Source organism: Lysinibacillus sphaericus (assembly GCF_015844675.1).
GTDB lineage: Bacteria > Bacillota > Bacilli > Bacillales_A > Planococcaceae > Lysinibacillus > Lysinibacillus sphaericus_E.
Genome location: NZ_LDGC01000025.1, coordinates 1 through 57,671 on the forward strand (window position 1 = coordinate 1; position 57,671 = coordinate 57,671).

Here is a 57,671-nt window from a genome sequence, read left to right on the forward strand (position 1 = left end):
CGTACAATGAATTCAGGTCTGGTCAACCGACTTCGTACGAAAGGGGATCCAAATGGATAATAAAAGTTTAGCACACACAACATGGAATTGTAAGTATCACATCGTCTTTGCGCCAAAATATAGAAGGCAGATAATTTATGGGCAAATCAAAGTAGATGTAGGTAGAATTCTTCGCCAGTTATGTGAAAGAAAAGGCGTAGAAATTATTGAAGCAACAGCATGTCCTGATCATATTCATATGTTGGTAAGTATTCCACCAAAATTAAGTGTTTCATCGTTTGTGGGTTATTTGAAAGGGAAAAGTAGTTTAATGATATTTGATCGACATGCGAACCTGAAATACAAATATGGAAACAGGAAGTTTTGGTGTCGTGGATATTATGTAGATACAGTAGGAAGAAACAGAAAAATCATTCAGGAATATATAAAAAATCAATTACAAGAGGATATTCTTGAGGATCAAATGACCATGAAAGAATTCATTGATCCATTTACAGGAGAAGAAATAAAAGCAAAAAAGCGAAGATAATAAAACCACTTTAGTGGTAGCGTGAAAACGGAGTGCGGTTGGCGGACCTTTCAGTATGTCTTTAGACGTGGGTCAGTACCCCAGCGTTTCACGCGTAGAGCAAACCACCAGTTAGACTGGTGGTTCTGATTATGTAAAAAATACGGGGGAACGTTCATTATCCAACCCGAGCAGTTTTGGTGCAAACCCGATCACTTCCACGGGCAACCCGAGCAGTTTTGGTGCAAACCTGATCACTTCCACGGGCAACCCGAGCAGCTTTGGTGCAAACCTGATCACTTCCACGGGCACCCCGAGTAGATTTGAGGCAACCCCGATCACTTCCATGGGCAACCCGAGCAGATTTGAGACTAACCTGATCACTTCTTCGGGCAACCCGATCAGATTTGAGACTAACCTGATCACTTCTTCGGGCAACCCGAGCAGTTTTGGTGCAAACCTGATCACTTCCACGGGCAACCCGATCAGATTTGAGACTAACCTGATCACTTCCACGGGCAACCCGAGCAGTTTTGGTGCAAACCTGATCACTTCCACGGGCAACCCGAGCAGATTTGAGGGAACCCCGATCACTTCCACGGGCAACCCGAGCAGATTTGAGGGAACCCCGATCACTTCCGCGGGCAACCCGAGCAGATTTGAGGCAACCCCGATCACTTCCGCGGGCAACCCGAGCAGATTTGAGGCAACCCCGATCACTTCCACGGGCAACCCGAGCAGATTTGAGGGAACCCCGATCACTTCCTCAGGCAACCCGATCAGATTTGAGGCAAACCCGATTACTTCCTAACGGCAACAGAACAAAAAAGCAACTAAACAGAACGGTCATGTACAAGGATCGTCTTTTATTGACGAATCGTCTCTTGTTTTGGCGATACATATAGCAGAGAATGCGTTACAATAAGGGTATAGTAGTTTTCGGAGGGATTTATAATGATGAAAAAAGAGTTTGCTGTCATTGGACTTGGACGTTTTGGAGGAAGTATTGTCCGCGAACTAATGAGTCAAGGGGCACAAGTTATGGCGATCGATCATTCCTCAGAGCGGGTGGACGAATTCGCTTCCATTGCCACACAGGCTGTTATCGCAGATTCGACGGATGAATCGGTATTAAATTCATTAGGTATTCGTAATTTTGAGCATGTGATTGTAGCAATTGGTGAAGATATTCAGGCTAGTATTTTGACGACTATTATTTTAAAAGAAATCGGTGTTCAGCAGATTACTGTAAAGGCTCAGAATGATTATCATGAAAAAGTTCTGCGTAAAATTGGTGCAGATTTTGTCGTGCATCCTGAGCGTGATATGGGGATCCGTATTGCTAATAATATGCTGTCTAATACAGTGCTTGATTATCTAGAGCTTTCGGATGAACATTCCATTATGGAGCTTAAGGCCAATGATGCGATTGCAGGCTATTCTATTATGGACTTAGATATTCGTGCAAAGTACGGGATTAATATTGTAGGTCTTAAGCGTGGTGCAGATATTATCGTATCTCCACAGGCGAGTGATAAAATTTTGCTAGGAGATATTATGCTTGTCATTGGGGCTGATGTAGATATTAACCGCTTTGTGAAAAAAGCATTGAATGGGTAATGAACATGAATAAACGAAGATTGAAACTAGTTATATTTGCTGCAATTATTTTGATTGGTGCTTTTACATTGCAGTCTCGCGAAAAAAATGAAAAAGAGGCTATTTCTCACATTTTAGATCATGCAGCAGAAATTGATGCAATCGAGCTATTTAAAGGAGAGCAATCTGTATTTAAAGCAACAGGTCAAGATGCAACAGCCTATATTGAAAACTATCCTCTAAGCCATGTTAAGAAATTAAGCAAAAAAGAACGAGCTATATTTGAAGAAAAACCTCTCTATCATATTGTCTACGAAATAAAAGGAGAGCCTTTATATGAGGTGGATATTTTAAAGGTCGCGATTAGCTCTGAGCTAAATGAGGAATTACAGCAGATGGTTTTTAATGTTGGAGATCAGCAATATTTGATCTATTGGGTAAATGAGAAAAAGGCACTTGAGCAATCAACAAATACGCAACGCTTGTTTGAACAATATGTTAAATAAAAGGGGTAGTGAAACAGCAACACGCTGTCGTCACTACCCTTTTTTAGAAACTATAAACTAACTATGGTTAACCTAGAACATAGTCGGCGTCTAGGCTAAAGCGCTACATCCTCGAGGTCGCTTCGATCCCTCGGGCAAAAGTGGTGGAGCGTTTACTTTTGCTTCGGGCTCTCCAGCGCTTTAGCGCATTTGTTCTTAAGACACAATAGTAGTTTTTCCTTGAAGTGCACGTTCTTGCATCTCTACATCAAACTCTTTTTCAGATTTCGATACGACTACACATGCTACACCGTTACCAATTAAATTTGTTACGGCGCGTGCTTCAGACATGAATCGGTCAACACCAATTAGTAGCGCGATCCCTTCGACTGGAATCATTGGGAAAGCAGCAAGTGTCGCTGCTAATGTAATAAAACCAGAACCTGTTACACCGGCAGCGCCTTTAGATGTAATCATTAAAATACCAAGTAGTGTAATGATTTGAATCCACGTTAAGTCCATTCCGTATGCTTGTGCAATAAATAATGCAGCCATCGAAAGGTAGATGGAAGTTCCATCAAGATTGAAGGAATAACCGGTCGGTACTACTAATCCAACAACTTGCTTAGAGCAACCAAAGTTCTCCAATTTACGCATCATAGATGGTAAGGCAGATTCAGATGATGAAGTACCAATTACTAAGAAAATTTCATCTTTAATATAAGCGATAAATTTAAATATATTAAAGCCGAAGAATTTTGCAATCGAGCCTAAAACAAAGACTACGAATAAGAACATAGTAATATAGACGGCAGCCATTAATAGACCTAAGTTGCTTAAAGATTTCAAACCAAAATTACCAATCGTATAGGCCATTGCACCAAAGGCACCGATTGGAGAAATTTTCATCACCATACTTACGATTTTGAAGAAAATTTCTGCCACTTGTTCAAAAAATGTAATGACCGGTTTTGCAGGTGCACCAATAGAAGCAGCAGCTAAACCGAATAATATTGCAGAGAATAACACAGGAAGTAATTGCCCTGCTGCAAGTGCACCTACAACGTTTTCAGGAATGATGCTAGAGATGAAAGCACCTAAACCTTGCTCACTTTCTGCAGCAGCAGTTGTAAATTTTGAGATATCAGCTTCTGAAGCACCTGATGTATCTAATCCAGTACCTGGGCTTACGATTAGTGCAACAGCAATCCCGATTGCTAAGGCAATGGTAGAGACAATTTCGAAATACAGTAGCGCCTTTCCTCCGATTTTTCCAACCTTTTTCATATCTCCCATACTACCGATTCCGATTACAACTGTTAAGAAGATAATAGGAGCGATTAACATTTTAATTAACTTAATGAATAAGTCTGCTAGGATTTTAAGGCTTGCACCAAACTCAGGGAAGATGGCTCCAACAATAACCCCCAAAATGATCGCAGCTATAACCTGAACAGTCAAATTTTTCAGTAATTTCATTTTATGCTACCTCTTTTCTGAATTTTCTCTTTGATATCGTTTTCACTAGAATTATCATAACGAATCCTTTAGAAAAAAAGAGATTTAGAAAATAAGAAACATATCGTTCATTAAGTACATTCATCCATATTTTCAATGAAACGTAGTGTTTTCAATGGCTCAATCTGTTATGATACTGTGTGGTTAATTTTACTTTGTTATAATACAATAATAATTAGTGATAGAAAATTTTGTTTTATACCAATTTTTCGTAATATTGTTCATTAAGTTCATGACTTTCTCCCATTTATGTCAACTAAAGTGTTGTCAAAAGATTTTTTTGAAGATAATCTTAAAAGCATATCATTTGAAGAAGTGAGATTGACTCATGACTTTTATAGTGCCCAATGCAGATTTGAAAAGGGGAGGAGTTCAAATGATGAAAATGCCTGTAAACGGCAAAATATTGTTAGTAACATTTTTAATCATTGCTTTCTCCTTTTTACTTGGTGGCATTTTTGTACTCGGTAACCTTTTAACGGAGCAAGAAAAGGAGTTTGGTCAGCGTGCTATGCTCGTTGCACGGACTGTATCAAATGTGCCAGAAATCAGTACACATTTGAAAGATGACAATATGAAAGAAGCGGCGAAAAATGTTAATAAAGTTGTAGATGGAATTCGTGTTGTTAATAAAGCAGAGTATATTGTTGTGATGAATAAGGATCGTATTAAACTATCGCACCCAGTCAGTAAAGAAATAGGGAAGCGCAGTGAATCACAGGATTTAAACGCTGCCTTTAGTGAGCATTATTATGTATCGAAGGCGCAAGGGGAAGCCGGTGTAATGATTCGAGCGTTTGTCCCAATCATTGATGAGAAAAAAGAACAAGTAGGCATTGTTATTGTAGGGTATTCACTGCCCACTTTTATAGAAATGCTGCAAAATTATGAGCATGAAATATTTATTACGATTCTAATATCGCTTGTTTTTAGTATTTGGGGGGCTTATACACTTGGCCGACATATTAAAAAGCAAATGTTTGGGCTTGAACCTCATGAGATTGCGAAGATGTATGTGGAACGAACAGAAACATTCAATGCTATGCATGAAGGCATTATAGCGGTCGATAAAGAAATGAATATTACAATTTTTAATGAAAAAGCAGCTGATATATTAGGTGTTACTAGAAAGATAGAGGATTGTATTGGGGAAAATATTTATGATGTTTTGCCTGATACACGATTGCCTGAAATTGTTGAAACAGCAAATCCTGTATACAATCAAGAGCTCTATATTAATCATCATAGTATTTTGAGTAATCGTGTCCCGATTATTGTAAATGGTGAGTTAGTCGGAGCAGTTGCTATGTTTAAAGATTTAACTGCGGTGAAAAAGCTTGCAGAAGAGGTGACGGGGGTTAAAGCTTTTGTTCAAGCACTCCGTGTACAAACACATGAGCATAAAAATAAGCTTCATACGATTGCAGGACTTCTGCAATTGGGACATACAAAGCAAGCGCTTGAATACGTGACAGCTACTACCGAAAATGAAGCCTCTTTAACGAAGTTTTTAAATGAACGCTTTCATAATGAAAATATTTCAGGATTATTGCTAAGTAAAGTTAGCTATGGCAAGGAATTAGGCATACAAGTAGAAATCGATCGAAAAAGTCATTTTAAACGCTTTCCACCATTATTGGATCACCATGATTTTGTTGTCTTATTAGGTAATTTAATTGAAAATGCCTTTGAAGCGCTAAATGTACTTTCAAAAGATGATAAATATGTTGCGATTTCTGTAGATGAGCATGACGGTGTTTTAGCAATTGCTGTTTCTGATAATGGAATTGGAATGTCTGAAGAGGTGCAAGCTCGTATGTTTGAAAATGGATTTTCTACAAAGGCAAACGAGAATCGTGGTATTGGCTTGCATCTAATACATGAAATTGTAAGAAAAGGTAATGGTGAAATTGAAGTAGTGAGTGAATTTATGAAAGGGACAAGTTTCTTAATCTTATTGGAGTTGGGAGAAGAGTAGATGGATGTAATAAACGTGTTATTAATTGAGGACGATCCGATGGTACGAGAAGTGAATAGGCAATTTATAGAGCAAATCAAAGGGTTCTCGTTAATAGGCTACGCTAGTAATGGGATAGAAGGGATTGAGAGGATTAAACAATTAAATCCCGACCTAGTCTTTATGGATATTTTTATGCCCGAGCAGGATGGCATCATTACGCTAGGGAAAATTCGAGAAGAACATCTTCCCATTGATGTTATTGCTGTAACTGCTGCGAATGATATGCCTACTGTGCAGCGAATTTTACATTTAGGCGTCTATGATTATATTATGAAACCTTTTACGTTTGAACGAATTGAACAAACTTTAAAGAATTATCAAACATATAAAAAGAAAATAAGCGGTATGGAAGATCTAACACAGCATGATGTGGATCATCTAATGCAGCAACGTATCCCTGAACAAGTAGCTATTCCACCAATCACTGAGACAATTGTAATAGAAGAACTACCAAAGGGTTTTAACCGGGCGACATTAGGAAAAGTGCTTGCCTATATTCAAGAAAGTAACGAAGCGGTCTCAGCGGAGGAAGTGTCTACATATATTGGAACGGCGCGCGTAACGGCTCGACGTTACTTAGACTTTTTAGAAAAACAAAATTTATTAAAAGTAGATATACAATATGGAAGTGTTGGACGCCCTATCCATCGGTATTATATTTAACGTCTATCAGCGAGTGTCCAAACACCTGCAGAAATAGAGGAACTTAGGCTAAGAACTTCTCATCCTGTGAAGACGCTATCACAAGACGTTATGCTTTTAACCTTCGTTCCTCTATTGCTGATCCTCAAAGTGTTGCCTAGTCGGAAGGCGTTTTAACAATTATCATCCATATTTTAGTTATTAGACATTGATTTTCCATTAACGCTTTGTAATAATAAAGAAAATTTGGTTTTATAATTACCTGAATTTTTCGAAAGAACGAAAAGCGTTATGAATTACTGTTGGCTGATGACCATCCAGATAGTTTGTTACATAAGAAGTTAAATGGATTTCAAGAAAGACAACCAAATGCACATGTTGAGATTTATTGCTAATAGCTATCATTTTTTGTCCCTTACCAATCCTAGTGAGGTAGCTGAGTGGATTAGAAAGGAAATCTTCCATTAATTTATTCAAACTTTTTCAAAGCCATAAACTGCTTAAAGTAATTGCACTATAATTAATAATAAAAATTTGAAACTTATTAGAGGAGGGAGCAGTTTGCGTATTCCGAATAAATTAATAGTAGGTGATGAGATACGTGTTATCGCACCTAGTCGTAGTGCGGCAATCATCACAGCAGAAAGTGCTGAACAAACAAAGAAAATGCTTGAAGATTTAGGCTTTCGTGTATCTTTTGGCCGACATATTTTTGAATGTGATCTACAACATTCATCGTCAATTGAGCATCGAGTTTCAGACATTCATGATGCTTTTCGTGATGAAAATGTAAAGGCTATATTAACAGTTATTGGTGGTTTTAACTGTAATGAAGTATTACCCTATTTGGATTATGACATGATAGCAAATAACCCAAAAATCCTTTGTGGCTTCAGTGATATCACAGCTTTAGCGACAGCTATTACAAAAAAATGTGGATTTGTTACGTATTCGGGCCCCCATTTTTCTAGCTTTAAAATGGAAAAGGCACAAGACTATCAGCTATCCTATTTTCAAAAATGTTTAATAGAAAATAAACCATATACGATTAATGCATCCAGAGTTTGGAGTGATGATGCATGGTATTTAGATCAGCGTAATCGTCATTTTGAAGCAGCTAGCTGGAAGGTGTATTCTGACGGAGAAGCAAGTGGACAATTATATGGTGGGAATTTATGTACGTTAAATTTACTCCAAGGGACAGCGTATATGCCTGAGCTATCGAATAGTATTTTATTTTTAGAGGATGATGAAATAGTTAATCCAGAAATATTTGCCCGCGATTTCACCTCATTATTGCAAGCTACTAGCAATATTAAAGGTATAGCGATAGGGCGTTTTCAAAGAGCTTCTAATATGACAGCGGAGCAGCTGCATTTTATTTTAGATAAGCATCCGAATTTGAAAAGAATTCCAGTTATCTATGATGTGGATTTTGGACATACACAGCCGATCTTTACGTTTCCTATCGGTGGTGAAATTCAAATGAATACGAAAGATTTGACGATATATGTCACTAAATTCTAATAGATAAAGAAGGGAGTACGATCAAGATGTTAGTAAGAGAGGCAATAGGTAAAGATGCTGAACAGGTAATAGCTGTCATAAAAAATGCGGAAGAGTCTAATTTTATGTTATTTAGGCCAGGCGAACGAAAATTAGAGACTGAACAGTTTACTAAATTTATCGAGAATATGAGCAATAACAGCCATTCAGCTTTATTTATAGCAGAAATTGAAAAGACGGTTGTTGGTTATTTAATCGTTCAAGGTAATCATATGCCAACTAGTGTTTCACATCGAGCCTATATAGTCGTAGGCATCCATAGTGAATATAGAGGGCAGAAAATTGGAACTGCATTATTTAGTCAACTCGAAGATTGGGCAAAAGAAAAGGGTATGCATCGCCTGGAACTAACAGTAATGGCAAATAACACGGCAGGCATAGCTTTATATAAAAAAATGGGGTTTGAAATTGAGGGGACTAAAAGACATTCTTTATATGTTGATGGGGAATATATGGATGAATATTACATGTCAAAAATATTGTAACTTTAAGAAAGCCCTACTGGATTCAGTAAGGCTCTTCTTTTAAAAATAATTATCATCCGTAATAGCATACATTTTAATATTTTGGTGAAGTCCTTTAACAAACATACTTTTTCGTAATATACCTTCGAAAAGCATACCCGATTTTTCCATTACTTTTTGGGAACCGATATTGTCCTCAAAACAGCGGGCTTGTATTCGAATCATTTTTAATTCGTTAAATCCGTAGTCTATTAATTTTTTTACTGCTTCGGTCGTAATCCCTTTATTCCAATAATCTTCAGAAATAACGTAGCCAATCTCCGCACATTTATGTTGGTCATTAACAGAAACAAAGTCGATAGTGCCGATTAATTTCTGCTCGTATTCAATGCCCCATAATAGATGATTACCTTGTTTATACCCATTTAAAACTAATTCAACAAACACTTTTGTTTCGTCTAAACTCTTATGAGGATCCCATGTAACATAGCGTGCAACGTTTTCGCTGGACGTATAATTAAACATTGCCTCTAAATCATTTAATGAAATCGGTCTTAATGTTAATCTTGCAGTTTTTAAAGCAGGTGGTGCTTGTATAAAAATATTATCGCTCACGAAACTCCCCCTTAAAAGCATGTTAGTGTATTTAATTATAACAAGATTTGTAAATTCTTGTTGAGCTTTTTATTAGAGATAGATAGGGAATGACATTTTGTTAAAACGTATGTCATGTTGATTATTTTTAATTTTTATAGCTCTTTAGCATAACGTGGGGTTGATTTCCGTTACGGCTGGGCGCTTTCCTGGGGGCGTCCGATGAGCCGCTTCGCTGCGCTGCAGGGTCTCATCTGTGACGCTGATCCCCGAGGAGTCGCCCAGCCTCCACTCCAATCAACATAATGTAGTTTGTATAAAAGCGATAGTGTTTCTTCAAAATATAGAAAAAAGGGCCCCCTTTAAAGGAGAGCCCATTTTTACATGTATTTATTAATTATCTTCAGTGTCTTTTCGGTTTTTCTTTAACATTTTAGATAGCATTTCATACACGATTGGTACAACTACTAATGTTAATAATGTTGAAGATAGTAAACCACCAATTACGGTAATCGCCAGGTCTTTTGAAATTAGACCACTACCACCATTACCAAGTGCCATTGGAATCATCGCACCGATTGTTGCGATGGCAGTCATTAGGATTGGACGTAAACGAGTTGCACCGGCCTCTATAATGGCCTCACGCATAGCAAGTCCGTCACGTTCCATATGAATAATACGGTCTACTAATACGATGGCGTTTGTTACAACGATACCTATTAGCATTAATAGTCCCATCATAACAGAAACAGAAATAGTTTGATTTGTGACGTACAGGCCGACAAATGCACCAATTACTGCGAATGGTAGTGAGAACAGAATAGCGAATGGTGCTAAACCTTCACCGAATGTTACTACTAGGATGAAGTAAACAATCGCGATCGCAGCTAACATTGCGATTCCCAACTGTGTGAATGTTTCTTGCATATCTGCAGCAACACCTGCAACGCCAGTCGTTACACCTTTAGGTAAATCTAATTTATCGATTTCTTTATCAGCAGCTGTAGTTGCTTTTGAAATATCGTCACCGATAATCGTACCAGAAACTGTTGCGAAATATTCACCTTTTGAGCGAGATAATGAGTTTAATGTAGTACCTTCTTCTACTTTTACTAACTCACCGATAGTCATTGTTGTGCCTAAAGCTGTTTGGATTTTAGTTGCCAATACATCATCAAGAGATTGGGTAGTTTCATGTTGTACAATAACATCAATATCTTCACCATTATGTTGAACTTTAGTTAAAACTTCTGGTGCTGTATTTTTATTTAAAGCCATTACAATTTGAGCAGTAGTTAAACCGTATTGTAGAACATTCTTTTGATCTACTTTTAAGGTATTTTCAACAAATGGATCTTCATTATCAGACTTGATTTCTTCTAATCCATCAACTTCTTTTAATGCACCTTCCACTTGTTTCACGGCTTTACGAAGCTTATCTAGATTTTCACTATATAATGTGTAACTTACTTCATTTGAAGATCCCGACGTTGATGAGAAGTTTTGAGATTTCCATTCTCCGGATTGACCGATGTTCGTTATATAGTCTGCTACTTCTTCACGTGCTTCAGGGAAGTTCTCCATATCTGGATCGAAGATGAGGTACATTAAGGCACCACCAGCGCCGCCACCCATCATCATTGCCGAAGGATCAATTTGTTTAGGGTCATTGATAGAAACTTGCAAAATATCTACGTCTTTGCGTTTCATTAATTCTTTTTCTACTTTTGCAACGTTTGCTTCTGTATCTTTCATTAGCTCGCCTGTAGCAGGAGTGTAAGTTAAGTACATAACCTTTTCTTCTTGAGAGCCCATGAAGCTGAAGCCGATAAGTGGTGTTAAAGCAAGAGAACCGACAAGCAGTACGATTGCTAAAACTGATGTAATGATTTTATGATTTAATGCTTTTGTTAGTACACCTTTATACCAAAGAGCTAGTTTACCAACTTCTTTATGTTGACTTTCTTTTTTCTCACCGTAGATTTTTTTGCGGAATAGGAAGTGAGATAAAGCTGGAACGATTGTAACCGCTACTATTAATGAAGCACCTAGCGCAAATGACATTGTTAACGCAAACGGGATGAATAATTCACCAACCATACCGCCTACAAACATTAGTGGGGCGAATACTGCCACAGTTACTAATGTAGAAGAAAGGATTGGTTTGAACATTTCAATTGTCGCTTCACGAATAAGAGCACGACCTGATAATTTTTCATCTTTTAAATGGAGTCGTCGATAAATGTTTTCAACAACTACAATAGAGTCATCGATTACACGACCAATCGCCACGGTAATCGCACCGAGAGTCATAATGTTTAATGTGATATCCATCCAGTTTAATAGTAGTAATGCCATGAACACTGAAACTGGAATAGAAATAATCGAAATAATTGTTGATTTGAAATCACGTAAAAATAGTAAAATAATTAATACAGCAATGGCACCGCCGAATACAGCTTTTTCAATCATTGTGTAGATTGAATCTTCAATCGGTTTACCTTGGTCGAGTGAAATATCCACTTTTAAGCCGTCTAATGATTTTTCTTCGTCTTTCATTAAATCTTTCACTGCATTTACGACTTTTACCGTATTTGCATCTTGAGCTTTAACGATTTGAATCGCAATCGCATCTTTGCCATTTGTACGTGATACAGATTGTACTTTACCTTGGACTTCAATCGTTGCGATATCGCCTAAGCGAACGAATGGAGAAGGATTTGTAGCTGAAGGTGTGACTGGAATCAATAATTCTTTTAACTGATCGATAGATTGTACTTTACTATCTACTGATACTGCCTGTTCGCCAGTAGTGAATTGATATAAACCAAGTGATAGTGACATATCACTTGCTTGAATCATTTGCTTGACAGAATCCTCTGTTAAGCCGAGAGCAGCCATTTTCGCTTGATCATATTTAAATGATACTTCATTAATGTGCTGACCATTGATTGTTGCTGAAGCAACGCCTTCAATTTTTTCGATTTTAGGAAGTAGAATGTCTTCTACTGTTGATGTTAATTCAACAATATCTTCCTTAGAGCTACTAACTGATAAAGCGACAACGGGCATCATATTCATGCTAATTGCTGTTACTATCGGCTTTTGAGCTCCTTCAGGTAATTTGACCGTTTCTAAAGCGGACTCTAATTCGCGTTTTTTCTCATCCATATCAATTCCGTAGTCGTATTCAACTGAAACTTGAGCTACGTTTGAAGAGGAATCTGAGGAAAAAGCCTTTATGCCTTCTAAGCGTTCTATTGATTTTTCAATTGGAATAGAAAGCTCGTTCATAACTTGTTCAGGTGTTGCACCAGGATAAACACCCATTACAATTAAATATGGTATAGAAATATCAGGCATGGATTCCATTTTCATTTTTGTACCTGAATAAATACCAGAGACAGTGATGATAATTGTTAATAACCACACTGCCAACTTGTTTTTCAATACGAAATTAACTAAACCTTTCACCTTTACACCTACCCTTTATTGACTAACTTAATACATTTATTTATACTAATGACTAATTGGTCATTTGTCAATGAATTACATTAGGAGAGAATTAAAAGTATGTTAAAAAAGCAACTTATTATGGAAAAAGCGTTGGAACTATTCTCAGAACAAGGCTTTGAAGCTACATCTGTACAGCAAATTACAGAGCGATGTGGAATTTCGAAAGGTGCATTTTATTTATCTTTCAAAACAAAAGACGAGCTTATAATTTCCATGGTAGAGAACCATCTACAACGGTTTGTTACAGATGTTGACCAAGTAGTCAGAAGTTCGCTTAGTAAAGATATCAAATTAGTCGAGTTTTATAAAAGTATTTTTCAAGCATTTAAAAACCATGCTGCACCTGCCCGTGTGTTTTTTAATGAGAAAGTACTTCTTTCAAAAAAAGAGTTGTTTCAGAAGATTATTGCCTATGATGTCGAAATGTCTAAGTCGATTATCTATATGCTGGAGCAGTTATATCAAGATGAACTCCACGAGACTAAATATGATGTCATGTATTGTATTAAAGGGTTTATGAAAAGTTATTCAGAACTTTTTATTTTTTCCGATATACCACTCGATTTAGATCAATTGGCTAGATCTCTAGCTGAAAAGACGGAAATAATTGCAAAGCATACGACGATTCCGTTTATAACCGAAGAGCTTATTCAATTAACAGCGGAACCTTGTAATGAAAAAGTTTCACAGGAATCTTTACTAGAATTAATTGAACAACATCTAGATGGCTTAGAAGAGTCTATAGAACGCGAGTCTTTTGAGTTATTAAAAGTTCAAGTCGAAAATACAACCTATAGTAAACCGATTTTAAAAGGTTTGATTGAAAATATACGCTTGCATCCAGACCATAGATGGGTTGCTTATGCAATAGCTAAATACTTTAATATTTAGGCATGGAACAGGATTGCTCACTCTCAAGGGTGAACAATCCTATTTTATTGACATTAAAGAATGGTCGTACGAAAAATTGAAGTGTTAGTGGTGTTTATGTAATAGTCTAGGGAGTAAAATTGAGTTGTTATTACTATATACGAAACAAATAACGAAGAGGTTTCATAAAAATGGAATTAAAAAAACTACGCAAATTTGCGTAGTTTTTTGTAATGAGGTTAAACCTCCATAATAATTGGTAAAATCATAGGTCGACGTTTTGTTTTTTCAAATAAATATGGTCCTAATACGTCTGTAATTTCATTTTTTAGCTCAGTCCATTGAGGAGTTTTGCCTTGAATTGTTTCGTTCAGGTGACGATTTAGCATTTTTTGTGCTTCATTAATCATCGTACCTGACTCGCGCATGTAAACAAAGCCTCGTGAAATAATGTCTGGGCCAGAAACGATTTTTTGATTTTCCATATCCACACTTACAACAACGATTACTAAACCTTCTTCTGAAAGAATGCGTCGATCACGTAAGACGATATTGCCGATATCTCCAATACCATTGCCATCAATATAAACGTCTCCTGAAGGGATACGACCTGCTACATGTGCTTCGTTGGCACTTAATGCTAGCACGTCACCATTCTCCATAACGAATGTATTTTCAAGTGGAACATCACAATCTTCTGCTAGATGAGTATGCATTTTCAACATACGGAATTCACCGTGAATCGGCATAAAGAATTTAGGTTTCATTAAGCGTAGCATTAGTTTTTGTTCTTCCTGAGAACCGTGACCAGACGTATGGATATTATTGAGTGCACCATGAATTACTTCTGCACCTGCACGGAAAAGTAAGTTGATAATTTTGTTTACACTTACTGTGTTTCCTGGTACTGGCGAAGAAGAGAAGATAACTGTGTCACCAGGCTGAATTTGAATTTGACGATGTGTACCATTTGCAATACGAGAAAGGGCCGCCATCGGTTCACCTTGAGAGCCTGTACATAATATCATTACTTCATTGGCAGGAAGACGATTAATGCTTTGGGCATCAATAAATGTATCCTTTGGTGCATTAATATAGCCTAGTTCACGACCGATTGTAATGGCATTATCCATCGAACGTCCGAAGACAGCAATTTTTCTTCCGTATTTTATAGCAGCATCTGTTGCTTGTTGTAAACGGTGAATGTTGGATGCAAAAGTTGCGAAAATGATACGACTATCAACCTTACGGAAAATTTCATCGATACTTTTTCCAACTGTACGCTCTGACATTGTGAAGTTCGGCTTTTCTGCGTTTGTACTATCTGAAAGTAAGCATAGTACTCCGTCACGTCCGATTTCAGCCATTTTTGTTAAGTTGGCTGGCTCGCCTACAGGTGTAAAGTCAAATTTAAAGTCACCTGTATGCACGATGTTACCGGGTGGTGTTTTTACAACAACCCCGTAAGCATCTGGAATACTATGTGTTGTTCTAAAGAAGCTGACAGATGTTTTTCTGAACTTAATAACATCTTCTTCTTTAATTTCGATTAGCTTTGTTGTACGTAGCAAGCCATGCTCATCTAACTTATTGCGTAATAAGCCAAGTGCAAGCTTACCACCGTAGACAGGGACATTTACTTGACGTAATAAGTAGGGAATACCACCAATATGGTCTTCATGTCCATGGGTAATGAATAATCCTTTGATCTTGTCGACGTTGCGTACTAAATACGTATAGTCCGGAATAACATAGTCAATACCGAGTAAGTCGTCTTCTGGGAATTTAATGCCGGCATCAATTAAAATGATTTCATCTTGAAATTGAACGCCGTAAGTGTTTTTGCCGATTTCGCCCAGTCCGCCGAGCGCGAAAACAGCTGCTTGGTCATTTTTAACAAACTTCATGTTTGTTAAATTTCTTCCAAGACGAAGTTCGGACTTGCTTGTTCGTAAGCTAAATAGTTACCTTCAAGCAATTGAATGAACTCGATGTTGTAGTTTCGGTCTTTTAGCTTTTCACGTACTTCGCGGTCTGAAGCAGCTTCAAGGTATAGACTTTTAGTATTTTCGCGAACTGGAATTTCATTTGCTTTTTCTTGATAATAAACTTTGTAAATCATAGTTTGCTCTCCTTTTATTGCGTACAATTTTTTGCAGCTTTGACTAATACCACGCACGTACTACAAGAAAAACAACGAATTTCTAGTATGCTAATGGCGAAATTAGGCGTTTGAAGTTCTTGTATCTCAGTGCTTTAATCCAGACGTAATTACAACAAGTTGCAATTGAATAAAGCAATGAGACAGTGGTTGCACATAGCCAAATAAATGCATTTCCTTTATATTATCACGCAGTTACTCTAAAATAAAGAAAAGCCCTCCAAATAATGAAGGGCAAATGTTAGGCAATTGATTTTTTTCCGAGTACGCCGCGAAGTTGCTTCAACAATTTACGTTTGAGTTTCTTCAGCATGGCACATCACTCCTTAGGATCATTATAATGAAAAATCATACCTCTGTAAAGTTGTTGGCCTTTGCAGAATAATACATAATGAAGGGGACTATAAGATGAAGAAAATATTATTTTTTGATGTAGATGGTACGCTTTATAATAGTGAGAAAATATTACCTGCTTCTGCGAAAGAAGCGCTTTTTGAGGCTCGTCGAAATGGCTATGAGCTAGCGATTGCGACTGGCCGGGCGCCTTTTATGATTCAAACTTTACTAGAAGAGTTGGATATTAATACGTATGTGACATTTAATGGGCAATATGTTGTTTATCGTGGTGAGGTTGTCTATACAAATGGTGTTGAGAAAGACGAGCTAGCCAAAATCATTGCCTTTGGTGAAGCACGGAACGAACCTGTAGTATTTTTAGATGACAAGCAAATGATCGCATCTGTTGAAAATAACGATATGGTGGCAGAAAGCTTAAATACTTTAAAATACCAGTATCCAAATTTAGACTCAACTTATTATATGCAGAACGATGTATATCAAACACTTATTTTTATGGAAGAAAAAGATGAACATTTATATCGTGAAGCATTTCCTAACGTGCAGTTTGTACGCTGGCATCGCTACTCTTGTGATATTTTACCAAAGGGAGGCTCGAAGGCTGCTGGTATTGAAAAGGTTCTTGAGAAAATGGGGCTGACACTAAATGATGCCATTGCTTTTGGAGATGGTATGAATGATATAGAAATGCTACAGGCTGTTGGGACAGGTGTGGCGATGGGGAATGGGCATGAGAGAGTAAAGGCTGTTGCTACCCACGTTGCAGAGCATGTAGATAAGGATGGCCTTGCTAAAATCATGCGCCAATTAAATATCATCTAAAGCAATTAAAGAGAAGCAACTAGTTGAAGGTATTAACTACAACTAGTTGCTTTTGTGTTTCGTGAAATTCATTCGGTATTTATGTTTGCGCTTACTATTTTTAACTGTACACCTTTATCCGTGAAATGATTGATTGTTTCCTTAGAGAGTCCATAATCTGTAATAATCATATTTACCGCATCTGCTGGACAAACTTGAATAGCGACATCTTTGTCAAATTTTGAAGAGTCAGCTGCTACATACACAGTTTGGGAAATGTTAATAATTTGTTTCCGGGTGATAGCCTCTTCTAAATTGAAATCTGAAATTCCTTTTTCAATCGACACCCCACTAGCACAAATAAAAGCTTTATTAATATTTAGATGATCGAAGCGGAAAAGGAAATCATTAGACGTTACAGATTTTTCAGAATGACGAACTTTACCGCCGATAATGATCACTTCGATAGTGGAGCCAATTAAATCAAAGGCTACGGGAAGTGAGTTTGTAATAACGGTTAACTTTTCTTTTTCTAATAAAAAAGGTGTCATTTGATATGTGGTCGTTCCACTATCTAAAAAAATACACTCCCCATCTTGTACTAAAGAAGCGCAAGCTTTTGCGATCGCGATCTTTTCTGGTAGCTGTTCATGAAATCGGTTATCCATCAATCCTTCAGCAGGTTCAATATATTTAACACCGCCATAAAACTTCTCCATTTTCTTATCTTGCACAAGCTGATGAATATCACGACGTATTGTTTCCATTGATACATTAAACTCTTTTGTAAGTGTTACTAATTTTACTACCTTATGTTTTCGGACAAATTGCAAAATATGCTGTTGCCTTTCTATTGTAAACATTGCACATCACCTCTACTAAATGATAATCAAAATGATCGTAACTTTGTCAACAATTGGTCTATATTTACTCAATATTTACACAAATCTACAATTCCCTTTACAAATTATCCCTATACTGAGGTTAAGAACTAAAGAGAGGTGACCAATTTGTTAGAACTAAAAAATATCTCGAAAAACTATAAAAATAAAAAAGTTTTAATGAATATAAATTTAAACATTCAATCGGGTGAAATAGTTTCGTTACTTGGACCGAGTGGTTGTGGGAAAACAACTTTACTCAATATTATTCTAGGTCTTACTCAACAAACGAATGGACAGCTTTTTTACAACGGACAAGATATCTCGAAACAATCTATGCAAGATCGAGGCTTTAATATTGTTTTTCAGGACTTTGCGTTGTTTCCGCATTTAAATGCTTATGACAACATCGTCTATGGTTTGAAAAATAAAAAAGAAGGAATGTCAAAAAAAGAGGTTCAGGAATATATAGACTTTTTAGAACTGACCCCACATTTACATAAAAAGATTCATGAGTTATCAGGTGGGCAAAAACAACGTGTCTCTATAGCTAGAACACTTGTGATGCAGCCTAAGATTTTATTGTTGGATGAACCGTTAAGTGCGCTTGATGGCGTGATAAAGGAATCGATTAAGGAACGTATTCAATCCATTGCTCGCCAATTTAATTTAACGACTATCATTGTCACGCACGATCCAGAGGAAGCTCTCACACTATCGGATAAAGTGCTAATTATTAATGAGGGAACTGTTTCGCAATTTGGAACGCCGCAAGAAATAGTAAATACACCAGAAAACCAATTTGTTGAAGATTTTATATTAAGACAGCTTCATATAAAACGTCATAACATTTATCAGCTATTTGGAGAATCGTATGCTTAAAACAAATAAAATAATGAAATTGATTTTTCTTCCGATTATTTTCTTTTTTGTATTCTTTTTAATTGTTCCGTTACTGTATATGTTTTGGCAGTCTTTAAAAAAGGGGAAGGCCATCACTATTCAAAACTATGTCGAAACATTGCAAAATGTGGAGATTCGAGATGCGTTTTTCAATAGTTTTCAAGTCTCTTTAATAGCAGCTTTGATCACGACGCTTTTAGCTTTTTTATTGGCCTATGCTGTTCATTTTACAACGATGAACCGTTTTACGAAAAAGCTTGTCCAAGTGGGTATTACATTACCAATGCTATTACCAACTATAACATATGGCTTTGTACTGATTTATACCTTTGGCAATCAAGGGATTATTACGAAGATACTTGGCCAGCCCTTGTTTACGGTCTATGGATTTAACGGTTTATTAATTGGTTATGTGCTGTATACATTGCCTGTTGCCTTTATATTAATGCAAAATTCTATGCAATATATTGATAAAAGGTTTCTACTAGTTTCCATGCTGATGCATGATCGTCCATACCGAAGATTCTATCATACAGTATTTCGTCCGATGCTAGGGACGGTTGGTGGGGCATTCATACTATCGTTTGTGTTAAGTTTTACAGATTTCGGGATACCTGCGTCAGTTGGTGGTAGCTACAAAGTTATTGCTACTGAGCTATATCAAGCAATGCTTGGCTCCATTGTGCATTTCGAGAGAGGTGCGGTGATTTCGATTTTAATGTTAGTGCCTGCGGTGCTTGGAGTTGTTATGTTAACGATTTTGGAACGGTTTAATTTTCACTATAAGCAAGTTTCTAAAAGTGACCTCGTTGTCCATCGTTTCCGTGATTTAATGTTTACTGTTTTCTCGATTGCTTGTGTAGGCGCAGTATTAATCATGTTTTCAACAATATTTATAGTACCTTTTACGAAAGGTTATCCATATGATTTCAGCTTTACATTTGAGCATGTGAAAAACGTACTAGCTGAACAGGGCTTGAAGCAAGTCTATATGAACTCGCTAATAGTGGCTGTTTTGACAGCTGTTTTAGGTGTGGCTGTAGCGTTTGTGTCCGCTCTGTTAAATGTACGAACACCGCTTAGAGGAAAGAAAAGCATAGATTTTGTTTCAATGGTTACGAATACTGTGCCAGGCATGGTACTTGGTCTTTCTTACTTGTTTTTCTTTAATGGGAGTTCCTTAAAAGGAACATTCCTCATCATTATTGCGTGTAATGTCGTTCACTTCTTTACAACACCATATTTAATGGCGAAAAATTCATTGCAAAAAATGGATCCGACATGGGAAGTGACAGCAGAGCTATTAAAAGATTCATGGTTGAAAACGGTTATTCGCGTTATTTTACCGAATATTAGACCTACGATTTATCAAATGTTTAGCTATTATTTTTTAAACGCTATGGTGACTGTTAGCGGGGTAATTTTCCTTGTTAGCACGAAAACGATGCTAGTATCGACACGTATAAAAGAACTTCAACATTTCGCAAAGTATACAGACATTTTTGTTCTATCGATTTTTATTTTATGTACAAACCTCATTGTGAAATTAGGTTGTGACTATATAGCAACACCTAAAGAAAAAACAAAGGAGCATAAAGATGAAAAAATCAACAATAATGATGTTAGGTACAGTTAGCTCAGCAATTGTTTTGGCTGCATGTGGAGGAGCGGAAGCGGGTTCAAACGATCAAGTTATTATTTATTCAAATGCGGATGATGAAGCAATTGACGTTATGGAAGCAACATTAGATAACAAGGGGTATAAAGGTAAATATTTAATCCAATCATTCGGAACGTCTGAACTGGGCGGGAAAATAATGGCGGAGGGGAAAGACATTGAGGCGGATGTCGTAACAACTGCTTCTTATTTTATAGAAAGTGCGCAAAAATCCAAATCCATGTTTGTAGATCTACCTTCTGATTTAAAGCCTTTAGATGATAGTTCTACATTTGCATTACCGATTTTGGGGAATATCGGCTCGATTTTTATTAATACGGATTTATTAAAACAACAAGATTTGCCAGTTCCAACATCTATAAAGGATTTAACAAACCCTGCCTATAAAGATTTATTGTCATTTCCTAATATTCTAGACTCGTCAACAGGTTGGTTGTTAGTGCAGGCCATTATTAATGAGTATGGAGAAAAAGAGGGTAAAGAAGTAGTAGCTGATTTAATCAAAAATGCTGGACCGCATATCGAAAGCTCGGGCTCTGGGCCTATTAAAAAAGTAAAAACGGGCGAGGTAGCTGTAGGGTTTGGTCTACGTATTCAAGCTATTGATGCTAAAAAAGAAGGGCTACCGATTGATTATATCGATCCAATAGAAGGTAACTTTACATTAACAGAATCAGTGGCTGTAGTAGATAAAGAGGGGGATGAAGCGTTAGCGCGTGAAATAGCCAAAGTAATCGCAACGGAGGCCCGCCCTGATTTATTGAAGCAATATCCTGTAGCTCTTTATGAAGGTGAGCAAGTAAATGAAGAGTATGTGCCTAAACATTTAAAGAAATGGGATACGACATTAACGGTAGACCTATTGGAAAAACATCAAGCTTTCTTTAAAGAAGCGCAAAAATAAGGAGATATTATTTTTATGAACAACTATAAATTGTTAACGCCAGGACCTTTAACGACAACTGCAGCAGTAAAACAAGAGATGTTAAAAGATCGTTGCACATGGGATGATGATTATAAAAGTGTCACACAAACAATACGTAAACAGCTTATAGAGTTAGCACAAGTGACAGAAACAGACTATACAACTGTTCTTATGCAGGGGAGTGGTAGTTTTGTTGTAGAATCTGTGTTAACAACTGCTGTTGGAGAGAAAGATAAAGTACTTATTATCACAAATGGTGCTTATGGTGAACGTATTGTTGAAATGGCAAAAGTGCTTAAACTACAGCACGCGGTCTATAGTGTTCCTTATAATGAACAGCCGTCACCACTCGAAGTGAAAGCGCTGTTGGAAAGTGATTCAACAATAACACATGTTGCTGTTGTACATTGTGAGACGACAACGGGCATTTTAAATCCTATTCATGAAATAGGAGGCGTTGTTAAAGAGTTGGATAAAACGTTTATCGTTGATGCGATGAGTAGCTTCGGTGGCGTACCAATGGATTTAAAAGCATTAGGGATTGATTATTTAATTAGTAGTGCTAATAAATGTATCCAAGGAGTACCTGGATTTGGGTTTGTTATCGCAAAGATTGAGGAATTAGAAAAGTGTAAAGGGCAAGCTAGAAGTGTTGCATTAGATTTATATAATCAGTGGGAAGTGATGAAACTAGATGGAAAATGGCGTTTTACATCTCCGACACATGTAGTAGCAGCTTTTGCGAAGGCATTAGAGGAGCTTGTGGAAGAAGGTGGAATACGTGCTCGTTACGAACGATATGCGAATAATAATCGTATACTTCGTACTCAATTGCAAGCACTTGGTTTTAACGCTTATATTTCAGAGGGGTTACAATCACCTATTATTACGACATTTTTATTTCCTTATGAAGGATTCTCCTTCGATCATTTCTATAATGCGATGAAAAAAGCAGGATTTGTCATTTATCCGGGGAAACTAACAGATGTGGATACATTCCGAATTGGCAATATTGGAGATATTCATGAAGATGATATGAAGACATTGTGTAAGGTAATCGAAAATTATATGGTGGTGATAAAAAAATGAAGATTAAAGCGATTATTTTAGATTGGGCAGGTACAACTGTTGATTTTGGTTGCTTTGCTCCTGTGAATGTTTTTCTTACAGTTTTTGAAGATGTGGGCATCAAGGTTACGCTAGAGGAAGCACGTAAACCGATGGGCATGTTAAAAATAGATCATATTCGTACAATGCTTGAAATGCCAAGAATTTGTGAAGCATGGAACGAAAAGTATGGACGAAATTTTACGGAAGAGGATGTCCACGCTTTATATATGCAATTTGAATCAAAGTTAATGGAATCTTTAGCGACTTACACGGATCCGATTCAGTATGTGACAGAAACGATACAACAATTAAAAGAAGAGGGTATTCGTATCGGTTCCACGACGGGATATACAGACTCGATGATGGAGGTAGTGACTCCACATGCAGCTGCTAAAGGATATGAACCTGATTTTTTAGTAACGCCTACTCAATTAGGAGATAAAGGACGCCCTTACCCATATATGATTTTTAAAAATATGGAGGCATTAGGTATTAAGGCGACGAAGCAAGTGGTGAAGATTGGTGATACAACTTCAGATATTCAAGAGGCTCTAAATGCAGGTGTATGGGCTGTTGGTGTTATTATTGGAAGCTCTGAAATGGGGTTATCTGAAGAAGAGTATATGGCTTTATCTGAAGAAGAGCAGCAATTTGCCATTGAAAAAACAGCAAGAATATTTAAAGAAACAGGTGCACATTATACGATTCGAACGATGAAAGAGCTCCCTGCATTATTGGGAAAAATTAATGAGCGTTTAGAACGAGGAATCGTAATGGCTTAAAGCCTCAGGTGAATGTTAGACTGATCCCGAAGTTAAAGTGTCAGATGAATTTCATAACGAGGCAAGAAAAAAGTAAACCCCGCAATTTAAAATAACTGCAGGGGTTTGCTTTCTTTTTGTGCGCCTAATCGCGCTCATATGGTGTAGAATTTGGAATTTCTGCAAATGGATTTTTTTCATTGATGCGGTCGTAAAACATAACGCCGTTAAGGTGGTCTAATTCGTGTTGGAAGGCTATAGCAGGCATTCCTTTTAGGCGCAATTTTTTCTCCTCACCGTCAACGGTTTTAAATTTAACTGTAACACGAGCATGACGTGGTACATAGCCTGGAACATTGCGATCTACTGAAAGGCAGCCCTCGCCTGTTGCAAGGTACGTGTTTTCTACTGAGTGACTAACGATTTTTGGGTTGATTGCTACAAAACTTAATTGTTCGCCATTCTCATCTGTTAAATGAAGGGCAAACATTCGATGGAGGCTATTTACTTGATTGGCAGCTAATCCAATGCCGCTACGTAGGTTATATTTATCTGCCATTTCGGGATCTTGGCTGTTTATTAAATATTGAAGCATGTTTTCTGCGAGTTGTTTTACTTCATCAGTTAAAGGGAATTTTACCTCCTCGGCTTTTGTGCGTAAAGTCGGATGACCTTCGCGAATAATATCATCCATTAAAATCATATATGAATCTTCCTTTCGACTTTGTAGAGTGTCTTACTTATAAGTATACATCACGTCTTAAAACAATCACATGAAAAAAACCTTATTTGAATATACTTAAAAAATTTTTCAATAGCTATTAGATTGTCTGAAACTGGGCATTCTACTATTGGTAATCATGTAGGAGGACGTAATAATTGAGTACCTTTAATATGTTGTTATAATACAGAAAATATTAATTAGTGGTACAGTATGAAACAGGGTTGTTTAATTGTTATGTTAGAAAAAATCTTTGTTTGTACGCGTAATATATGATTGACCGACAGTATTTTATTCAGTATACTGAGTGCAAAGAATAAGTTGTACTAGTTGAAACGGTGATTTATTTTAATACAGCTGAAAGGGAGATGTGACAAATGAGCAAGAAAAACAATAATATTTTTGATGCTAAACAAACGCTAACTGAAATCGAAGATAAGTTTGAAATGTTTCAAATTTTGAATGAAGAAGGCGAAATTATAAATGAAGAGGCAGACCCAAAGTTATCTGATGAGGAACTAGTTGAGCTAATGACGCGTATGGTTTATACACGTATTTTAGACCAACGATCTATCTCTCTTAACCGTCAAGGTCGCTTAGGCTTCTATGCACCAACTGCTGGGCAAGAAGCTTCACAACTTGCGTCACACTTTGCATTAGAAAAAGAAGATTGGATTTTACCGGGTTACCGTGATGTACCACAAATCGTATGGCATGGTTTACCTTTAGATAAAGCGTTTTTATTCTCACGCGGTCATTTTGCGGGGAATCAAGTTCCTGAGGGCGTAAACGTATTAGCACCTCAAATCATTATCGGTGCACAATATATTCAAGCAGCAGGTGTAGCTCTTGGTATTCAAAAACGTGGTAAAAAGGCTGTTGCAGTAACTTATACAGGTGACGGTGGTTCATCACAAGGGGATTTCTATGAAGGTATTAACTTTGCAGGTGCATTTAAATCACCAGCAATCTTCATTGTACAAAATAACCAATTCGCCATTTCAACACCTCGCGAATTACAAACAGCTGCAAAAACAATCGCTCAAAAAGGTGTAGCAGCAGGCTTACCAAGTATTTTAGTAGATGGAATGGATGCGCTAGCAGTTTACGTAGCAACACGTGATGCACGTGAGCGCGCAGTGAATGGCGAAGGTCCAACTCTAATAGAAACAATGTGCTATCGCTACGGACCTCATACAATGGCAGGGGATGACCCAACGCGTTACCGTACATCAGATACTGATAATGAATGGGCACAAAAGGACCCTCTTGTACGCTTCCGTAAATACCTTGAGGCAAAAGGTCTGTGGGATGAGCAAAAAGAAGAGGCTGTTATTGAGCGTGCAAAAGAAGAAATTAAAGAAGCAATCAAAAAAGCCGATGCTGCTCCAAAGCAAAAAGTAACAGAGTTAATGGAAAACATGTATAAAGGCGAAATGCCATCTAATTTAAAAGAACAGTATGAAATCTACAAAGAGAAGGAGTCGAAATAACCTATGGCACAAATGACGATGATTCAAGCAATTACAGATGCACTTCGTACAGAATTAAAGAATGATGAAAACGTTCTTGTATTCGGGGAAGATGTAGGTGTCAACGGTGGGGTATTCCGCGCAACTGAAGGCCTACAAAAAGAATTTGGTGTTGATCGTGTATTCGATACACCGTTAGCAGAATCAGGTATTGGTGGCTTAGCGGTCGGTCTTTCTCTACAAGGTTTCCGTCCGGTTCCTGAAATCCAGTTCTTCGGCTTCGTATATGAAGTAATGGACTCGATCAGTGGTCAATTAGCACGTATGAGCTATCGTAGCGGTGGTGTCTATAATGCACCAGTAACAATCCGTTCTCCGTTTGGTGGGGGTGTGCATACACCTGAAATGCACTCTGATAGCTTAGAAAGCTTAATGACAGCGCAGCCAGGTTTAACGGTTGTTGTCCCTTCAACACCATATGATGCTAAAGGTTTACTTATTTCATCTATTCGAAATGATAACCCTGTCATTTTCTTAGAACATTTAAAATTATATCGTTCATTCCGTGAAGAGGTACCTGAGGAAGCATACGAAATTCCACTAGGTAAGGCGGATGTAAAACGAGAAGGTAAAGATTTAACAATTATTGCCTACGGTTTAATGGTTCACGAAAGCTTAAAGGCAGCAGAGGAGCTAGAAAAAGAAGGTCACTCTGTAGAAGTAATTGATTTACGTACAATCCAACCAATTGATATTGAAACAATTATTGCGTCCGTTGAAAAAACAGGTCGTGCAATCGTTGTACAAGAGGCTCAAAAACAAGCAGGTATTGCTGCAAACGTAGTGGCTGAAATTACAGAGCGCGCGATTTTAAGTTTAGAAGCACCTGTACTTCGTGTGGCTGCACCAGATACTGTGTACCCATTCCCACAAGCTGAAGGTGTTTGGTTACCGAACTATAAAGATGTAATAGAAACAGCGAAAAAAGTTTTAACATTCTAATGTAACTTCTAAACTTGAAGGACAGCAAATAGAAAGGATGGGTACACATGGCATTTGAATTTAGATTACCGGATATTGGCGAGGGTATTCACGAAGGCGAAATCGTTAAATGGTTCGTTAAAGCTGGAGATACAGTAAAAGAAGACGATATTCTTTGTGAAGTACAAAATGATAAAGCAGTAGTAGAGATTCCGTCTCCAGTTGAAGGGACAGTAGAGGAAGTTTTAGTAGGAGAAGGCACAGTAGCAGTTGTTGGTGATGTCTTAATCCGCCTTGATGCACCTGGCTATGAAGATTTAAAGCTAAAAGGTGATGACCATGCTGAAGCGAAAACAGAGGCTCAAGTTCAGGCGACTGCTGAGTATGGTAAAGAAGTAGCAAAGGCACCTGTTGAAGTTGAGCAGGCTCCAGAGAAAACTCCTGAAAAGACTGAAACTGTTGTGGTAGCTGAAAATAATAAGCGTATCATTGCAATGCCTTCAGTTCGTAAATTTGCACGAGACAATGATGTGAATATTCGTGAAGTAAATGGTACAGGCAAAAATGGGCGTATTTTAAAACAAGATATTGAGAATTTCCTAAAAGGTGGAGGCGTTGTAGAGGCTGAAGCAGCAGCACCAGTGGCTAATGAAGAAGCTGTGCAGCAAGAAACAACTACGCAAGTAGCACCAGTAGTCCTTGAAGGTGAATTCCCAGAAACACGTGAGAAAATGTCGGGCATTCGAAAAGCGATTGCAAAAGCGATGGTTCACTCGAAACAAACGGCTCCACATGTTACACTAATGGATGAAGTCGATGTAACAGCTCTAGTAGCACATCGCAAAAAATTCAAAGATATCGCTGCTGAAAAAGGTGTTAAATTAACGTACTTACCATATGTAGTTAAAGCGCTAATTTCAACTTTACGCGAATTCCCAGAATTTAACCGCTCTTTAGATGATGCAACACAAGAAATTATTCAGAAGCATTATTACAATATTGGTATTGCAGCAGATACAGAAAAAGGCTTGCTAGTACCAGTTATTAAGCACGCGGATCGTAAATCTGTTTTTGCAGTATCAAATGAAATTAATGAATTAGCGACTAAAGCTCGTGAAAGCAAGCTTGCACCACATGAAATGAAGGGCGCTTCGATGTCGATTACGAATATCGGCTCTGCAGGAGGACAATGGTTTACTCCGGTAATTAATCATCCTGAAGTAGCGATACTAGGTATTGGTCGAATTTCAGAAAAACCTGTAATAAAAAATGGTGAAATTGTAGCCGCACCTGTGTTAGCATTATCATTGAGCTTTGATCATCGTATGATTGATGGAGCCACTGCGCAAAATGCTTTAAATCACTTAAAGCGTTTGTTAAGTGAACCAGAATTATTATTAATGGAGGCGTAACAAAAATGGTAGTAGGAGATTTTCCAATCGAAACAGATACTCTTGTCATTGGTTCAGGTCCTGGAGGATATGTAGCAGCAATTCGTGCAGCTCAAACTGGCCAAAAAGTAACAATCGTTGAAAAAAATGTACTTGGTGGTGTGTGCTTAAACGTAGGTTGTATCCCATCAAAAGCATTAATTTCAGTAGGTCACCGTTTTGAGCATGCTAAACATTCAGATGACATGGGTATCATCGCTTCTGATGTGAAATTAGACTTCTCAAAAGCACAAGCATTTAAAGACAGCGTTGTTAAAAAATTAACTGGCGGTGTTGAAGGCTTACTTAAAGGTAATAAAGTTGAAATTGTACAAGGTGAAGCTTATTTCGTTGACGCTCATTCAGTGCGTATCATCAATGGTGAATCTGCTCAAACTTACACATTTAACAATGTAATTATCGCAACGGGTTCTCGCCCAGTTGAAATTCCAACATTTAAATTCTCTGATCGCGTACTAAATTCTACTGGCGCACTTTCTTTACAAGAAGTACCAGGTAAATTAGTCGTTATCGGTGGAGGCTATATTGGTACAGAGTTAGGTTCAGCATATGCAAACCTTGGCTCACAAGTAACAATTATCGAAGGCGGAAAAGATATCTTAGCTGGCTTCGAAAAACAAATGACACAAATCGTGAAAAAAGGCCTTAAAAAGAAAGGCGTTGAAATGGAAGTAAACGCATCTGCAAAAGGCGTTGAAGAAACAGAAAACGGCGTAGTAGTAACATATGAAGTTGGCGGAGAAGAGAAAAAAGTTGAAGCTGACTACGTATTAGTAACTGTAGGTCGTCGTCCAAATACAGATGAAATGGGCCTTGCTGAAATCGGTGTTGAATTCGGTGAACGTGGTCTTATCAATGTTGACAAACAATGCCGTACAAATATTCCAAACATCTATGCAATTGGTGATATTGTAGCTGGTCCTCAGCTTGCTCATAAAGCATCTTACGAAGGTAAAGTTGCTGCTGAAGCAATCGCTGGTGAAAAATCAATCGTTGATTATTTAGCTATTCCTGCTGTATGCTTCACAGATCCAGAGATGGCAACAGTTGGTTATAACGAAGATGAAGCGAAAGCTGAAGGCATCGAGTACACTGCAGCGAAATTCCCATTCGCAGCAAATGGTCGTGCACTTGCATTAAACCAAACAGAAGGTTTCGTGAAACTTGTTGCGCGTAAAGAAGATGGCTTATTAATTGGTGCTCAAATCGTAGGTGCTGGTGCATCAGATATGATCGCTGAAATGGGCTTAGCTATTGAAGGCGGTATGACTGCTGAAGATATCGCGTTAACAATCCATGCTCACCCAACATTAGGTGAAATTACAATGGAAGCTGCTGAAGTATTACTTGGCAACCCAATCCATATTGTAGCAAAAAAATAATAAAGTTTATGAAAACGGCTATAAAGCATTTGCTTTGTAGCCGTTTTTTTGTATATTACATGCAATTTTGATAAAGTAATTATATCGAATGAATATTCTAAAAATACAGTTCGATTGGGAACGTATTACATACCGGATAGATTTCGTGTCCAATAAATCTAGTAATTGACTGCTAGATGTCCGAAAATGATAACGATGTTTATGAAAAAGGGAAGTTGATCAAAAAAACTGGGGTGAAAAAAATGGAACTAGGCTTAAAGGGGAAAGTAGCAGTTATTACAGGTTCAAGTAAGGGGATAGGCTATTATACAGCAATGCAGCTTGTAAAAGAGGGCGCGAAGGTCGTACTTTGTGCTCGTGGTGAAAAACAGCTTCAAGTGGCTGCTGGCTGTATTAAAAATGAAACAGGCGAAGAGGTATTAATTGTACCAACTGATATTACAAAAGAAAAAGATTGTAAGTACTTAATAGAACGAGCAGTAGAGCATTTTGGTCGCCTTGATATTCTTATTAATAATGCAGGTACAGCTTCAGCAAATCCATTTGAATCAGTTAGTAGTGAGCTATGGCAGGCTGATGTAGATTTAAAAGTGTTTGGTGCTGTCAATTGTTCAAAATATGCTGTACCTCATTTGCGTAAGGTTGGTGGCGGTGCAATAGTTAATGTAACTGCGGTAATGGCTAAAACACCACCGGCAAGCTCACTCCCTAGTACTGTAAGTCGTGCGGCAGGTCTGGCATTAACGAAAGCTATGAGCAAAGACTTAGGAAAAGATAATATACGTGTGAACTCTGTTTGTATTGGGCTTATTCGTAGTGATCAAATAGAGAAGACGTGGAAAGAGGCAGAACCCGAGCTATCGTGGGATGAGTATTCTCGTAAAATAGGTCAAGCAATTCCACTTGGTCGCGTAGGGGATACTCAAGAAGCGGCGAATGTCATTACTTTTTTAGTATCTGATGCCGCTAGTTACGTATCGGGCACTTCTATTAATATTGATGGTGGTTCTGGGCATGCATTATAAGTAATATTTTTTGAGAAAAGAATAGTTAGTAGGGTCTAAAATTTGATTGTAAATAGTTTTTAGACCCTTTCTTTATATTATGTATAGAAGTGGGTAGCTCAAAGGTATTGACTCTTTAAAGTTATAGTTTTTATTATGTAGCTAAATGGGCTGGCATGAGTTCGGTTTTTTACTGGACACATGCCAGCCATTTTATTTTAATACGTTCATTGTTATAGTAGTCGATGTACCGTTCAATTTTCTTCTTCAATTCTTCATACGAGATTAATACTTTAGCGTTATCTCTAGATTGAGTATACAAATGAGGTTTTCGAAAACCGCAATGTCTTCACATATCGCTTTTATTGTTGAATTTGATACTTAAACAAATCTCTCCTACTATAACACCTTGAAGCTAGATGTTACTTAAGACTTATGAAATAAATATATTTACCTGTAATTAGTCGATATTAAATAGCTGTAAAATTATTCATCTACTGGTATTTGAATGATATAATTGTTCGGAACGAATAAAGGAGGTTTTTTTTTGAAAAGAAATTTTTTAGTTTTTTTAATTATTACCACGGTTTTATCAGTCATTTTCAGCGGTGTAAACCCACAAGAAACAAAAGCAGCAACTGTACCAAACCTTAGCCCTAAAAATTTAACAAAAGAAGAAACAAGAGCATTGTTCTTTAGCACCCTAGTTTACTCAGAGCTTAGCAAATTTGAAAAAAGAACAAAATTAGTAGATATGAAGTTTGATGCGATAAACACTAAAAGTGATCCATTGCAAAATTTCAAGGATGAATGGAAGAAAATTCAAAAAGAGCATTACTACCCTTCTATGAAGGTAAGTGAGTTTATCAAATATAATGATTTAGAAAAATGGATATTAGATGATTATGTAAGTGATGATATAACAGGCTTTTTCGGGGCTGTTTTTAAAAATACAAAAACTGAAGAATATGTAATCGCCTTTAGAGGTACTTCTAACAGCGGGGATATCTCTAAAGATCTATCTGGCATTACTTCGGAACTGTATAATAGTCAAATGGATAATGCGAGAAGACTATTTGAACTGGTAAATCCAAAATATAAAGTTACTGCTACCGGTCATTCTTTAGGTGGATTTTTAGCAACTTCTATCACTTTGGAAAAAGGAATATCTTCTGTTGTATTCAACGCACCTAGTCCTGACGAATATTCAAATTTTGACAATGCAAACAGAAAGTTAGTAAAGACGTTTTCTATAAATCTTGATCCAATTGGTAAATATAACAGTCCTAAAAAAAAATCAAAAACAAATATTTATTATGACAAGAAAGATAATAAACCTGTCAATCCGGTAAATAGTTATCATAACATTTCAAATTTTTATCAATATGCAGACAAACCATTGTACGAAGTGACAACCGGAGTTATCTCCACTAACTTAAAGGAAGTCGAAGTTTTAGCGGGAGCAGGCACTAATTTTGCAAAGTTAGGTTCATTAAAGAACGGCACAAAAATTACGACCTATTCTCACGATATATATGGTTATTCTCTATTCAATTACGAAGGAAAAGAAGGATATGTTTCGAATCAATACATTAAAAATTTCAGTAACTTCGAACTATCTGAAGCTAAGAAAATAGTAGATGGACTAATCGGAATGCAAGATAAGATAAGACTTGGAGACACCTATTACTTCACAAAGTCACAAATAATTGATATCTTATCTCCTGGATTTACACTTGAATATATTAATAAATACATTAAAGAAGATATGATGCCTTGGGAAAATAAATATATATTTGGTGGCACTGATAACATTGCAGCAAATCCAAACACGATCTTTATTGATTCTTGGGTAGAAGATGAATACGTGAAAAAGCCTACTGTAGAATATTACCGTTTTAAAGGTAGTGAATACCTCTTTATTTCTCAATATCACAAACCTTACGACGGTATGATATTTTCACACAATGGATATTACGATAACCTGTATTTAATAAAAGAAAGTTCAAATTCTAATTGGAAAGCCTATGATATGAAACACCCAAAAAAATAATTAATAAAAGAGCACTTCCTAGTTGTTTAAAATGCTTAGGAAGTGCTTTTTTAATGAATGTCCAGCAGTATGTTTATCTTAGTAGCTTTTTAAGTAACTACCCAATAGAAAAGTTTTAAAGCAAACCTTATTTCTATTGTTTTTCTAAAATTATAATAGACAGAAAATTCCTTCAGTTGTAGAATGGACGTAATGGGGGTGAAATGTGGCGAAATGTTGAACGAGAATTTTGTTGCGATGTTAAAGAGAATTGTTCGAATTATTGTTCAGATTGGGATACTCAATATCTTTTATTACATGGGCGTCGGTATTGTTGCTTTATTAAATGTACCTCTTCCCGGAAGTGTAATTGGATTACTATTATTGGCACTTTCGCTCCATTTTAAAATAATTAAAGTAGAATACATTCAAGATGGAGCTGGCTTTTTAATTGGCGTATTAACGTTGTTTTTCATTCCTGCGACAGTAGGAGTAATTGACTACCCTGAACTTGTTTCAACAACTGGTCTATTGATTATGCTAGCCGTTATAGCAAGCACGCTAATTTCTATTTATGTGACGGGATTAGTTAGTCAAATTGTTGAGAAAAAAGAGCTGACTAAAAAAACAGGAGCCATTGTAGAAAAAGGAGAGGGGGAATTAACAGTTGATTGAGATTATTGTTGTTGTTGGTACCATTGTGTTATTTGTATTATTTACAAAACTTTATCAACGTTTCCCTCATCCTTTAATGATTCCGCTAGTGACGACAACGATCGTCAGTGCAATTATGTTAGTAGTCTTTAATATTCCATACTCTTCATATATGGAGGGTGGAGAGTGGCTTCAAAAAATGCTCGGTCCAGCAGTTGTAGCACTTGCTTATCCTTTATATAACCAGCGTAAGATTATTATGAAATATAAATATGCAATATTGTCAGGTATTTTTATCGCCATGGTTACAGGCTTAGTGACAATATTTGTTATGCTGAAATGGATTGGTGTCAATAAAAGCTGGTTGCTGACTGCCTTGCCTAAATCGTTAACGACACCTGTAGGTATGCAGGTAAGTGAGACAATTGGCGGCATTCCACCATTAACCGCTGTGCTTGTCATGCTGGCAGGATTTGTAGGCGCTATTTTAGGACCATTAGTCATTAAATACGGCAAAATTGACTCCGCCGTTAGTAGAGGTGTTGCGGTAGGTAGCGCTTCACACGGTGTTGGACTTGTTAAATTAAGAGAATACGGAGAACAAGAATTATCAGTAGGCTCGTTATCTATGGCCTTAACTGCAATTATTGGCGCATTTTTATGTCCATTATTTGTTTATTTATTCTTGTGAAAAAGCTATATACAGAATCTGTATATAGCTTTTCTTAACTTTTTTCGATAATAAACTGAATGGTATGAGCAAGGCCTGTGTGGAGCTTACCTTCATTTCGCACTTGTTCACCTGTGAAAAAATGAATGATTTTATAAGGCTGACACCATTTTAGAATTTCTAATGGATCATATAAATAATCAAGCTGTCTTGGGCCACCTGAGGCGTATGGTAGTTGATAAATTGAATAAAGTTCCATCATAATACGACCTCCAGACTTTACGGAATTGACAATCTGCTTAAACACTTTATGTTGCTGCTCGGCTGGAAAATGTCCAAACACCATAATAGCAGCATCAAACGTTTCTATTGGTAGTTCATCTTCAAGTAGGTCAGTAAGCTTTGTATGAACAGCAACATTATGCTTTTCTGCAAGCTGATTTGTTTTTTCAAGACCGCTTTCAGCATAATCAAAGGCAGTTACTGTATGGCCTTGTAAAGCTAAAAATACTGCATTGCGACCTTCACCTTCTGCGTATGCAGCCACGTTTGTATAATCTTCTAAGTAGTGAACATAGTCTTCTATAAAAGCATTTGGTTGCTCACCATAAACATATTCGATTGTGTTGAATCGCTGATCCCATGAGTTCATGTCATCACTCCTATTAAGTTTTTTCAGCGGGTGTCCAAACATCCGCTGAAAGAACTTAAGCCTCCGGCGGATGTCACGGAATCGGAAAGGAGTTCGCAAAGGATGTTAGCCTAAAATCATCGCATCCATGCGATAACGGCTAACTAACCTGCATCGTGCAGGCCTAAGCACAAAGCCGATTCTGGACGCAATTATGCCGAGGCATAATTGATTATATTGTAAGTGAAGTAAGCGCTAGAATCGAATATTTTGCTTCGTTCATGAACGCAACTATGCGTTGCGAATTAGCAAATAACAACTTCTAGAATAAAGTGTAGGTATCCATTATTATTTGATCAAAATACTATAAGTTGGAGGTGAAGTTCAATGAATTTAGAAAACCGTTTAAAGGAATTAAGAGAACAACATAATTATACACAGGATGATGTCGCACGCTTTTTAAATATTTCGAGACAATCTGTTTCAAAATGGGAGTTAGGAAAGGGCTATCCTGATATTGATAATTTAAGAATGTTAAGTGATTTATATAAAATTTCTTTAGATCAACTTATTACAGGTGAAGAAAAATACCATAAACCGGAAGTCTCAGCCCCAGTTTCAGCCTCCGATTCAAATAAATCCGATCACAAAACTGTTGGTGATTTTTTGTGGAGGTATTGGTGGCTCGTTTTCCCTATGCTTGGTATGATCTCTTCTTGGTTCTACTATCATTATTGATCGAAAAAAGCTACCTCAGAAAGAGGTAGCTTTTTCAACTAAATAATAGGTTTGCGTTCTTTTATGACGCGAATCGTTTTTAATGTTGTATCTTCTGGTCCTTGTACAGGTAAACCAGCTTCAATATTCATTTGTATATAACGAATATTTTCTTGTATAATTATTTCCCCGGGAATAAAAATCGGAATACCTGGGGGATATACCATAACGAATTCTGCACAAATACAATTATCTGCTTCTGCAAGAGGAACAACTTCAGTATCTGCATAAAATGCATCGCGTGGTGACATGGCAAGTGCAGGAATATCCGGTACATTAACCATCGCTTCAGTAATAGTAGCTTCTGAATCGAATGCTTTTGACATACGACTCAGAGCATTGATGAGGAGATTAATTTCCTTTTTCGTATCACCTAATGTCACTAAACATAAAATATTGTAAAGGTCCGATAATTCTACTTCAATATTTGCATTGTGACGAAGCCATTCTTCAGCTTGATGACCAGAGATGCCTAAATCTTTAACACTTATTAGTAGCTTTAACGGGTCCATATCATAAGTTGCTGATGAATTTAATTTTTCTTTACCAGCACATTTTATATGTGGAATTTGGTTAATGCGTTTACGCGCATCCTTTGCCAAGCGAAGTGCATCACCAATTAAATCATAACCATGGATTGCCAGCTGACGTCGTGCTGTGTCAAGAGAAGCAAGTAATGGATAAGATGTCGATGTCGTTGTTAACATCGACAGAACAGCTTGTACACGTTTTGCAGAAACAAGACCTTCACGAACATTTAAAATAGACGTTTGAGTCATAGAGCCACCAAGTTTGTGTACGCTTGTAGCAGCCATATCAGCCCCAGCTTCCATTGCGGAGTAAGGGAGGTCATCGTGAAATTTAATGTGTACACCATGTGCTTCATCGACAACTACCGGAATATTACGTGTATGGACTATTTCTACAATACGCTTTAAGTCTGCGGAGAAGCCGAAGTACGTTGGATTAATCACAAGTACTGCTTTTGTATCCGGATAAGCATTTAAAGCTTTTTCAACAGCTTCGGGCGATATTCCATGAGAAATACCGTATTCATTATCTACTTCAGGATGAATAAAAATCGGGATTGCTCCAGCGAAAACAATCGCCGACATAATGGATTTATGAACATTCCGTGGTACTAGAATTTTATCACCTGGACCGACGACGGTCAGAATCATCGCCATAATGGCGCCACTAGTACCTTGAACGGAAAAGAATGTATGATCAGCACCAAAGGCTTGTGCAGCAAGTGCTTGCGCTTCTTTAATAGCGCCCTTTGGTGAATGTAAATCGTCTAGTGGAGCAATATTAATTAAATCAATTGATAAAACGTTGTCGCCGACGAATTCTCGAAACGCAGGATCCATACCTTGACCTTTCTTATGGCCTGGAATATGGAATTGAATTGGGTGTCTGTTCCGATGTTTTAATAATACGTCGAACAATGGAGTCTCTAGTTGTGACAACGCAGGTACCACCTCACTTTTTTTATATCTAACAAAACAAAAGAATTATAGCACCTAATTGCACGAAAAAATAGACTTTACAGAAAAAAATAAAAAATAAAGGTTTTTTTGATAATTTAGAGAAATTAGTTATCGTAGGAAAGGGGAGGTACTATGAATTGGAATACACGTGTGACGGAGCTTTTAAATATTAAATATCCAATAATCCAAGGGGGATTAGCCTATTTAGCCTATGCTGATTTAGCAGCAGCAGTGTCGAATGCTGGGGGGCTAGGGCAAATTACAGCAATGAGTTTACGGGATCCTGACTTATTGCGCACTGAGATTCATAAAGTACGAACATTAACGGATAAACCGTTTGGCGTAAATTTTGCAATTGGTATGTATGGCACTGGTTATGAAGAAATGGTGCGCGTTGCGGTGGAAGAAAAGGTACCCGTTGTTACAATGACTGGCGGGAATCCTGCACCTATTTTTGATATTTTGGAAGGAACGGATATTAAAAAATTAGTTCTTGTTGCTGCACGTAGACAAGCTCAAAAAGCGGAAGAACTAGGCGCAGATGCTGTTATGGTTGTTGGACAAGAGGGTGGAGGTCATCTTGGACGCGATGATATAGGGACAATGGTGCTCGTGCCACAAGTTGTAGATAGTGTGAAAATACCTGTTATTGCCTCTGGTGGTATTGGTGATGGCCGTGGCTGGATGGCAGCTCATGCACTGGGAGCAGAGGGAATTGAAATGGGTACCCGTTTTATTGCGACAAAGGAATGTGTTGATGCTTCTGAAGCATATAAAGAAGCATTACTCGCAAGCACCGAGGCAGATACGACTGTTATAAAACGCTCTATAGGTGCACCAGCAAGAGCGTTACGCAGCGAATTTACGGAAAAGATTTTAGAAATTGAGCGCACTACACCTACGTATGAGGCATTAAAAGATTATATTAGCGGGAAAGCAAATAAACGTTTTATTTATGAGGGCGAAAAAGAAGAAGGCATTGGCTGGGCTGGACAAGTTACAGGAATGATTCATGATATTCCAACTGTCGAGGAGCTGATCACTCGAATGGTTGCAGAAGCAGAGAGTATCCGGGTAAAATGGGTATAACGACATACGAACAAATCATTTACAGCAGTGTTCTAATGAGATTATGTAAATCAAGCCATCTCGAATTGTAATCGCCTTTGGAGAGCCATACTAATTGGCAGTAGCTTCGGCGAAACTAGGCTCGGAGAATAAGGAAGACACAAAAACGAAAGTTAAAAGATATAAGTTGTGTCACTGTAGAGATGTCTACATTTTTTAAGAAATGTATATGTTTTTTGTATCGGGTCAATAACGTAAAGGTGGTTATGTCCAATGGAATACTCTTATCCGTTTTCGACGGATTGGTCAACGGAGGAAATTGTTGATGTTGTCCAATTTTTTGAAGGAATTGAACAAGCTTATGAAAAAGGCATTAAGCGTGAAGTGATGATGGCGAAATATCGTCGTTTTAAAGAAATTGTTCCTTCACAGGCCGAGGAAAAAACAATTTTCCGTGAATTTGAAGAAGCGAGTGGCTATGTCAGTTATCCTGTTGTGAAACAAACAAAAGACGCAGCGGACGGCACAATTATTAAAGTTGCCCCGAAGCAACGTAGATAAAAAAGAGACTGGGGAAAACTAGTCAAAACTTAAAAAGCGCGAGAAATCAATTGTAGAAAGGTTGATTTCTTGCGCTTTTCTATGTGAAAAATTTCTTAAATTTTTTTGTGAAAATATGCTGCCGGGTGTCAATTCAGATGACCCTCCGGCAAAACGAGGGGTTGATTTCCGCTCCGACTGGGCGCTTTGTTGTTGCTGCCGCTTCGCTTTCGCACAGTTAAAACATTTGCTGACGCTACGTTACCACTACGCTTTCGCACAGAGCAAAAGCTTCCTGGGGGCGTCCGATGAGCCGCTTCACTCGCTTTGCTCGCTCCAGGGTCTCATCTGTGACGCTAATCACCAAGGAGTCGCCCAGTCTTCGCTCCAATCAACTGCTTCACAGGCAATGCCGTGACTACTTTGTTTTTTATCTAATCGCTTTACACTATGCCGTGTTAAAAATAAGAGCATTTCATATACTACATAAACAAAATCAAATTTTTTCAAATTTGTTGAAAAACGGGAAAAAATAATAATTTCCTCAAACTCACACCTATAAAATATTCCTCAAACAAATCTTCATTTGTTAGGAATAATAACGTAAATTTTCCACAAAATATAAATAAAATTATGAAAATTGTTTTAGTTAGTATGCCACAAAGCTTAAAGCCCAATCCTTCAAACTTTATTTTCCAACAATGATGTTATAAATAGGGAGTAAACGGTTAAAAGTATCTTCTGTTAATTGATGAAGTTCACTAGCTGACAGCTTGACCGCTTGATCTTTTGGAATATGTCGACCTACTAAAAACTCACCTTTTTTTACATCGCGTAAACGAATAAGTAATTCATCTAGCTTGTCTTCCTTTGCATCTTGCATGGAGACTGCTGCTGGAGACATATGATCCCCAGAGACAATGAAATCATCAGGAAGTTGTTGTAGCAATGCTCTGTTGGCGATTAAACGTTCTGCCATCACATTTTTTTGTGGAGCTTCATAAATAATAGCTAAGACGATGAATAAATGTGTGCTCCAAAGACCAATCTGAAAGTGAGGTAATGATTTATAACCTCTTTTGTACGGAGCGAAGGCAACCCAGCTATCATTCGGAGGATTTACTGTTCTACGTGCATGCTTCGCAACATGAGGATAAAATTCCTCTCCAAGATGACTCGAAAAGAAGGAAGAAAGATCCTCTCCAAGAGTTTGGAATTTTGGTCGTACACATTCATTTAAGGCATCCATTCTCTGTTCTAATCCGTCTATTTGAAAAACATTGAAGTCTTTATTCGTCCATTTTATTTTCGTCATTTTTTATTTACTCCTTTCAATTTATAAGGTTTATTTTATTACGAAAATGGGAAAAAATCTTATAACGAGAACTTTCTCGAAGCTGATAAGTTATTGTGAAAAAATAAAAAAAGGAAGTGATTTTTATGAAACCTATCGTAAAAATTATACGTAAAGTCGACATTGAAAAGCAATATGAACACATTTTACAATTAGAATTAGATTATGAATTAGCCTCACTCTTTTCGGCAATGAATGAAAAAAATGAATTTGAAATTGAAAAAAGTAAAAAACGTCTGGCTGAAATTCAGCTTGAACTTGAGAGCTTGCACGTCTATGCGTAGTCAAAATTTCATACCGATTTGAAAAATCACTTGCTGAATATTCCGACAGCAGGTGATTTTTATTGCTATAAAGGGTAAAATAGACAGTATAATAAGAAGTTTTAATTTCAAGGAAGTACTAGGTGCTACGTACAACAAAACGTCATGAGAAACAAGCCTTAAGTAGTGAGAAAGTTAAAAAATGTATGAGGCCTTTTCTTATAATTGAAGGGTGGGTTTTTATGGATATACAACAAATTGATCAGTTTGCGAAAAGTATTATAGTTGAAGCGGGGAGACGTATTCGGGAGGCCTTTTCGTACAATTTAATAATTGAGACAAAATCAAGTGCCAATGACCTTGTCACAAATATTGACCGTGAAACAGAATTGTTTTTTATCGAAAAAATACGAAGTTTCGATCCAACCCACAAAATTTTAGGGGAAGAGGGAATGGGAGAGAAAGTAGAGTCGTTAGAAGGTGTCGTATGGATTATTGATCCAATCGATGGCACGATGAATTTTGTAAAACAACATCGTCATTTTATGATTTCTATCGGTATTTTTGTGAATGGGGTAGGCAAGCTAGGTTACATATTTGATGTCATGCGTGAAGATTTATTTTATGCTATTGCAGGTCAAGGGGCATGGTACAATGACTCTCCATTACGTAAGTTGCAGTCAGTCAAAATGGAGGAATCGGTCATTGGAATAAACGCTCATTGGGTAGCGCCCAATCGACATATTCACCATGAAAAAGTCATTGAAATGGTTCGGAAAGTACGTGGTACGCGGTCATATGGTTCAGCGGCAATGGAAATAGCGTTTGTTGTCAGTGGTAAACTAGATGCTTATGTATCGATGCGACTTTCACCATGGGATATTGCTGGGGGGACCATTATCGCTAAGGAAGTTGGTGCCATCACCACTAATTTACATGGAGAGGGCTTTGACTTCTTGCATCAGGATACTTTTATCATTGCCAATCCTTCGATCCACAAAGAGCTATTAGAAAATTATATTGTGCCTTATGATTAAAAAAGGAGCCGTCTATTTTTTAGACAGGCTCCTTCTTATTTAAGCAATCAACTCTTATTAAAGTAAGCCTTGCTCACGTAGTTTACGTTTCATTTTAAAGGCTGTCATGAAAATGACACAAGTAGCCACAATGCCTGCTATTATACCTAATACACTGCTAATTGCTACTGAATACCCGATAGAACACATTGCTAAAACAGCAGCTAATGCGTAAATGGCCATTACGAATTTTGCACGATTCATAGCCGAGCCTCCTATATTAAAAATTTGTAAATCAAATATATTTTTTAGAATGAGGAAAATTCTAATAAGGACATTTCTATCCTTCTTGTGCTATAATATCACAGTTAAACATTCGAAAAAAGAATATGGAGTGGAATAATGACAAACTTACGTCAAGATCTTCGCAATATCGCAATTATCGCACACGTTGACCATGGTAAAACTACTTTAGTCGACCAATTACTAAAACAATCAGGTACATTCCGTTCAAACGAACGTGTTGAAGAACGTGCAATGGACTCTAACGATATTGAACGCGAACGTGGTATTACGATTTTAGCTAAAAATACAGCAGTAAACTATGAAGGAACTCGTATCAACATCCTTGATACGCCTGGACACGCTGACTTCGGTGGTGAGGTAGAACGTATTTTAAAAATGGTAGATGGCGTTGTACTAGTTGTCGATGCGTATGAGGGTTGTATGCCACAAACACGTTTTGTGTTGAAAAAAGCATTAGAACAACGTTTAACACCAATCGTTGTTGTTAATAAAGTAGACAAAGATTCAGCTCGTCCACTAGAAGTAGTAGATGAAGTACTTGAATTATTCATTGAACTAGGTGCAGATGAAGATCAATTAGACTTCCCTGTTGTCTATGCTTCAGGTGTAAATGGTACAGCTTCTTTAGACGCTGATCCATCTAAGCAAGAAGCGGATATGAAATGTCTATTTGAGAAAATTATCGAAGCTATTCCAGCACCAATTGATAACTCAGAAGAGCCATTACAATTCCAAGTAGCTTTACTTGACTATAATGACTTCGTTGGACGTATCGGTATTGGTCGCGTATTCCGCGGAACAATTTCTGTAGGTCAACAAGTATCTCTTATGAAGCTAGACGGATCAGTGAAAAACTTCCGTGTAACGAAAATCTTTGGTTTCTTCGGCTTAAAACGTGAAGAAGTTGAGACAGCAAAAGCTGGTGACTTAATCGCCGTTTCAGGTATGGAAGACATCAACGTTGGTGAAACAGTTTGCCCTGTTGAGCATCCAGACGCGCTAACACCATTACGTATTGATGAGCCAACTTTACAAATGACTTTCTTAGTAAACAATTCTCCATTCGCAGGTCGTGAAGGGAAATGGGTTACTTCTCGTAAAGTAGAAGAGCGTTTACGTGCTCAATTACAAACAGACGTATCTTTACGTGTTGAAGATACTGATTCTCCAGATGCTTGGACAGTTTCAGGTCGTGGGGAGCTTCACTTATCTATCCTTATCGAAAACATGCGTCGTGAAGGCTTCGAATTACAAGTGTCAAAACCACAAGTAATCGTGCGTGAAATCGACGGCGTGAAATGTGAACCTTTCGAACGCGTTCAAATCGATGTGCCTGAAGAAAATGTTGGTTCAATTATCGAATCAATTGGTACACGTAAAGGTGAAATGCTTGATATGGTGAACAACGGCAGTGGTCAAGTTCGTTTAACGTTCTTAGTACCAGCTCGTGGATTAATCGGTTATACAACTGAATTCATGTCTATGACAAAAGGTTTCGGTATTATCAACCATACGTTCGATTGCTATCAACCATTAATACCAGGAAAAATTGGTGGCCGTCACCAAGGTGTACTAGTTTCAATGGAAACTGGTAAATCAACAACTTATGGTATGATGCAAATTGAAGACCGTGGTACACTGTTCTTGGAGCCAGGTACAGATATTTACGAAGGTATGATCGTTGGAGAAAATACTCGTGACGCTGATATCACTGTAAACATCACAAAAATGAAACAAAAAACAAACATCCGTTCAGCAAACAAAGACCAAACGAATGTTATTAAAAAGCCACGTATTTTATCACTAGAAGAAGCGCTTGAATACTTAGGTGATGACGAGTACTTAGAAATCACACCAGAATCTATTCGCCTTCGTAAACAAATTCTAGATAAAAACGAACGTGAGAAAGCAGCGAAAAAATTACGTAACGCAGAACAATAATTTTCCGCTGACATGAAAGGAAGAGGAGTCTTGGATATAAAGTCCGCTTTATTGGGTGAACTAAATGTTATTCAAGTTGCTGCATCAACAAATTCAGAGGAAACAACAAAGGTTTATGAGAGAATGGCAGGTATAACAAGATTTTTATATGAAAATTTACCGAGCTATGACATTGCAGGCTTCGTTGTATTTCTTCTTGTATTTGTACTTTCTGCAATTGTCTATAAATTAGGCTTTGCAAAGAAGTTAAAGCTATCTCAAAATATTGTCATTTATGTGTTCCTATTCCTGGGATGTATTATGTTGACATTTTTCGCGTTATTCCTACCTATGATTGAGGGTCTCATCGTAGCGGCGTTAATTTTGATTGTATATAAAACACGTATGTGGCGTGAAAAAAGAGAAGAGCAACAAGCTGCCAATCAATGAGAGTAGCTTGGCTCCTATACCGTGAAACTTGAAAACAGCCTTAGCATTAATTTGCTAAGGCTGTTTTATTTGGTATAGTAAAAAATTTTATCGTTTTAAGCCATCTACATGTAAACGATTGGCTACGGAACCCATTTTCAATCGATTGTGTCTCTCAAACCTAAATTGATTGGCACCGAAATCTTCTAGTGTGAATAAGTTAATGTCGATAGGCTTATTTTATCAATTAAGGAGGAAATGGAATGCGTTGGCTTAAAAAAAGTTTACTATTTAGTGTTATTGCTTTATTACTCCTTTCTTTAACAGCGTGTAATAAAACGGAGCTAGAAAAAGTCAAAGTTGGAGAAGTGACGCGCTCAATTTTCTATGCGCCGCAGTATGTAGCACTTGAAAAAGGCTTCTTCAAGGATGAAGGGCTTTCCGTTGAGCTACAAACAATTGCGGGTGGCGATAAGACAATGACGGCGTTACTATCTGATGGAATTGATATCGCCTTAGTTGGATCGGAAACTTCTATATATGTAACGCTCCAAGGCTCCAATGACCCGATTCAAAATTTTGCGCAGTTAACACAAACAGATGGTACATTTTTAGTGGCACGCGAAAAGTTGGATAACTTTTCATGGGATCAGTTGAAAGGTTCTACATTTTTAGGGCAGCGTAAAGGTGGAATGCCACAAATGGCCGGTGAGTTTGTACTGAAAAAGCATGGCATTGACCCTGCCAATGATTTAAAACTTATTCAAAACATTGATTTTGCTAATATTGCTACAGCATTTGCTTCTGGAACAGGAGACTATGTACAGCTATTTGAACCGACAGCAAGCATGTTTGAGAAAGAAGGTAAGGGTTATATTGTCGCTTCGTTTGGTACTGAATCTGGGCAATTGCCGTATACTTCGTTTATGGCCAAAAGCAGCTATTTAAAGGACGAAGAGAAGACAGTTCAAGGCTTTACAAATGCATTGAAGCGAGCACAGGATTTTGTGCAAAAAACGAGTGCAGCAGAAATAGCGAAAATTATTCAGCCATACTTTGAAAATGTAGATATTAAATTAATCGAAACAGTGGTAGAACGTTATAAATCTCAGGGTTCCTATGCTACAGATCCTATTTTGGATAAGGGGGAATGGGATAACTTACAAACGATAATGGGAGAAGCGGGTGAACTTCCTCAACGGGTGGATTATGAAAAGCTTGTAAATACAACCTTTGCTAAAAAGGCAGCTGAGTAAGATGGGATTTTTAAAGGTAGAAAATATTCACCATAGTTATTTTTCGAAAACGCAGGCAAAGGAAGTTTTACGTGATATCAATTTAGATATTCGTAAAGGTGAGTTTGTTTCTTTTATAGGACCGAGTGGATGTGGGAAAACAACGTTATTATCAATTATTGCGGGCTTATTTCCGTCTACAGAGGGCAAAGTATACATTGATGGTGAGGAAATTTCAACACATCATCAATCTCTCATTGGCTACATGCTTCAGCAAGATTATTTATTTCCATGGAAAACCATCGAAGAAAATGTCACGATTGGTTTGAAAATCATGGAGCGGAGCAATAAAACGCATAAAGTAACTGCAAATGCACTTTTGCAAGAAATTGGTTTACCACATGTAGGGAACAACTATCCTAGAGAGTTATCGGGTGGCATGCGTCAACGAGTAGCACTTGCAAGAACTTTAGCGGTGGATCCTAAAATTTTATTGCTAGATGAACCGTTTTCAGCACTTGATTATCAGTCTAAATTAAAATTGGAGGATTTGGTTGTTGAAACGTTAAAGGCCTATCAAAAAACGGCAATTCTTGTGACACATGATATTGGTGAAGCTATTGCGATGAGTGAACGCGTATTTCTATTTTCTGCAAATCCAGGTACATTGCATAAAGTATTTGATATACCTTCAGAGTTACAAGAGCTTTCACCTTTTGATGTTCGACAGCATCCAGCATATTCAGACATATTCCAAATTATTTGGAAGGAGCTGGAGAGTCTTGGATAATACAATGTTTAAACAGTATCAGCAAATGCTAAAAAAAGAAAAGCGCTATGTTCGTTTATATCAGCTTATCATCTTACTTGTATTTTTCGGTGGGTGGGAGCTTCTTTCAAGATTTGGATGGATTGACCGATTAATTTTTAGTTCGCCGACGCATGTATGGCGTACATTAGTAGAAAAAGTGAGTGATGGTACGTTAACACTTCACGTTGGCGTTACTTTAATGGAAACGATTATTGGTTTTATTGCCGGAACACTACTGGGTACATTAATAGCAACCGTATTGTGGTGGTCATCGATGCTATCAAAGGTACTTGATCCATATTTAGTTATTTTAAACGCTATGCCTAAAGTTGCTTTAGGTCCTATTTTAATAGTCGCCCTTGGTCCAGGTTATTTTTCGATTATTGCAATGGGAGCGTTGATTTCAATCATTATTACAACCATCGTAGTTTATACGGCTTTTAAAGGGGTTGATCCTAACTACAGCAAAGTGTTACAAACTTTTGGGGCGACCCGGTGGCAAATATTTAAAGAAGTTATTTTACCTGCTTCCTTCCCAACGATTATTTCTACTTTGAAAGTAAATGTAGGACTTTCTTGGGTAGGTGTTATAGTTGGTGAATTTTTAGTTGCCTCAAAAGGGCTTGGTTATTTAATTATTTATGGCTTCCAAGTGTTTAATTTTAATCTTGTGCTTATGTCACTTCTCATCATCGCCTTTTTTGCGACGATTATGTATCAGGTTGTCGAGTTGATTGAGAAGGCGATTATAAAAAATAATGGTTAGACTTTTAAGGGAGGTGTCTCAAATAATGAGTCACCTCCTTCATGTTGTAGAAAAACTATTTTGTCAATGAAATTATAGTGTCTCATTAAATAAATAGGGCTCTTCGGCAAAACGAGGTTTTCTGTGCGAAAGCGAAGCGTCAGCGACAACAGATTTACAATTGTGTCAGTGTAATAAGTCTTTTCATTCGATTTATCTAAAGCACCACAACATTCACGAAAATTTCTTTGAACATTTTGTTTTTAAACACTATCAAGGAGGTGTTTAAAATAATGAGTCATCTCCTTCATGTCGATAATATTCCGATAAATCTTGGTGAGTAGCCTGAACGATAAAGGAGGTGACTCAAATAATGAGTCACCTCCTTCGGCTGATCAGTTAAAATTCTTTATCCATCTGTGGTGAAGTACGATAAAAACGGAAATTTCCTGTTTCAATGCGTGCGACGGTATTATCTTCAATACGGTCATGACATGTTTCACACATATACGTATGAATTGGTCGATTGCGTAATTTTTTTGCTAACGGTAAATTATCATCTAAATTATTAATAGTATCGCAAATAACGCATTTTACGCGCATTGCATTCCCTCCTACTCAGCACGAATAGCTAATACATTTTTGATAGGGTTGTCTACATTTGAACCGTCTCTAAATAGCACATGAACAGGACCATCTTCCATTAATGGCTTACCATCTTGGCTATATTTTAAAATGAATGTATAAGCTTCTTCGATTGTAAACGGATATTCTTTGCCATCTTCACATTCAATGACGATTGTTGTTGCTTCGGGTTTAATATCAGCATTTTTCAAGAAGTGACTTAATTCGATTCCGAAAGTGCCTGTTTCCATCCCTTTGCGGTCGAATTTTCGTTCTGATTTCAATGTTGGTGGGAAAGTAGCTCCTTCCATAATCTCACGAGACCAGTGAGCACCTACCTCACGCATATATTTAATATCCGAATCTTCTTCAACTTCTTTTGTGTCGAAGTACGTTTTTAAATCTAATTTACGATCATCGAAAATCCAAACAGTGGGATCTAATGTTAATTGGAATGTAACTGCGCCCTTAATAGGAATTATTGTTTCCATTATAGAAATCCTCCTTAAATCTTGTATATCCATGAATAGTATAACGCTAATGACTAGAGATAATAAAGAAATATAATTCGATTTCTCTATTTTCCAATGTAGACACTTGCATTTTTAACGACTAAAAGATAAACTTTATTAAGATAGAATCGAAGAAATATCAGATAATGGGGGCGTCCTCATGGATACTAAATCACAAACTTCTTTTCAAGAGAAGGCTTTGGAGCTTTTAGTTGCTGATGCAGATAAAATTGCTCGCCTCATTCGAGTACAAATGGATCATTTAACAATGCCACAATGCCCTCTATATGAAGAAGTATTAGATACACAAATGTTCGGCCTTTCACGTGAAATTGAATTTGCTGTGAAGCTTGGACTCATTGAACGCGAAAAAGGCAAAGAAATTCTCGATTCACTCGAGAAAGAACTTTCTGTACTACATGACGCGTATACAGACAAATAAAAAGAAAAAACTCAAACGCATTTGCGATTTGAGTTTTTTTTCTAGAATGAGGTTTTACGATGAAACAATACTTAAAACGTTATGCACAAAACTTTGATTATCCGTTGTTTTTTACTGTTCTATTATTAAGCTTATTTGGTTTAGTAATGATTTATAGCTCCAGTATGATGGTGGCGATTGCACATAAAGGACAAGAACCAGATTTCTATTATCACAAGCAAGTAATCAATTTAATTGTAGGTTTTTTTGGATTTTTAATAGCGGCATTTTTCCCGTATAAACATTATGCGAATAAAAATGTTATGTTGTTACTGACGGCTGTGCTAGTTGTTCTATTTACTTGGGTAAAAGTTGCTGGTAACGGTGATACGGCAGGGATAGGTTCTAAAAGTTGGATACATGTTCCGGGTTTTGGTAATTTTCAACCTTCTGAATATGCGAAGCTATTTATAATTTTATATTTTGCTGCAGCTTTTTATCGGAAAGGGCAGAAATATACGCTTGAAAAGCTACAACCAACTGAAATATTTTATCCTATTTTCCTCTGGATTCTTGTTGTTGCGGGTGTAGCATTTGAAACCGATTTGGGAGCAAGTATTATTCTATGTGGAATTGCGGTTTGTGTTGTAGCAGCGAGTGGTATTCCGTTTAAAACGTTTTGGAAGTTTTTTGGCGTGTTGGGCGCGTTTGGAGGAGTCATTTTTGGTATACTAATGCTGTTTAAAGGAAATATGATAACGCCAAACCGTTTAGGACGTCTTAAATCATACATTAATCCGTTTGAGTATGAGACTGGTAGTGGTCACCAAGTTGTCAATAGTTATTATGCCATTGGCGGAGGCGGTTTAGAAGGAAGAGGTCTCGGTCAATCGATTCAAAAATTGGGGTATTTGCCTGAACCACAAACCGATTTTATTATGGCAATTATTATGGAGGAACTAGGAATTTGGGGAGTTCTTATCGTTTTAGGTGGTTTAGGTTTTATTGTATATAAAGGATTTTCGATCGCGTTGCGCACGAAAGATCCACTAGCACGTATGATTACGGCTGGTATTGCGAGCTGGATTGGCTGGCAAACGTTTATCAATCTTGGGGGTGTAACTGGGTTAATCCCGTTAACCGGTGTCACGCTACCTTTTATTAGCTATGGCGGGACATCTATAATTATTCTATCTTTAGCGATGGGAATATTAATCAATATTTCTATGTTTGAAAAGGTAGAAAGGAGAAAGACACAATCATAAAGGGGGATATCAATGGAATCAATCAACAAAATTCTCGTAGCCAATCGAGGAGAAATTGCAATTCGTATTTTCCGTGCATGTACGGAGTTGAATTTCCAAACTGTAGCCATTTATTCGCGGGAGGACAGTGGGGCATTCCATCGTTTTAAAGCAGATGAAGCCTATTTAGTAGGAGCTGGCAAGAAACCAATTGATGCTTATTTAGATATTGAGGGCATTATTGCGATTGCGAAAGATGCTAATGTTGATGCGATTCATCCAGGTTATGGCTTTTTATCAGAAAACGTAGAATTTGCACGTCGATGTGAAGAAGAGGGGATTGTTTTCATTGGACCAACTTCCCAGCATTTAGATATGTTTGGGGATAAGGTGAAGGCGCGTGAACAAGCAATTGCTGCAGGTATTCCTGTTATACCAGGTACAGATGGTCCAGTAGCTAATTTAGCGGAGGTAGAAGCTTTTGCTAGCGCATATGATTATCCAATTATGATTAAGGCAGCACTAGGCGGCGGTGGTCGTGGAATGCGCCTTGTTCATACAGCAGAGGAGCTAGCGTCCTCCTATGAACGTGCAAAATCAGAGGCGAAAGCAGCATTTGGCTCTGATGAGGTGTATGTAGAAAAGGCTATTATTAAGCCAAAGCATATTGAAGTCCAAATTATTGGCGATCAACAGGGCAATATCATTCATTTATATGAACGTGATTGCTCGATTCAACGACGACATCAAAAGGTTGTTGAAATCGCACCGTCTAATTCAATTTCGGAAGATTTAAGAAGCCGAATTTGCGATGCTGCTGTTCAATTAATGAAAAATGTCTCATACATAAATGCAGGGACAGTAGAATTTTTAGTTGCAGGCGATGAATTTTATTTCATCGAGGTCAACCCTCGTATTCAAGTAGAGCATACGATTACTGAAATGATTACGGGTGTTGATATTGTGCACGCCCAAATTAAAGTGGCAGCAGGGTACGGTCTGCATAGTGCCGAAATCCATATTCCACAACAGGCGGATATTCCAATGATCGGCTATGCGATTCAAGCGCGTGTTACAACGGAAGACCCAGCTAATGATTTTATGCCTGATACAGGGAAGCTTATGGTGTACCGTTCAAGCGGTGGTTTTGGCGTTCGATTAGATGCCGGCAATGGCTTCCAAGGAGCTGTAGTAACGCCGTACTATGATTCGCTACTAGTTAAAATTTCAACGACAGGGATGACGTTTAAAGAAGCGGCAGCAAAAATGGACCGAAACTTAAAAGAGTTCCGTATTCGTGGGGTGAAAACGAATATTCCATTTTTAAATAATGTCGTAACGCACGAGAAGTTTTTAACGGGTGCATTTGATACAAGCTTTATCGATTCAACACCTGAACTATTTAATTTCCCTGAGCGCAAGGACCGTGGGACAAAGCTCTTAAGCTATATTGGCAATGTGACACTAAATGGCTTCCCAGGTGTAGAGAAGAAGTCGAAACCAATTTTTGTGCAGCCGAGCATCCCAAAAGTTGATAAATTAATCGTTCCTCCGGCAGGGACAAAGCAAATTTTAGATGCCCAAGGAGCAGACGGGCTTGTGAAATGGATTTTGGAGCAAGAGGATGTGCTATTAACAGATACAACTTTCCGAGATGCACACCAGTCACTTCTTGCAACACGTGTGCGTTCACAGGATATGTTCGAAGTTGCAGATGCAACAGCGCGCATGATGCATGATTTCTTCTCACTAGAAATGTGGGGAGGCGCGACGTTTGATGTGGCGTACCGTTTCTTAAAAGAAGACCCATGGGAGCGTCTTGCCAAGCTCCGTGAACAAGTACCGAATGTACTATTCCAAATGTTATTGCGAGGTGCGAATGCAGTTGGCTACACAAATTACCCAGACAATTTAATTCGTGAGTTTATCGCTGAATCAGCGGCATCAGGCATTGACGTATTCCGTATTTTCGATAGCTTGAACTGGATTAAAGGAATGGAAGTAGCCATTGATGCAGCACGTCAATCAGGTAAAATTGCTGAAGCTGCGATTTGTTACACAGGGGATATTTTTGATGAATCAAGAGCGAAATATTCAGTGCAATACTACAAGGAAATGGCAAAAGAGCTAGAGGCAGCAGGTGCCCATATTTTAGCGATAAAAGATATGGCAGGATTATTGAAGCCAGAAGCAGCCTATCGTTTAATTTCAGAGTTGAAAGAGACAACAAGTCTGCCAATCCATCTGCATACGCATGATACAAGTGGCAATGGTATTTATTTATATGCCAAGGCGATTGAAGCAGGGGTAGATATCATTGATACGGCGCTCGGTTCAATGGCAGGTTTAACATCACAGCCAAGTGCAAACTCTTTGTATTATGCAATGAAGGGCGGTAAGCGCGAGGTTCGTGCCGATATCGATGCGCTTGAAAAGTTATCGTACTACTGGGAAGATGTGCGTAAATATTATAAGGATTTTGAAAGCGGTATGATTAGCCCGCATTCTGAAATTTATGTCCATGAAATGCCAGGTGGTCAGTACAGTAACTTGCAACAGCAAGCCAAAGCAGTAGGCCTTGGAGATAGATGGGAAGAAGTGAAGCGTATGTATTCCCGCGTAAACCTTCTATTTGGCGATATTGTCAAAGTAACCCCTTCTTCGAAAGTAGTCGGTGATATGGCGTTATTTATGGTGCAAAATGATTTAGATGAAAACTCGGTACTAACAAGAGGGCAAACAATCGATTTCCCAGATTCCGTGATTGAATTCTTCCAAGGTTATTTAGGACAACCGCATGGTGGCTTCCCAGAGGCACTTCAAAAGGTTGTGTTAAAGGATCGTGAAGCAATTATAGTACGTCCTGGCGAGCTATTAGAGCCTGTGAATTTTGAGCAATTAGAGGCGATACTAGAGGAAAAATTAAATCGTCCTGTGACAAAGCAGGATGTCCTAGCATTTGCTTTGTATCCTAAAGTGTTTGAAGAGTATGCAAAAACAGTGAGCTCCTTCGGCAAAATTTCGGTATTAGATACGCCAACATTCCTTTACGGGTTAAAACTAGGTGAAGAAATCGAAGTCGAGATTGAAAAAGGAAAAACACTAATCATTAAACTTGTTTCTATTGGAGAACCGCAGCACGATGGTACGCGTGTTATATACTTTGAGCTAAACGGTCAATCCCGTGAATTAGTGATTCAAGATATGACTGTCGAAGTAGATGGCAGTCTGGCATTAAAAGCAGACCCAAGCAATCCAAATCAAATTGGCGCAACGATGCCTGGAACAGTCTTAAAAGTAGTCGTATCGAAAGGAAGCCATGTAAAACGTGGGGATCACTTATTAATTACCGAAGCGATGAAAATGGAAACAACCGTCCAAGCACCGAAAGACGGTATCGTGAAAGAAGTATACGCTCATGCGGGCGATGCTATTTCAACAGGTGATTTGTTAATTGAAATTGAATAATTGATAATAAAGAAGGTTATTAGAAGGCTTTTATAGCATACTAATAACCTTTTTTATGGCTCATCACCATAACGTGTGGTTGATTTCCGTTTCAGCTGGGCGCTTTGCCGCTGCCGCTACGCTTTCGCGCAGTTAAAACATTTGCTGTCGCTTCGCTTTCGCACAGAGCAAAGCTTCCTGGGGGCGTCCAATGAGGCGCTTGGGGCAACAGATGTCTTTTGCGCGAAAGCGTGAGTGCAACGTAGCGGCAGCATAGGGTTTTGGTTTTGTTTGTGCGAAAGCGCAGCGACAGCAACAGCAGGATGTTGGTCACAAAGACGTTATCACAGGACGTGATGGTTTTAGCCTTCGTTCCCCTATCGCTGATCCCCAAGGAGTCGCCCAGCCGTAACGAAAACAACTAATATACAGGGCATATATTTTTATTTGTAGCGAAAGTGAAGCGTCAGCTACAAATGTTTTTGGTGCGATAATACAATAAAATTTGCTATATTGTAATAATAAACTTATTGATTTTTTTACTTATAAATGATAGAAACATTTGCCGAAATAAAAAAGATTCACTACTGGAAAATGTAGCGAATCTTTTTCTACTATTATTTGCTTTTTTCATTATAATTGCTACGTGCAACTAGCATTATCATGTAACAAAGTAGACCAAATAGAATTGAAATGAATAATGAATGAAGTAATGCGACTGTTAAATTCAATTTAGTTAGGACTACTAACATACCTGCGATCATTTGTAAAATTACTATAGTAAAGGCAATAATCCAGCCATAGTAAATAACGCGTTGATTTTTATATTCTTTTACAACGTGCCAAGTTATGTATGCAATCCAAATGAAAAAGATAAGAACTGCTAGGCGATGCCCCATTTGCACCCATTCGTACATATTATTAAAAGGTGCGAATGGTGTTTCGTTATAGCAAAATGGCCAGTCAGGACATATTAAGCTAGAATCTGTATGGCGAACAAGCGCCCCTGTATAAACGACTAAATAAGAATAAATTGTGACAGCAATTGTATGCCAACGTAACTTTTTACCAATAAATACGTTATCGGCATCAAATTTCCGATCGACTTCAAATACAATCATAGAAAGAAGGAGCACAGCAGCAAAGGAAATAAGAGATATCCCAAAGTGGAGCGCTAATATGAAATCGCCTTGTCCCCACAACACTTGAGCTGCTCCAATAAGAGCTTGTGCGATTAAGAAAAACATCGCTAAGAAACCTAATAATTTTACTTCTCGAATATGACCGAGTTTACGCCATGTCCAAACTGTTAACGCAAGAATCGAAATAGATACAACTCCAGTTACAAGACGATGAGAAAATTCAATTAAGACTTCTGGTGTTATTTCTTTTGGAATAAGAGAACCATTACAATCTGGCCAATTTCGACCACAGCCTAAGCCACTATCTGTTTTGGTAACAAGTGCTCCGCCTAATAAAATAAGGAGCATTCCAACTGTAGCGGCAACAGCAAACCATTTCATATACTTGTTGTGTTGCATAAAATGAGTCACCTACTTTATCTATGAACATTACATGAAAGTAATGTTTCTGCTAATAGATGATATCGAAAATACAGGTAAAAAACAACTTGTAAAGAGTAGGGAGTATTAGATGTCGATTCCATTTCACAAATTGTTCATAATTTCGTACTCTAACCTTCACAATTCATTTTGGAAAATGATTTACTATAGATATGTTGTTTTTATTATATTTCTAGACAAAGCTAATTTTTACAACTTCATCTAAATTTCACTTAATGTCTAGAAATCAATCGCAAATTTCGCTATAGTAATTGGTAGCGGAATATGCTTACAAAAATGAAAGGAGAGGTATCATGTCAAACGGTCGTGCACTGACGGCTACTAGAAATGGTGGACCAGCATCAACATCTGTTGTGAAAGATTTCTTAGCACTGATAAAAATTGGAATTGTTAACTCGAATCTTGTCACAACGTTTACAGGGATGTGGCTGGCATTTCAATTTACTAGTAGACACTTCTTGCAAGAGCTTGATGTCATATTGTTCACCATGCTGGGTGCAGCATTGATTATAGGTGGCTCGGGCGCAATGAATAACTTTATTGATCAGGATATTGACCCAATCATGAAAAGAACGAAGGCAAGACCGACAGTAACGGGTAGATTTAAGCCGAATTTTGTACTGACCATTGCCCTCTCATTTTTAATTGTAGGTGAAATTTTGTTATTTGCGGCATCGTTTGCGGCCGGCATGTGGGGACTTGTAGGAATATTTGCTTATGTTGTTCTGTACTCAATGTGGTCAAAGAGGAAGCATGTTAGTAACACGGTTGTAGGAAGTATTTCGGGGGCAATCCCACCAGTTATTGGGTTTGCAGCTGTGGAGCCTACATTAGGTGCTGGAGCACTTGCCTTATTCCTGATCATGTTTGCATGGCAACCACCGCATTTTTATGCACTTGCTATGAAACGTACTGAGGAATATCGTGCAGCTAATATACCAATGCTACCAGTAGTAAAGGGATTTAAACGAACTAAGTACTCAATGTTATTCTGGATTCTTTTATTATTACCGTTACCTTTCCTTTTACCGGAGCTTGGGATTGGCTTCTTAATTCTTGCGACTGCATTGAACTTGGGCTGGTTGATTCTAGCTTTTAAAGGCTTTACGACAAAAGATGATATGAAATGGGCAAATAAAATGTTTATCTATTCTTTGAATCATATGACCATACTATTTGTATCCATCATAATTTTTGCGTTGTTTAGCTAAATGTAGGAATTCTTTCTTTTCTTAAAGAATTCATATAGACAGAACTGGTGTCCTAGATACACATGAAAATACAACAAAGAAAGAGGGGTTTAATTAAGCTATGATGAAAGGGCTTAAAAAGTGGCGTCTTTTTTCACTACTAGCAGTGATGATGGTTTTCCTTTCTGGTTGTGGTGAAGATTATATTTCTGCACTGAAACCGTCTGGCCAAGTAGGTAAAGAACAATTCAATCTATTAATGCTAGCTACTGGAATTATGACGTTAGTTGTAGTAGTAGTATCCGTTGTCTATTTACTTGCATTCTTAAAATTCCGCCGTGCAAAAGTTGGCGAAAATGTTATTCCTAAGCAAGTAGAAGGAAGTCACACTCTTGAAGTGATTTGGACAGTTATACCAATTATTTTATTATTAATCTTAGCTGTACCGGTTGTTACGGCTACTTACAAATTTGCAGATGTTGCTGCGATGGACGAAGTAGATGAAAACGGTGACAAAACAGCACTTACAGTAAATGTAACTGCGAAATTATATTGGTGGGAGTTTGAATACCCTAACCAAGGTATTGTAACGGCACAAGAATTAGTAGTACCAACAGGTCAAAAAGTTTACTTTAACTTAAAAGCTGCCGATGTTAAGCACTCATTCTGGATTCCTGCTGTAGGCGGTAAAATGGATACGAACGTAGATAACTTGAACAAGTTCTATCTAGAATTCGATAAAGAATCAAAAGACCTTAAAGACGGCGTATTCTATGGTAAATGTGCTGAGTTATGTGGTCCTTCACATGCATTAATGGACTTCAAAGTTAAAGCATTAAGCCCAGATGCATTCGATACATGGGTAGCTTCAATGAAAGCAACAGATGGGAAAAAGGCTGACAAAGCTTCAACAGATCTAGGAGAAGCAAAATTTGCTCAGAGCTGTATGGGTTGTCATGCTGTATCAGGTACAAGTGGTGCAGGCACACCAGGTCCTAACTTAGCTACTTTTGGTGACCGTAACCGTGTTGCTGGTTTCTTAGAACATAATGAAGAAAACTTAAAAGATTGGATTAAAGATCCTGGCAAATTCAAACCAGGTAACTTAATGATGAATCCAGATGGTACTGCGCCTATTTATGGCGACTTAACTGAAGAAGAAGTTCAAGCTCTTGCAACGTATATCATGGGCTTATCTGTTGAGAAATAATTTTAGTTTTATGTAACAAACTTGAGGGAGGTAAAAGTTGTGAGCTCATACACACAGAAAAAGGGCTTTGGAGCAACTGTCTGGGACTACATTACAACTGTTGACCATAAAAAGTTAGCAGTAATGTATTTATTAGCCGGTACACTGTTCTTTGCTATCGCTGGTTTTGAAGCGTTATTAATGCGTATTCAATTAATGAAACCAAATAACGACTTCGTATCAGCTGGTTTTTTCAATGAATTATTAACAATGCACGGAACAACAATGTTATTCCTAGCTGCGACTCCATTACTATTCGCATTTATGAACATGCTTGTACCATTACAAATTGGTGCGCGTGACGTAGCATTCCCGTTCCTTAACTCTTTAGGGTTCTGGTTATTCTTCCTAGGTGCAGTATTCCTTCACCTATCATTCTTTATGGGTGGCGCTCCTGATGCGGGCTGGACGTCTTATGCATCATTATCTTTATATTCTCCTGGACATGGTATTGACTTCTATGTTCTCGGTTTACAAATATCAGGTGCAGGTACGTTAATTTCAGGTCTTAACTTTATCGTTACGATTATTACAATGCGTGCTCCAGGTATGACATTTATGCGTATGCCATTATTCACTTGGACTTCTCTAGTATCAAGTGCATTAATCCTATTTGCATTCCCTCCATTAACAATTGGTTTATTAATGATGTTATTTGACCGTATGTTCGGTGGTAACTTCTTTGACCATTTAATGGGTGGTAACACAATTATTTGGGAACACTTATTCTGGATCTTCGGACACCCAGAAGTTTATATCTTAGTATTACCAGCGTTCGGTTTATTCTCTGAGATTATTCCAGCGTTCTCTCGTAAACGTTTATTCGGATACTCTTCAATGGTATTCGCAACAATTTTAATCGGTTTCTTAGGGTTCATGGTTTGGGCTCACCACATGTTTACAGTTGGTCTTGGGCCAACAGCTAACGCAATCTTTGCTGTTGCAACGATGGCGATTGCGGTTCCAACAGGTATGAAAGTATTCAACTGGATCTTAACTATTTGGGGCGGATCTATTAAAGTTACAACACCAATGCTTTATGCACTTGGTTTCATCCCGTCATTCGTTGCGGGTGGTGTTACAGGGGTAA

Annotated in this window: 54 protein-coding genes (1 of these 54 running past the window's edge); 38 read left to right on the forward strand and 16 right to left on the reverse strand. The window is 37.7% G+C overall.

All coding sequences use genetic code 11. The features are described from left to right. Nucleotides 1–52: 52 nt before the first annotated feature. Nucleotides 53–529, forward strand: a complete 477-nt coding sequence (gene tnpA / locus ABE34_RS08160) for an IS200/IS605 family transposase (RefSeq protein ID WP_197141399.1) — start codon at nucleotides 53–55, stop codon at nucleotides 527–529. A 129-nt stretch (nucleotides 530–658) separates the two neighbouring features. On the opposite strand, the gene ABE34_RS08165 is transcribed toward tnpA, so the two are convergent. Further along, nucleotides 659–1,282, reverse strand: a complete 624-nt coding sequence (locus tag ABE34_RS08165; RefSeq protein WP_197141646.1) for a hypothetical protein — start codon at nucleotides 1,280–1,282, stop codon at nucleotides 659–661. 183 nt (nucleotides 1,283–1,465) lie between these two features. Between ABE34_RS08165 and ABE34_RS08170 the strand changes: the two genes are divergently transcribed. Both ABE34_RS08170 and ABE34_RS08175 read left to right on the forward strand, forming a co-directional pair. Beyond that, complete coding sequence (locus tag ABE34_RS08170; RefSeq protein ID WP_079559812.1) at nucleotides 1,466–2,128, forward strand: potassium channel family protein; 663 nt, start codon at nucleotides 1,466–1,468, stop codon at nucleotides 2,126–2,128. 5 nt (nucleotides 2,129–2,133) lie between these two features. Beyond that, nucleotides 2,134–2,613, forward strand: coding sequence for a hypothetical protein (locus ABE34_RS08175; protein WP_197141648.1), 480 nt, complete (start codon nucleotides 2,134–2,136; stop codon nucleotides 2,611–2,613). Between the two features lie 195 nt (nucleotides 2,614–2,808). Here the strand turns inward: ABE34_RS08175 and ABE34_RS08180 are convergent, their stop codons facing one another. Then, complete coding sequence (locus ABE34_RS08180) at nucleotides 2,809–4,071, reverse strand: dicarboxylate/amino acid:cation symporter (protein WP_197141650.1); 1,263 nt, start codon at nucleotides 4,069–4,071, stop codon at nucleotides 2,809–2,811. Between the two features lie 415 nt (nucleotides 4,072–4,486). Between ABE34_RS08180 and ABE34_RS08185 the strand changes: the two genes are divergently transcribed. The 4 genes from ABE34_RS08185 (at nucleotide 4,487) to ABE34_RS08200 (ending at nucleotide 8,823) form a co-directional block, all read left to right on the forward strand. Then, nucleotides 4,487–6,088: an ATP-binding protein gene (locus tag ABE34_RS08185; protein WP_197141652.1), complete on the forward strand. Its 1,602-nt coding sequence runs from the start codon at nucleotides 4,487–4,489 to the stop codon at nucleotides 6,086–6,088. After that, nucleotides 6,089–6,793, forward strand: a complete 705-nt coding sequence (locus tag ABE34_RS08190; RefSeq protein WP_197141654.1) for a response regulator — start codon at nucleotides 6,089–6,091, stop codon at nucleotides 6,791–6,793. A 540-nt stretch (nucleotides 6,794–7,333) separates the two neighbouring features. Next, nucleotides 7,334–8,299: a S66 family peptidase gene (locus ABE34_RS08195; protein WP_197141656.1), complete on the forward strand. Its 966-nt coding sequence runs from the start codon at nucleotides 7,334–7,336 to the stop codon at nucleotides 8,297–8,299. 26 nt (nucleotides 8,300–8,325) lie between these two features. After that, the gene (locus tag ABE34_RS08200; protein ID WP_197141657.1) at nucleotides 8,326–8,823 is read left to right on the forward strand and encodes a GNAT family N-acetyltransferase; all 498 of its coding nucleotides are present in this window, start codon (nucleotides 8,326–8,328) and stop codon (nucleotides 8,821–8,823) included. A gap of 39 nt (nucleotides 8,824–8,862) precedes the next feature. Here ABE34_RS08200 and ABE34_RS08205 read toward each other — a convergent pair whose 3' ends face one another. Next, on the reverse strand, nucleotides 8,863–9,417 hold the full coding sequence (locus ABE34_RS08205) for a GNAT family N-acetyltransferase (protein WP_346655543.1): 555 nt from the start codon (nucleotides 9,415–9,417) through the stop codon (nucleotides 8,863–8,865). Between the two features lie 372 nt (nucleotides 9,418–9,789). After that, nucleotides 9,790–12,870: an efflux RND transporter permease subunit gene (locus tag ABE34_RS08210; RefSeq protein ID WP_197141661.1), complete on the reverse strand. Its 3,081-nt coding sequence runs from the start codon at nucleotides 12,868–12,870 to the stop codon at nucleotides 9,790–9,792. 99 nt (nucleotides 12,871–12,969) lie between these two features. Between ABE34_RS08210 and ABE34_RS08215 the strand changes: the two genes are divergently transcribed. Continuing rightward, a complete protein-coding gene (locus ABE34_RS08215; RefSeq protein ID WP_197141663.1) occupies nucleotides 12,970–13,803 on the forward strand; it encodes a TetR/AcrR family transcriptional regulator in 834 nt (277 codons plus the stop codon). Between the two features lie 218 nt (nucleotides 13,804–14,021). Here ABE34_RS08215 and rnjA read toward each other — a convergent pair whose 3' ends face one another. Continuing rightward, entirely contained in the window at nucleotides 14,022–15,689 is a 1,668-nt protein-coding gene (gene rnjA, locus ABE34_RS08220) for a ribonuclease J1 (protein ID WP_197141665.1), read from the reverse strand. Nucleotides 15,690–15,694: 5 nt separating this feature from the next. Then, nucleotides 15,695–15,904, reverse strand: coding sequence for a DNA-dependent RNA polymerase subunit epsilon (locus tag ABE34_RS08225; protein ID WP_079559694.1), 210 nt, complete (start codon nucleotides 15,902–15,904; stop codon nucleotides 15,695–15,697). Nucleotides 15,905–16,351: 447 nt separating this feature from the next. On the opposite strand from ABE34_RS08225, the gene ABE34_RS08230 reads away from it, so the two are divergent. Continuing rightward, nucleotides 16,352–17,122 (forward strand): Cof-type HAD-IIB family hydrolase, encoded by a 771-nt coding sequence (locus ABE34_RS08230; RefSeq protein ID WP_197141667.1) that lies wholly within the window; start codon nucleotides 16,352–16,354, stop codon nucleotides 17,120–17,122. A 68-nt stretch (nucleotides 17,123–17,190) separates the two neighbouring features. Here the strand turns inward: ABE34_RS08230 and ABE34_RS08235 are convergent, their stop codons facing one another. Then, nucleotides 17,191–17,964 carry a DeoR/GlpR family DNA-binding transcription regulator gene (locus ABE34_RS08235; protein ID WP_197141669.1) on the reverse strand — a complete coding sequence of 258 codons (774 nt, stop codon included), beginning with the start codon at nucleotides 17,962–17,964 and terminating at the stop codon, nucleotides 17,191–17,193. A gap of 147 nt (nucleotides 17,965–18,111) precedes the next feature. Between ABE34_RS08235 and ABE34_RS08240 the strand changes: the two genes are divergently transcribed. Genes ABE34_RS08240 through phnX form a run of 5 tightly spaced genes read left to right on the forward strand, consistent with a single transcriptional unit; the run spans nucleotide 18,112 to nucleotide 23,380 of the window. Next, the gene (locus ABE34_RS08240; protein ID WP_197141672.1) at nucleotides 18,112–18,864 is read left to right on the forward strand and encodes an ABC transporter ATP-binding protein; all 753 of its coding nucleotides are present in this window, start codon (nucleotides 18,112–18,114) and stop codon (nucleotides 18,862–18,864) included. Beyond that, on the forward strand, nucleotides 18,857–20,521 hold the full coding sequence (locus ABE34_RS08245; RefSeq protein ID WP_197141674.1) for an ABC transporter permease subunit: 1,665 nt from the start codon (nucleotides 18,857–18,859) through the stop codon (nucleotides 20,519–20,521). The genes ABE34_RS08240 and ABE34_RS08245 overlap by 8 nt, the downstream gene beginning before the upstream one ends. Beyond that, a complete protein-coding gene (locus ABE34_RS08250; RefSeq protein ID WP_197141676.1) occupies nucleotides 20,484–21,467 on the forward strand; it encodes an extracellular solute-binding protein in 984 nt (327 codons plus the stop codon). The genes ABE34_RS08245 and ABE34_RS08250 overlap by 38 nt, the downstream gene beginning before the upstream one ends. A gap of 15 nt (nucleotides 21,468–21,482) precedes the next feature. Beyond that, nucleotides 21,483–22,577 (forward strand): 2-aminoethylphosphonate--pyruvate transaminase, encoded by a 1,095-nt coding sequence (gene phnW / locus ABE34_RS08255; protein WP_197141677.1) that lies wholly within the window; start codon nucleotides 21,483–21,485, stop codon nucleotides 22,575–22,577. Beyond that, a complete protein-coding gene (phnX, locus tag ABE34_RS08260) occupies nucleotides 22,574–23,380 on the forward strand; it encodes a phosphonoacetaldehyde hydrolase (protein WP_197141679.1) in 807 nt (268 codons plus the stop codon). Before phnW ends, phnX begins: the two co-directional genes overlap by 4 nt. Before the next feature lie 124 nt (nucleotides 23,381–23,504). Here phnX and def read toward each other — a convergent pair whose 3' ends face one another. Continuing rightward, on the reverse strand, nucleotides 23,505–24,062 hold the full coding sequence (gene def / locus ABE34_RS08265) for a peptide deformylase (RefSeq protein ID WP_197141681.1): 558 nt from the start codon (nucleotides 24,060–24,062) through the stop codon (nucleotides 23,505–23,507). A 395-nt stretch (nucleotides 24,063–24,457) separates the two neighbouring features. On the opposite strand from def, the gene pdhA reads away from it, so the two are divergent. The 5 genes from pdhA to ABE34_RS08290 all read left to right on the forward strand — a co-directional run bounded on the left by pdhA (nucleotide 24,458) and on the right by ABE34_RS08290 (nucleotide 30,391). Next, nucleotides 24,458–25,573, forward strand: a complete 1,116-nt coding sequence (gene pdhA / locus ABE34_RS08270; RefSeq protein WP_079559703.1) for a pyruvate dehydrogenase (acetyl-transferring) E1 component subunit alpha — start codon at nucleotides 24,458–24,460, stop codon at nucleotides 25,571–25,573. A gap of 3 nt (nucleotides 25,574–25,576) precedes the next feature. Beyond that, complete coding sequence (locus tag ABE34_RS08275; protein ID WP_197141683.1) at nucleotides 25,577–26,554, forward strand: alpha-ketoacid dehydrogenase subunit beta; 978 nt, start codon at nucleotides 25,577–25,579, stop codon at nucleotides 26,552–26,554. Between the two features lie 47 nt (nucleotides 26,555–26,601). Next, on the forward strand, nucleotides 26,602–27,945 hold the full coding sequence (locus ABE34_RS08280) for a dihydrolipoamide acetyltransferase family protein (protein ID WP_197141685.1): 1,344 nt from the start codon (nucleotides 26,602–26,604) through the stop codon (nucleotides 27,943–27,945). Between the two features lie 5 nt (nucleotides 27,946–27,950). Beyond that, nucleotides 27,951–29,366: a dihydrolipoyl dehydrogenase gene (gene lpdA / locus ABE34_RS08285; RefSeq protein WP_053483451.1), complete on the forward strand. Its 1,416-nt coding sequence runs from the start codon at nucleotides 27,951–27,953 to the stop codon at nucleotides 29,364–29,366. A gap of 242 nt (nucleotides 29,367–29,608) precedes the next feature. Next, nucleotides 29,609–30,391, forward strand: a complete 783-nt coding sequence (locus tag ABE34_RS08290; RefSeq protein ID WP_197142047.1) for an SDR family NAD(P)-dependent oxidoreductase — start codon at nucleotides 29,609–29,611, stop codon at nucleotides 30,389–30,391. A gap of 169 nt (nucleotides 30,392–30,560) precedes the next feature. Here ABE34_RS08290 and ABE34_RS25810 read toward each other — a convergent pair whose 3' ends face one another. Next, a complete protein-coding gene (locus ABE34_RS25810; protein WP_197141687.1) occupies nucleotides 30,561–30,692 on the reverse strand; it encodes an IS3 family transposase in 132 nt (43 codons plus the stop codon). 225 nt (nucleotides 30,693–30,917) lie between these two features. Between ABE34_RS25810 and ABE34_RS08300 the strand changes: the two genes are divergently transcribed. From ABE34_RS08300 to ABE34_RS08310, 3 genes are all read left to right on the forward strand, one after another. Then, on the forward strand, nucleotides 30,918–32,423 hold the full coding sequence (locus ABE34_RS08300) for an SH3 domain-containing protein (protein ID WP_197141689.1): 1,506 nt from the start codon (nucleotides 30,918–30,920) through the stop codon (nucleotides 32,421–32,423). A 213-nt stretch (nucleotides 32,424–32,636) separates the two neighbouring features. Beyond that, nucleotides 32,637–33,077, forward strand: a complete 441-nt coding sequence (locus ABE34_RS08305) for a CidA/LrgA family protein (RefSeq protein ID WP_241747155.1) — start codon at nucleotides 32,637–32,639, stop codon at nucleotides 33,075–33,077. After that, on the forward strand, nucleotides 33,070–33,747 hold the full coding sequence (locus ABE34_RS08310) for an LrgB family protein (protein WP_197141691.1): 678 nt from the start codon (nucleotides 33,070–33,072) through the stop codon (nucleotides 33,745–33,747). Before ABE34_RS08305 ends, ABE34_RS08310 begins: the two co-directional genes overlap by 8 nt. A gap of 34 nt (nucleotides 33,748–33,781) precedes the next feature. On the opposite strand, the gene ABE34_RS08315 is transcribed toward ABE34_RS08310, so the two are convergent. Further along, nucleotides 33,782–34,378, reverse strand: a complete 597-nt coding sequence (locus ABE34_RS08315) for a class I SAM-dependent methyltransferase (RefSeq protein WP_197141693.1) — start codon at nucleotides 34,376–34,378, stop codon at nucleotides 33,782–33,784. 366 nt (nucleotides 34,379–34,744) lie between these two features. Between ABE34_RS08315 and ABE34_RS08320 the strand changes: the two genes are divergently transcribed. Then, nucleotides 34,745–35,095 (forward strand): helix-turn-helix transcriptional regulator, encoded by a 351-nt coding sequence (locus ABE34_RS08320; RefSeq protein WP_197141695.1) that lies wholly within the window; start codon nucleotides 34,745–34,747, stop codon nucleotides 35,093–35,095. Between the two features lie 38 nt (nucleotides 35,096–35,133). On the opposite strand, the gene ABE34_RS08325 is transcribed toward ABE34_RS08320, so the two are convergent. Next, nucleotides 35,134–36,603: an aminotransferase class I/II-fold pyridoxal phosphate-dependent enzyme gene (locus tag ABE34_RS08325; RefSeq protein ID WP_197141697.1), complete on the reverse strand. Its 1,470-nt coding sequence runs from the start codon at nucleotides 36,601–36,603 to the stop codon at nucleotides 35,134–35,136. 153 nt (nucleotides 36,604–36,756) lie between these two features. Here ABE34_RS08325 and ABE34_RS08330 point away from each other — a divergent pair, with 153 nt between their 5' ends. Further along, the gene (locus tag ABE34_RS08330; protein ID WP_197141699.1) at nucleotides 36,757–37,713 is read left to right on the forward strand and encodes an NAD(P)H-dependent flavin oxidoreductase; all 957 of its coding nucleotides are present in this window, start codon (nucleotides 36,757–36,759) and stop codon (nucleotides 37,711–37,713) included. A gap of 252 nt (nucleotides 37,714–37,965) precedes the next feature. After that, complete coding sequence (locus tag ABE34_RS08335) at nucleotides 37,966–38,253, forward strand: UPF0223 family protein (protein WP_197141701.1); 288 nt, start codon at nucleotides 37,966–37,968, stop codon at nucleotides 38,251–38,253. A gap of 667 nt (nucleotides 38,254–38,920) precedes the next feature. Here ABE34_RS08335 and ABE34_RS08340 read toward each other — a convergent pair. Then, nucleotides 38,921–39,547: a YktB family protein gene (locus ABE34_RS08340; RefSeq protein ID WP_197141703.1), complete on the reverse strand. Its 627-nt coding sequence runs from the start codon at nucleotides 39,545–39,547 to the stop codon at nucleotides 38,921–38,923. 125 nt (nucleotides 39,548–39,672) lie between these two features. Here ABE34_RS08340 and ABE34_RS08345 point away from each other — a divergent pair, with 125 nt between their 5' ends. Continuing rightward, entirely contained in the window at nucleotides 39,673–39,870 is a 198-nt protein-coding gene (locus ABE34_RS08345) for a hypothetical protein (protein ID WP_079559720.1), read from the forward strand. A 221-nt stretch (nucleotides 39,871–40,091) separates the two neighbouring features. Beyond that, nucleotides 40,092–40,886 (forward strand): inositol monophosphatase family protein, encoded by a 795-nt coding sequence (locus ABE34_RS08350; protein WP_197141705.1) that lies wholly within the window; start codon nucleotides 40,092–40,094, stop codon nucleotides 40,884–40,886. 57 nt (nucleotides 40,887–40,943) lie between these two features. Here ABE34_RS08350 and ABE34_RS08355 read toward each other — a convergent pair whose 3' ends face one another. Further along, on the reverse strand, nucleotides 40,944–41,129 hold the full coding sequence (locus ABE34_RS08355; RefSeq protein WP_079559722.1) for a DUF5325 family protein: 186 nt from the start codon (nucleotides 41,127–41,129) through the stop codon (nucleotides 40,944–40,946). A gap of 138 nt (nucleotides 41,130–41,267) precedes the next feature. Between ABE34_RS08355 and typA the strand changes: the two genes are divergently transcribed. The 5 genes from typA to ABE34_RS08380 all read left to right on the forward strand — a co-directional run bounded on the left by typA (nucleotide 41,268) and on the right by ABE34_RS08380 (nucleotide 46,332). Then, nucleotides 41,268–43,112, forward strand: coding sequence for a translational GTPase TypA (typA, locus tag ABE34_RS08360; RefSeq protein ID WP_197141706.1), 1,845 nt, complete (start codon nucleotides 41,268–41,270; stop codon nucleotides 43,110–43,112). Between the two features lie 30 nt (nucleotides 43,113–43,142). Continuing rightward, entirely contained in the window at nucleotides 43,143–43,541 is a 399-nt protein-coding gene (locus ABE34_RS08365; protein WP_197141707.1) for a YlaH-like family protein, read from the forward strand. Between the two features lie 242 nt (nucleotides 43,542–43,783). Beyond that, nucleotides 43,784–44,776 carry an ABC transporter substrate-binding protein gene (locus tag ABE34_RS08370; protein WP_197141708.1) on the forward strand — a complete coding sequence of 331 codons (993 nt, stop codon included), beginning with the start codon at nucleotides 43,784–43,786 and terminating at the stop codon, nucleotides 44,774–44,776. 1 nt (nucleotide 44,777) lies between these two features. Then, nucleotides 44,778–45,545 (forward strand): ABC transporter ATP-binding protein, encoded by a 768-nt coding sequence (locus ABE34_RS08375; protein ID WP_197141709.1) that lies wholly within the window; start codon nucleotides 44,778–44,780, stop codon nucleotides 45,543–45,545. Continuing rightward, nucleotides 45,538–46,332, forward strand: coding sequence for an ABC transporter permease (locus ABE34_RS08380; protein WP_197141710.1), 795 nt, complete (start codon nucleotides 45,538–45,540; stop codon nucleotides 46,330–46,332). The genes ABE34_RS08375 and ABE34_RS08380 overlap by 8 nt, the downstream gene beginning before the upstream one ends. 378 nt (nucleotides 46,333–46,710) lie before the next feature. On the opposite strand, the gene ABE34_RS08385 is transcribed toward ABE34_RS08380, so the two are convergent. After that, complete coding sequence (locus ABE34_RS08385) at nucleotides 46,711–46,914, reverse strand: YlaI family protein (protein WP_079559728.1); 204 nt, start codon at nucleotides 46,912–46,914, stop codon at nucleotides 46,711–46,713. An 11-nt stretch (nucleotides 46,915–46,925) separates the two neighbouring features. Then, nucleotides 46,926–47,426 (reverse strand): peptidyl-prolyl cis-trans isomerase, encoded by a 501-nt coding sequence (locus ABE34_RS08390; RefSeq protein ID WP_197141711.1) that lies wholly within the window; start codon nucleotides 47,424–47,426, stop codon nucleotides 46,926–46,928. A gap of 181 nt (nucleotides 47,427–47,607) precedes the next feature. Here ABE34_RS08390 and ABE34_RS08395 point away from each other — a divergent pair, with 181 nt between their 5' ends. Genes ABE34_RS08395 through pyc form a run of 3 tightly spaced genes read left to right on the forward strand, consistent with a single transcriptional unit; the run spans nucleotide 47,608 to nucleotide 52,580 of the window. Then, entirely contained in the window at nucleotides 47,608–47,889 is a 282-nt protein-coding gene (locus ABE34_RS08395; RefSeq protein ID WP_079559730.1) for a YlaN family protein, read from the forward strand. Between the two features lie 59 nt (nucleotides 47,890–47,948). Beyond that, the gene (locus tag ABE34_RS08400; protein WP_197141712.1) at nucleotides 47,949–49,133 is read left to right on the forward strand and encodes an FtsW/RodA/SpoVE family cell cycle protein; all 1,185 of its coding nucleotides are present in this window, start codon (nucleotides 47,949–47,951) and stop codon (nucleotides 49,131–49,133) included. A 12-nt stretch (nucleotides 49,134–49,145) separates the two neighbouring features. Beyond that, nucleotides 49,146–52,580, forward strand: coding sequence for a pyruvate carboxylase (gene pyc / locus ABE34_RS08405; protein ID WP_197141714.1), 3,435 nt, complete (start codon nucleotides 49,146–49,148; stop codon nucleotides 52,578–52,580). A gap of 596 nt (nucleotides 52,581–53,176) precedes the next feature. Here the strand turns inward: pyc and ABE34_RS08410 are convergent. After that, the gene (locus ABE34_RS08410) at nucleotides 53,177–54,100 is read right to left on the reverse strand and encodes a COX15/CtaA family protein (RefSeq protein ID WP_079559733.1); all 924 of its coding nucleotides are present in this window, start codon (nucleotides 54,098–54,100) and stop codon (nucleotides 53,177–53,179) included. A gap of 335 nt (nucleotides 54,101–54,435) precedes the next feature. On the opposite strand from ABE34_RS08410, the gene cyoE reads away from it, so the two are divergent. The 3 genes from cyoE to ctaD all read left to right on the forward strand — a co-directional run. Continuing rightward, entirely contained in the window at nucleotides 54,436–55,353 is a 918-nt protein-coding gene (gene cyoE, locus ABE34_RS08415; RefSeq protein ID WP_079559734.1) for a heme o synthase, read from the forward strand. 100 nt (nucleotides 55,354–55,453) lie between these two features. Next, on the forward strand, nucleotides 55,454–56,542 hold the full coding sequence (coxB, locus tag ABE34_RS08420; RefSeq protein WP_197141716.1) for a cytochrome c oxidase subunit II: 1,089 nt from the start codon (nucleotides 55,454–55,456) through the stop codon (nucleotides 56,540–56,542). Between the two features lie 39 nt (nucleotides 56,543–56,581). Next, nucleotides 56,582–57,671, forward strand: partial view of a cytochrome c oxidase subunit I gene (gene ctaD / locus ABE34_RS08425; RefSeq protein WP_197141718.1) — the 5' portion only. It continues 794 nt past the right edge of the window; 1,090 of the gene's 1,884 nt are visible here — the first part of the coding sequence; its start codon is at nucleotides 56,582–56,584; its stop codon lies beyond the right edge, outside the window.

Excerpts from the sequence above, each read along its gene's own strand:
- ABE34_RS08250 (WP_197141676.1), top strand. The coding sequence starts at position 20,484 with ATGAAAAAATCAACAATAATGATGTTAGGTACAGTTAGCTCAGCAATT.
- coxB (WP_197141716.1), top strand. The coding sequence starts at position 55,454 with ATGATGAAAGGGCTTAAAAAGTGGCGTCTTTTTTCACTACTAGCAGTG.
- ABE34_RS08315 (WP_197141693.1), bottom strand. The coding sequence starts at position 34,378 with ATGAACTCATGGGATCAGCGATTCAACACAATCGAATATGTTTATGGT.
- ABE34_RS08375 (WP_197141709.1), top strand. The coding sequence starts at position 44,778 with ATGGGATTTTTAAAGGTAGAAAATATTCACCATAGTTATTTTTCGAAA.
- ABE34_RS08215 (WP_197141663.1), top strand. The coding sequence starts at position 12,970 with ATGTTAAAAAAGCAACTTATTATGGAAAAAGCGTTGGAACTATTCTCA.
- ABE34_RS08230 (WP_197141667.1), top strand. The coding sequence starts at position 16,352 with ATGAAGAAAATATTATTTTTTGATGTAGATGGTACGCTTTATAATAGT.
- ABE34_RS08235 (WP_197141669.1), bottom strand. The coding sequence starts at position 17,964 with ATGTTTACAATAGAAAGGCAACAGCATATTTTGCAATTTGTCCGAAAA.
- ABE34_RS08330 (WP_197141699.1), top strand. The coding sequence starts at position 36,757 with ATGAATTGGAATACACGTGTGACGGAGCTTTTAAATATTAAATATCCA.
- tnpA (WP_197141399.1), top strand. The coding sequence starts at position 53 with ATGGATAATAAAAGTTTAGCACACACAACATGGAATTGTAAGTATCAC.
- ABE34_RS08175 (WP_197141648.1), top strand. The coding sequence starts at position 2,134 with ATGAATAAACGAAGATTGAAACTAGTTATATTTGCTGCAATTATTTTG.
- ABE34_RS08280 (WP_197141685.1), top strand. The coding sequence starts at position 26,602 with ATGGCATTTGAATTTAGATTACCGGATATTGGCGAGGGTATTCACGAA.
- lpdA (WP_053483451.1), top strand. The coding sequence starts at position 27,951 with ATGGTAGTAGGAGATTTTCCAATCGAAACAGATACTCTTGTCATTGGT.
- ABE34_RS08190 (WP_197141654.1), top strand. The coding sequence starts at position 6,089 with ATGGATGTAATAAACGTGTTATTAATTGAGGACGATCCGATGGTACGA.
- phnW (WP_197141677.1), top strand. The coding sequence starts at position 21,483 with ATGAACAACTATAAATTGTTAACGCCAGGACCTTTAACGACAACTGCA.
- ABE34_RS08170 (WP_079559812.1), top strand. The coding sequence starts at position 1,466 with ATGAAAAAAGAGTTTGCTGTCATTGGACTTGGACGTTTTGGAGGAAGT.
- phnX (WP_197141679.1), top strand. The coding sequence starts at position 22,574 with ATGAAGATTAAAGCGATTATTTTAGATTGGGCAGGTACAACTGTTGAT.
- pyc (WP_197141714.1), top strand. The coding sequence starts at position 49,146 with ATGGAATCAATCAACAAAATTCTCGTAGCCAATCGAGGAGAAATTGCA.
- ABE34_RS08290 (WP_197142047.1), top strand. The coding sequence starts at position 29,609 with ATGGAACTAGGCTTAAAGGGGAAAGTAGCAGTTATTACAGGTTCAAGT.
- ABE34_RS08410 (WP_079559733.1), bottom strand. The coding sequence starts at position 54,100 with ATGCAACACAACAAGTATATGAAATGGTTTGCTGTTGCCGCTACAGTT.
- ABE34_RS08275 (WP_197141683.1), top strand. The coding sequence starts at position 25,577 with ATGGCACAAATGACGATGATTCAAGCAATTACAGATGCACTTCGTACA.
- ABE34_RS08355 (WP_079559722.1), bottom strand. The coding sequence starts at position 41,129 with ATGAATCGTGCAAAATTCGTAATGGCCATTTACGCATTAGCTGCTGTT.
- ABE34_RS08185 (WP_197141652.1), top strand. The coding sequence starts at position 4,487 with ATGATGAAAATGCCTGTAAACGGCAAAATATTGTTAGTAACATTTTTA.
- ABE34_RS08340 (WP_197141703.1), bottom strand. The coding sequence starts at position 39,547 with ATGACGAAAATAAAATGGACGAATAAAGACTTCAATGTTTTTCAAATA.
- pdhA (WP_079559703.1), top strand. The coding sequence starts at position 24,458 with ATGAGCAAGAAAAACAATAATATTTTTGATGCTAAACAAACGCTAACT.
- ABE34_RS08200 (WP_197141657.1), top strand. The coding sequence starts at position 8,326 with ATGTTAGTAAGAGAGGCAATAGGTAAAGATGCTGAACAGGTAATAGCT.
- ABE34_RS08395 (WP_079559730.1), top strand. The coding sequence starts at position 47,608 with ATGGATACTAAATCACAAACTTCTTTTCAAGAGAAGGCTTTGGAGCTT.
- ABE34_RS08390 (WP_197141711.1), bottom strand. The coding sequence starts at position 47,426 with ATGGAAACAATAATTCCTATTAAGGGCGCAGTTACATTCCAATTAACA.
- ABE34_RS08345 (WP_079559720.1), top strand. The coding sequence starts at position 39,673 with ATGAAACCTATCGTAAAAATTATACGTAAAGTCGACATTGAAAAGCAA.
- ABE34_RS08245 (WP_197141674.1), top strand. The coding sequence starts at position 18,857 with ATGCTTAAAACAAATAAAATAATGAAATTGATTTTTCTTCCGATTATT.
- ABE34_RS08180 (WP_197141650.1), bottom strand. The coding sequence starts at position 4,071 with ATGAAATTACTGAAAAATTTGACTGTTCAGGTTATAGCTGCGATCATT.
- ABE34_RS08400 (WP_197141712.1), top strand. The coding sequence starts at position 47,949 with ATGAAACAATACTTAAAACGTTATGCACAAAACTTTGATTATCCGTTG.
- ABE34_RS08335 (WP_197141701.1), top strand. The coding sequence starts at position 37,966 with ATGGAATACTCTTATCCGTTTTCGACGGATTGGTCAACGGAGGAAATT.
- def (WP_197141681.1), bottom strand. The coding sequence starts at position 24,062 with ATGATTTTAATGGATGATATTATTCGCGAAGGTCATCCGACTTTACGC.
- ABE34_RS08320 (WP_197141695.1), top strand. The coding sequence starts at position 34,745 with ATGAATTTAGAAAACCGTTTAAAGGAATTAAGAGAACAACATAATTAT.
- ABE34_RS08350 (WP_197141705.1), top strand. The coding sequence starts at position 40,092 with ATGGATATACAACAAATTGATCAGTTTGCGAAAAGTATTATAGTTGAA.
- rnjA (WP_197141665.1), bottom strand. The coding sequence starts at position 15,689 with ATGAAGTTTGTTAAAAATGACCAAGCAGCTGTTTTCGCGCTCGGCGGA.
- ABE34_RS08225 (WP_079559694.1), bottom strand. The coding sequence starts at position 15,904 with ATGATTTACAAAGTTTATTATCAAGAAAAAGCAAATGAAATTCCAGTT.
- ABE34_RS08370 (WP_197141708.1), top strand. The coding sequence starts at position 43,784 with ATGCGTTGGCTTAAAAAAAGTTTACTATTTAGTGTTATTGCTTTATTA.
- cyoE (WP_079559734.1), top strand. The coding sequence starts at position 54,436 with ATGTCAAACGGTCGTGCACTGACGGCTACTAGAAATGGTGGACCAGCA.
- ABE34_RS08385 (WP_079559728.1), bottom strand. The coding sequence starts at position 46,914 with ATGCGCGTAAAATGCGTTATTTGCGATACTATTAATAATTTAGATGAT.
- typA (WP_197141706.1), top strand. The coding sequence starts at position 41,268 with ATGACAAACTTACGTCAAGATCTTCGCAATATCGCAATTATCGCACAC.
- ABE34_RS08305 (WP_241747155.1), top strand. The coding sequence starts at position 32,637 with ATGTTGAACGAGAATTTTGTTGCGATGTTAAAGAGAATTGTTCGAATT.